This is a genomic window from Ensifer sp. GW101-20A05 (genome assembly GCF_059424735.1).
In genome coordinates this window covers 57,053-112,867 of the sequence record NZ_JBWKZT010000016.1, presented here as the reverse complement: position 1 = coordinate 112,867, position 55,815 = coordinate 57,053, and the positions used below count along the sequence as shown (strand labels likewise).

The 55,815-nt window shown below is 62.4% G+C and carries 57 protein-coding genes (1 of these 57 running past the window's edge); 37 read left to right on the top strand and 20 right to left on the bottom strand.

All coding sequences use genetic code 11. The features are described from left to right. Window positions 1–88 precede the first annotated feature (88 nt). From AC070A_RS28655 to AC070A_RS28575, 17 genes are all read left to right on the top strand, one after another. Window positions 89–1,162 (top strand): LacI family DNA-binding transcriptional regulator, encoded by a 1,074-nt coding sequence (locus AC070A_RS28655; protein WP_113479788.1) that lies wholly within the window; start codon window positions 89–91, stop codon window positions 1,160–1,162. Window positions 1,163–1,181: 19 nt separating this feature from the next. Then, window positions 1,182–1,928 (top strand): transporter substrate-binding domain-containing protein, encoded by a 747-nt coding sequence (locus AC070A_RS28650; protein WP_057251726.1) that lies wholly within the window; start codon window positions 1,182–1,184, stop codon window positions 1,926–1,928. Window positions 1,929–2,008: 80 nt separating this feature from the next. Then, the gene (locus AC070A_RS28645) at window positions 2,009–3,664 is read left to right on the top strand and encodes an amino acid ABC transporter permease (protein WP_112995137.1); all 1,656 of its coding nucleotides are present in this window, start codon (window positions 2,009–2,011) and stop codon (window positions 3,662–3,664) included. 10 nt (window positions 3,665–3,674) lie between these two features. Further along, window positions 3,675–4,337 carry an SDR family oxidoreductase gene (locus AC070A_RS28640; RefSeq protein ID WP_162764876.1) on the top strand — a complete coding sequence of 221 codons (663 nt, stop codon included), beginning with the start codon at window positions 3,675–3,677 and terminating at the stop codon, window positions 4,335–4,337. 13 nt (window positions 4,338–4,350) lie between these two features. Then, window positions 4,351–7,383, top strand: a complete 3,033-nt coding sequence (locus AC070A_RS28635; protein WP_492383731.1) for an aminotransferase class III-fold pyridoxal phosphate-dependent enzyme — start codon at window positions 4,351–4,353, stop codon at window positions 7,381–7,383. Window positions 7,384–7,578: 195 nt separating this feature from the next. Continuing rightward, window positions 7,579–8,727 (top strand): sn-glycerol-3-phosphate ABC transporter ATP-binding protein UgpC, encoded by a 1,149-nt coding sequence (locus AC070A_RS28630; protein ID WP_113479785.1) that lies wholly within the window; start codon window positions 7,579–7,581, stop codon window positions 8,725–8,727. 20 nt (window positions 8,728–8,747) lie between these two features. Continuing rightward, window positions 8,748–9,977, top strand: coding sequence for an ABC transporter substrate-binding protein (locus tag AC070A_RS28625; RefSeq protein WP_113479784.1), 1,230 nt, complete (start codon window positions 8,748–8,750; stop codon window positions 9,975–9,977). A gap of 19 nt (window positions 9,978–9,996) precedes the next feature. Continuing rightward, on the top strand, window positions 9,997–10,953 hold the full coding sequence (locus AC070A_RS28620; protein WP_113479783.1) for a carbohydrate ABC transporter permease: 957 nt from the start codon (window positions 9,997–9,999) through the stop codon (window positions 10,951–10,953). After that, on the top strand, window positions 10,946–11,758 hold the full coding sequence (locus tag AC070A_RS28615) for a carbohydrate ABC transporter permease (RefSeq protein ID WP_058322613.1): 813 nt from the start codon (window positions 10,946–10,948) through the stop codon (window positions 11,756–11,758). The genes AC070A_RS28620 and AC070A_RS28615 overlap by 8 nt, the downstream gene beginning before the upstream one ends. Before the next feature lie 4 nt (window positions 11,759–11,762). Beyond that, a complete protein-coding gene (locus AC070A_RS28610) occupies window positions 11,763–13,469 on the top strand; it encodes an MGH1-like glycoside hydrolase domain-containing protein (RefSeq protein ID WP_113479782.1) in 1,707 nt (568 codons plus the stop codon). A 29-nt stretch (window positions 13,470–13,498) separates the two neighbouring features. Next, a complete protein-coding gene (locus tag AC070A_RS28605) occupies window positions 13,499–14,533 on the top strand; it encodes a LacI family DNA-binding transcriptional regulator (RefSeq protein WP_113479781.1) in 1,035 nt (344 codons plus the stop codon). Between the two features lie 126 nt (window positions 14,534–14,659). Then, entirely contained in the window at window positions 14,660–16,672 is a 2,013-nt protein-coding gene (locus AC070A_RS28600; protein WP_057252092.1) for a beta-galactosidase, read from the top strand. A 336-nt stretch (window positions 16,673–17,008) separates the two neighbouring features. Beyond that, the gene (locus AC070A_RS28595) at window positions 17,009–17,758 is read left to right on the top strand and encodes a GntR family transcriptional regulator (RefSeq protein WP_058328119.1); all 750 of its coding nucleotides are present in this window, start codon (window positions 17,009–17,011) and stop codon (window positions 17,756–17,758) included. 4 nt (window positions 17,759–17,762) lie between these two features. Then, on the top strand, window positions 17,763–18,548 hold the full coding sequence (locus tag AC070A_RS28590) for a transporter substrate-binding domain-containing protein (RefSeq protein ID WP_057251715.1): 786 nt from the start codon (window positions 17,763–17,765) through the stop codon (window positions 18,546–18,548). Window positions 18,549–18,621: 73 nt separating this feature from the next. Next, a complete protein-coding gene (locus tag AC070A_RS28585) occupies window positions 18,622–19,293 on the top strand; it encodes an amino acid ABC transporter permease (RefSeq protein ID WP_057251714.1) in 672 nt (223 codons plus the stop codon). Then, window positions 19,290–19,949 carry an amino acid ABC transporter permease gene (locus AC070A_RS28580; RefSeq protein WP_492383730.1) on the top strand — a complete coding sequence of 220 codons (660 nt, stop codon included), beginning with the start codon at window positions 19,290–19,292 and terminating at the stop codon, window positions 19,947–19,949. Before AC070A_RS28585 ends, AC070A_RS28580 begins: the two co-directional genes overlap by 4 nt. Beyond that, on the top strand, window positions 19,927–20,652 hold the full coding sequence (locus tag AC070A_RS28575) for an amino acid ABC transporter ATP-binding protein (RefSeq protein ID WP_057251712.1): 726 nt from the start codon (window positions 19,927–19,929) through the stop codon (window positions 20,650–20,652). The genes AC070A_RS28580 and AC070A_RS28575 overlap by 23 nt, the downstream gene beginning before the upstream one ends. Before the next feature lie 64 nt (window positions 20,653–20,716). Here the strand turns inward: AC070A_RS28575 and pcaF are convergent, their stop codons facing one another. From pcaF to AC070A_RS28560, 3 genes are read right to left on the bottom strand one after another with little or no spacing between them, the layout of a single operon-like run. Beyond that, complete coding sequence (gene pcaF, locus AC070A_RS28570; RefSeq protein WP_492383729.1) at window positions 20,717–21,922, bottom strand: 3-oxoadipyl-CoA thiolase; 1,206 nt, start codon at window positions 21,920–21,922, stop codon at window positions 20,717–20,719. Continuing rightward, on the bottom strand, window positions 21,922–22,704 hold the full coding sequence (locus AC070A_RS28565; RefSeq protein WP_113737943.1) for a CoA-transferase subunit beta: 783 nt from the start codon (window positions 22,702–22,704) through the stop codon (window positions 21,922–21,924). Before AC070A_RS28565 ends, pcaF begins: the two co-directional genes overlap by 1 nt. A 10-nt stretch (window positions 22,705–22,714) precedes the next feature. After that, entirely contained in the window at window positions 22,715–23,575 is an 861-nt protein-coding gene (locus tag AC070A_RS28560) for a CoA transferase subunit A (RefSeq protein ID WP_112995153.1), read from the bottom strand. 176 nt (window positions 23,576–23,751) lie between these two features. On the opposite strand from AC070A_RS28560, the gene AC070A_RS28555 reads away from it, so the two are divergent. The 4 genes from AC070A_RS28555 to olsE all read left to right on the top strand — a co-directional run bounded on the left by AC070A_RS28555 (window position 23,752) and on the right by olsE (window position 26,983). Continuing rightward, the gene (locus tag AC070A_RS28555; RefSeq protein WP_110879065.1) at window positions 23,752–24,507 is read left to right on the top strand and encodes an IclR family transcriptional regulator; all 756 of its coding nucleotides are present in this window, start codon (window positions 23,752–23,754) and stop codon (window positions 24,505–24,507) included. Between the two features lie 89 nt (window positions 24,508–24,596). Next, window positions 24,597–25,259, top strand: a complete 663-nt coding sequence (locus AC070A_RS28550) for a sulfite oxidase-like oxidoreductase (protein ID WP_492383728.1) — start codon at window positions 24,597–24,599, stop codon at window positions 25,257–25,259. A gap of 471 nt (window positions 25,260–25,730) precedes the next feature. Next, entirely contained in the window at window positions 25,731–26,042 is a 312-nt protein-coding gene (locus AC070A_RS28545) for a hypothetical protein (protein ID WP_057251706.1), read from the top strand. Continuing rightward, window positions 26,042–26,983, top strand: a complete 942-nt coding sequence (gene olsE, locus AC070A_RS28540; protein ID WP_492383727.1) for an ornithine lipid hydroxylase OlsE — start codon at window positions 26,042–26,044, stop codon at window positions 26,981–26,983. Before AC070A_RS28545 ends, olsE begins: the two co-directional genes overlap by 1 nt. A 49-nt stretch (window positions 26,984–27,032) precedes the next feature. Here olsE and AC070A_RS28535 read toward each other — a convergent pair whose 3' ends face one another. Further along, window positions 27,033–28,481 (bottom strand): NCS1 family nucleobase:cation symporter-1, encoded by a 1,449-nt coding sequence (locus AC070A_RS28535; RefSeq protein WP_492383726.1) that lies wholly within the window; start codon window positions 28,479–28,481, stop codon window positions 27,033–27,035. A gap of 249 nt (window positions 28,482–28,730) precedes the next feature. Here AC070A_RS28535 and vapB point away from each other — a divergent pair, with 249 nt between their 5' ends. Together vapB and vapC are read left to right on the top strand one after the other, a co-directional pair. After that, window positions 28,731–28,964, top strand: a complete 234-nt coding sequence (gene vapB, locus AC070A_RS28530) for a type II toxin-antitoxin system VapB family antitoxin (RefSeq protein WP_492383725.1) — start codon at window positions 28,731–28,733, stop codon at window positions 28,962–28,964. Further along, complete coding sequence (vapC, locus tag AC070A_RS28525; protein WP_112995158.1) at window positions 28,964–29,371, top strand: type II toxin-antitoxin system tRNA(fMet)-specific endonuclease VapC; 408 nt, start codon at window positions 28,964–28,966, stop codon at window positions 29,369–29,371. The genes vapB and vapC overlap by 1 nt, the downstream gene beginning before the upstream one ends. 29 nt (window positions 29,372–29,400) lie before the next feature. On the opposite strand, the gene AC070A_RS28520 is transcribed toward vapC, so the two are convergent. Further along, window positions 29,401–30,288, bottom strand: coding sequence for a helix-turn-helix domain-containing protein (locus AC070A_RS28520; RefSeq protein ID WP_113737945.1), 888 nt, complete (start codon window positions 30,286–30,288; stop codon window positions 29,401–29,403). 112 nt (window positions 30,289–30,400) lie between these two features. Between AC070A_RS28520 and pobA the strand changes: the two genes are divergently transcribed. Continuing rightward, window positions 30,401–31,573 (top strand): 4-hydroxybenzoate 3-monooxygenase, encoded by a 1,173-nt coding sequence (gene pobA / locus AC070A_RS28515; RefSeq protein WP_112995160.1) that lies wholly within the window; start codon window positions 30,401–30,403, stop codon window positions 31,571–31,573. A gap of 15 nt (window positions 31,574–31,588) precedes the next feature. Here the strand turns inward: pobA and AC070A_RS28510 are convergent, their stop codons facing one another. Together AC070A_RS28510 and pcaQ are read right to left on the bottom strand one after the other, a co-directional pair. Then, window positions 31,589–32,110 carry a GNAT family N-acetyltransferase gene (locus AC070A_RS28510; RefSeq protein WP_112995161.1) on the bottom strand — a complete coding sequence of 174 codons (522 nt, stop codon included), beginning with the start codon at window positions 32,108–32,110 and terminating at the stop codon, window positions 31,589–31,591. A gap of 79 nt (window positions 32,111–32,189) precedes the next feature. Then, entirely contained in the window at window positions 32,190–33,116 is a 927-nt protein-coding gene (gene pcaQ / locus AC070A_RS28505) for a pca operon transcription factor PcaQ (protein ID WP_112995169.1), read from the bottom strand. Window positions 33,117–33,210: 94 nt separating this feature from the next. On the opposite strand from pcaQ, the gene pcaD reads away from it, so the two are divergent. The 5 genes from pcaD to AC070A_RS28480 all read left to right on the top strand — a co-directional run bounded on the left by pcaD (window position 33,211) and on the right by AC070A_RS28480 (window position 36,941). Further along, the gene (pcaD, locus tag AC070A_RS28500) at window positions 33,211–34,023 is read left to right on the top strand and encodes a 3-oxoadipate enol-lactonase (RefSeq protein ID WP_112995162.1); all 813 of its coding nucleotides are present in this window, start codon (window positions 33,211–33,213) and stop codon (window positions 34,021–34,023) included. After that, window positions 34,016–34,420, top strand: a complete 405-nt coding sequence (gene pcaC / locus AC070A_RS28495; RefSeq protein WP_058328133.1) for a 4-carboxymuconolactone decarboxylase — start codon at window positions 34,016–34,018, stop codon at window positions 34,418–34,420. Before pcaD ends, pcaC begins: the two co-directional genes overlap by 8 nt. Window positions 34,421–34,432: 12 nt before the next feature. Next, window positions 34,433–35,182, top strand: a complete 750-nt coding sequence (pcaH, locus tag AC070A_RS28490; protein WP_112995163.1) for a protocatechuate 3,4-dioxygenase subunit beta — start codon at window positions 34,433–34,435, stop codon at window positions 35,180–35,182. Beyond that, complete coding sequence (gene pcaG, locus AC070A_RS28485) at window positions 35,182–35,796, top strand: protocatechuate 3,4-dioxygenase subunit alpha (RefSeq protein ID WP_058322596.1); 615 nt, start codon at window positions 35,182–35,184, stop codon at window positions 35,794–35,796. Before pcaH ends, pcaG begins: the two co-directional genes overlap by 1 nt. 89 nt (window positions 35,797–35,885) lie before the next feature. After that, the gene (locus AC070A_RS28480; RefSeq protein WP_112995164.1) at window positions 35,886–36,941 is read left to right on the top strand and encodes a 3-carboxy-cis,cis-muconate cycloisomerase; all 1,056 of its coding nucleotides are present in this window, start codon (window positions 35,886–35,888) and stop codon (window positions 36,939–36,941) included. 23 nt (window positions 36,942–36,964) lie between these two features. Here AC070A_RS28480 and AC070A_RS28475 read toward each other — a convergent pair whose 3' ends face one another. Next, window positions 36,965–37,702, bottom strand: coding sequence for a FadR/GntR family transcriptional regulator (locus AC070A_RS28475; RefSeq protein WP_058322658.1), 738 nt, complete (start codon window positions 37,700–37,702; stop codon window positions 36,965–36,967). Window positions 37,703–37,794: 92 nt separating this feature from the next. Next, on the bottom strand, window positions 37,795–38,583 hold the full coding sequence (locus AC070A_RS28470) for an NAD-dependent epimerase/dehydratase family protein (protein WP_492383724.1): 789 nt from the start codon (window positions 38,581–38,583) through the stop codon (window positions 37,795–37,797). A 298-nt stretch (window positions 38,584–38,881) separates the two neighbouring features. Here AC070A_RS28470 and kdgD point away from each other — a divergent pair, with 298 nt between their 5' ends. From kdgD to AC070A_RS28440, 6 genes are all read left to right on the top strand, one after another. Then, a complete protein-coding gene (gene kdgD / locus AC070A_RS28465; RefSeq protein ID WP_492383723.1) occupies window positions 38,882–39,793 on the top strand; it encodes a 5-dehydro-4-deoxyglucarate dehydratase in 912 nt (303 codons plus the stop codon). Between the two features lie 18 nt (window positions 39,794–39,811). Beyond that, window positions 39,812–40,948, top strand: coding sequence for a mandelate racemase/muconate lactonizing enzyme family protein (locus AC070A_RS28460; RefSeq protein WP_492383722.1), 1,137 nt, complete (start codon window positions 39,812–39,814; stop codon window positions 40,946–40,948). A gap of 1 nt (window position 40,949) precedes the next feature. Then, complete coding sequence (locus AC070A_RS28455) at window positions 40,950–41,822, top strand: amidohydrolase family protein (protein WP_492383721.1); 873 nt, start codon at window positions 40,950–40,952, stop codon at window positions 41,820–41,822. A gap of 129 nt (window positions 41,823–41,951) precedes the next feature. After that, a complete protein-coding gene (locus tag AC070A_RS28450) occupies window positions 41,952–42,929 on the top strand; it encodes a TRAP transporter substrate-binding protein (RefSeq protein WP_112997354.1) in 978 nt (325 codons plus the stop codon). 81 nt (window positions 42,930–43,010) lie between these two features. Continuing rightward, entirely contained in the window at window positions 43,011–43,532 is a 522-nt protein-coding gene (locus AC070A_RS28445) for a TRAP transporter small permease (RefSeq protein WP_494773611.1), read from the top strand. Continuing rightward, window positions 43,533–44,813: a TRAP transporter large permease gene (locus tag AC070A_RS28440; RefSeq protein WP_492383719.1), complete on the top strand. Its 1,281-nt coding sequence runs from the start codon at window positions 43,533–43,535 to the stop codon at window positions 44,811–44,813. A gap of 68 nt (window positions 44,814–44,881) precedes the next feature. On the opposite strand, the gene AC070A_RS28435 is transcribed toward AC070A_RS28440, so the two are convergent. The 3 genes from AC070A_RS28435 to AC070A_RS28425 form a co-directional block, all read right to left on the bottom strand. After that, window positions 44,882–45,214: a tetratricopeptide repeat protein gene (locus AC070A_RS28435; protein ID WP_058323222.1), complete on the bottom strand. Its 333-nt coding sequence runs from the start codon at window positions 45,212–45,214 to the stop codon at window positions 44,882–44,884. Between the two features lie 30 nt (window positions 45,215–45,244). Continuing rightward, the gene (locus tag AC070A_RS28430) at window positions 45,245–45,841 is read right to left on the bottom strand and encodes a flavin reductase family protein (RefSeq protein ID WP_492383718.1); all 597 of its coding nucleotides are present in this window, start codon (window positions 45,839–45,841) and stop codon (window positions 45,245–45,247) included. 153 nt (window positions 45,842–45,994) lie between these two features. Further along, window positions 45,995–46,603, bottom strand: a complete 609-nt coding sequence (locus AC070A_RS28425) for a superoxide dismutase (RefSeq protein ID WP_113478984.1) — start codon at window positions 46,601–46,603, stop codon at window positions 45,995–45,997. A 167-nt stretch (window positions 46,604–46,770) separates the two neighbouring features. On the opposite strand from AC070A_RS28425, the gene AC070A_RS28420 reads away from it, so the two are divergent. After that, entirely contained in the window at window positions 46,771–47,382 is a 612-nt protein-coding gene (locus AC070A_RS28420; protein WP_492383717.1) for a helix-turn-helix transcriptional regulator, read from the top strand. A 66-nt stretch (window positions 47,383–47,448) separates the two neighbouring features. Here AC070A_RS28420 and AC070A_RS28415 read toward each other — a convergent pair whose 3' ends face one another. From AC070A_RS28415 to AC070A_RS28385, 7 genes are all read right to left on the bottom strand, one after another. Beyond that, window positions 47,449–48,216, bottom strand: a complete 768-nt coding sequence (locus AC070A_RS28415) for a 3-hydroxyacyl-CoA dehydrogenase (protein WP_058328347.1) — start codon at window positions 48,214–48,216, stop codon at window positions 47,449–47,451. A 238-nt stretch (window positions 48,217–48,454) separates the two neighbouring features. Beyond that, a complete protein-coding gene (locus tag AC070A_RS28410) occupies window positions 48,455–50,221 on the bottom strand; it encodes a peptidoglycan D,D-transpeptidase FtsI family protein (protein ID WP_492383716.1) in 1,767 nt (588 codons plus the stop codon). A 268-nt stretch (window positions 50,222–50,489) separates the two neighbouring features. After that, a complete protein-coding gene (locus AC070A_RS28405; RefSeq protein WP_057251683.1) occupies window positions 50,490–50,810 on the bottom strand; it encodes a FliM/FliN family flagellar motor switch protein in 321 nt (106 codons plus the stop codon). Between the two features lie 155 nt (window positions 50,811–50,965). Next, complete coding sequence (locus AC070A_RS28400; RefSeq protein WP_492383715.1) at window positions 50,966–51,319, bottom strand: hypothetical protein; 354 nt, start codon at window positions 51,317–51,319, stop codon at window positions 50,966–50,968. 301 nt (window positions 51,320–51,620) lie between these two features. Beyond that, the gene (locus AC070A_RS28395; protein ID WP_492383714.1) at window positions 51,621–51,890 is read right to left on the bottom strand and encodes a hypothetical protein; all 270 of its coding nucleotides are present in this window, start codon (window positions 51,888–51,890) and stop codon (window positions 51,621–51,623) included. Next, complete coding sequence (locus AC070A_RS28390; RefSeq protein WP_492383713.1) at window positions 51,887–52,675, bottom strand: DUF899 domain-containing protein; 789 nt, start codon at window positions 52,673–52,675, stop codon at window positions 51,887–51,889. The genes AC070A_RS28395 and AC070A_RS28390 overlap by 4 nt, the downstream gene beginning before the upstream one ends. Before the next feature lie 182 nt (window positions 52,676–52,857). Next, window positions 52,858–53,754: a LysR family transcriptional regulator gene (locus AC070A_RS28385; protein WP_492383712.1), complete on the bottom strand. Its 897-nt coding sequence runs from the start codon at window positions 53,752–53,754 to the stop codon at window positions 52,858–52,860. A gap of 115 nt (window positions 53,755–53,869) precedes the next feature. On the opposite strand from AC070A_RS28385, the gene AC070A_RS28380 reads away from it, so the two are divergent. Further along, window positions 53,870–54,856 carry a cyclase family protein gene (locus tag AC070A_RS28380; RefSeq protein WP_492383711.1) on the top strand — a complete coding sequence of 329 codons (987 nt, stop codon included), beginning with the start codon at window positions 53,870–53,872 and terminating at the stop codon, window positions 54,854–54,856. A 154-nt stretch (window positions 54,857–55,010) separates the two neighbouring features. Here AC070A_RS28380 and AC070A_RS28375 read toward each other — a convergent pair whose 3' ends face one another. After that, a protein-coding gene (locus tag AC070A_RS28375) for an MDR family MFS transporter (RefSeq protein ID WP_492383710.1) crosses the window boundary here: on the bottom strand, window positions 55,011–55,815 show its 3' portion. Its footprint extends 680 nt past the window's final position; only the last 805 of its 1,485 coding nucleotides appear in the window; the start codon falls outside the window, past its right edge; its stop codon occupies window positions 55,011–55,013.

Below are 55,815 nucleotides of genomic sequence, written 5' to 3'. Positions count from 1 at the left end.
AAATAAAAACGTTTTTATTTTCCTTGAAAACGTTTTTATTGGCTGCTACCTCTAATCTCCAGGAGAAGGCCGGGGCCTGGGAGGGTGCATGGCGACTGAGATCCACAGGGTGCGGCGCACACCGACGCCGACAATCAAGACCTTGGCCGAGATGACGGGCTATTCCATCGCCACGATCTCGAAGGCGCTGCGCGAATCTCCCGTGGTCGCCCCGGCGACAAGAGACATCATCTACAAGGCGGCACGCGAGGTCGGTTACCAAGCCAACGCGCGCGGGATGGCGCTTCGCACCGGCAAGAGTTTTCAAGCCGCCGTGCTGATGCCGGTCACTGCCGCGCGTGACTACGAGTGGGACGGCGTCGAGTACACCCAGACCTTGAGCGGCATCAGCCAGGCGCTCGATGGCACGGACTATCGCATGTCCGTGCATGTCATCCGCGATGCGGCCGATGGTGCTGAAGCCGCGCGCCGGATCGTCGATCAGGGGCTGGCCGATGGCCTGATCTTCTCTGGCATTCTCGCCGAAGACCCGCGCATCGATCTGCTCGTTGCCGAGCATTTCCCCTTCGTCTCGATGGGGCGCTGCCACAAGGATCTCGACTATGCCCATGTCGACATCGACAACGAATGGGCCGCCCATGCGGCGACCGCGCGACTGATCGCCGGTGGCCACCGTCGCATTGCGCTTGTCAATCCGGAGCGGCGGCTCTCGTACGCGATCGACAGGATCGACGGTTTTGTCCGGGCGTTCCGCGAGGCGGGTCTCGATGCGCCGGTGGAACTGATCGCCGAGGGCGACCTCTCGACCCATTTCGGCCGGAAGACGGTGATCGACTTCCTGCAGCTCGACGATGCCCCGACCGCTTTTGTCTGCATCAACGAATCCACAACGCTCGGCGTGCTCTCGGGACTTGGCAGCCTTGGCCGCCAGGTCGGCGTCGATGTCGACGTCATCGCCTATGACGACATCAATGTCAGCGCCTACTTCACGCCGCCGATCACCACCTTCTACCAGCCGATCGAGGTGCTCGGCCGCACGCTCGGACAGTTCCTGCTGCGCCGCATGGAGGGGGAGGACCCTGGGGCGTTGCGGCAGGTCTTCAGGCCGACGTTGATCGCGCGGCAGCCTGACAATCTCGGCGGCCGCCTGACCCAAAGCTAATTATCCAAGGAGGAGAACCATGAAAAAACTGATGATTGCCCTGGCTGTAGCAGCCCTTGCTTCGAGCGTGTCGCACGCTGCCGATCTCGGCGGCAAACTGCTGAAGGTCGGCTCCGACACGACCTCGCCGCCGATGGAGAGCATCGATCCGGCGACCGGACAGGTCGTCGGCTTCGATGTCGATGTGGTCAACGCCGTCTGCGCCAAGATCAACTGCCAGGCCGAATTCGTCACGACCGGCTGGGACGGCATCTTCGCAGCCCTCGACCAGGGCAGCTTCGACCTCGTCGCGTCGGGTGTCTCGATCACCGAGGAACGCAAGAAGGCGATGGATTTTTCCGACCCCTACATCGTCAACAGCCAGGCGGTGCTGATGCGCGTTGAAGACCAGGGCATCACGCTCGACCGCTTCAAGGACGCCGGCAGAAAGCTGTCCGCCCAGGCGAACACGACAGATGCCCAGGTTGCCGAGGGTGTCGTCGGCAAGGAGAACGTCGCCGCCTACGATACCTTCAGCGCCGCGATCATCGCGCTCAAGAACAAGGACGTCGACGGCGTCGTCATCAACGGCGCCAATGCGGCCGCCTACGAACGCGAATTCGCCGGGGAGCTCGTCGTCGCGATCAAGGACCTCGAATCCGACCCGCTCGGTCTCGTCTTCCGTAAGGGCGATGAAAACGTCGCGGCCTTCAATGAGGGCCTGAAGATGATCAAGGACGACGGCACGCTCGACCAGCTCGTCAACAAATACTGGGGCCTCAAGTAAGCTCACAATGCCGATCGGACCCGGAGCGCGTGCTCGCACTCCGGGTCTTCCGTCTGTCTACTATGCCCCCGGAGGAATGAATGTCGTTCCTGAGAAGCGTGCGTCCGAGCAATCTCATCATCCTGACCGCGCTGCCCTTCATCATCTATCTCTTCATTTCCTCCGGCGACTACCAACGCTCGCTGAGAGCGATCCTCGGCGTCGAGAACGGTTCGTCGGCCTTCGTGCCGGGCTTTCTGGCGCTGGCGATCGCGTTTGCGTCAGGGATCGCATTGCTCGTTTTCTCGCGCGCCAAGGCGCCGCGTCCGCGACTGGCCAATGTCGCAGCCGTGCTCAATCTTGCCGCGGCGGCCGTCCTCGTCATCGGCCACAACATCCATCCCTTCGTCGCATCCGTTGTTGCCAACGGCGTCGATCCGTTCAAGTCGACACTGATCGCCAAGGGCGTGACGCCACGGCAATTGACCGAGGCGGCCGATCTGATGGTGCGTGGCGTCGAAGCGTGGCTGTTCCCACTTTATTTCGCGGTTACCGTGATCGGCCTCGGCCTTTTCTTCCTGAGCAAACGTTCAGGCTCAGCGCCTGACGACCGGGTGCGGCGCCTTGCCCGCTGGATCCTCGGTATTGTCAACGGTGCGGGTCTGGTCTTCGTCTTCTTCTTCGCCCATATCGCATTTGCCGCGGGCGTCGCGACCACCATCCGTGCGGCGATCGCGGCCTACATTCTGGCAGCGCTCATGGGTCTCGTCTGGGTCGGGCTGTTGCAGCTCCGGTCCACGGTCAGGACCAGCCTCTACTTCGCCATTGCCACGCTGGTGCTGGCGCTGGCCGCCGGCTGGTTCCTGCTACAGCCGCGAGATCCTTATGTGCTCGCCGGCACGCTTGACGGTAAGGTAGGCATCGTCACCAACACGCCGGCGGGCCTGATCAGCGCCGTGCGTTTCGGCCAGTATGACGGCGCGCCGCAATCGGAGACCCCGGTGCGCACCTTTGTCGGCCCGACCGAGGCACTTGCCTCGATCGCCAAGGGCGAAGGCGTTTCGGCGGCATTGCTGCCGGCAGCCTCCGCACCAGCCGACATGCCCGTGCTCTGGAAGACCGAAGCACTGAACGATCGCGATCGGGCAGCGGGTGTCACCGTTGCCGTGCTTGCCATCATTCTTGGCCTGCTCACCTTCGGCGGCTACCTGCATCAGCGCCATCCGCTGGCGATCGGTTCGGAATTCATCGTGGATACGATCCGCGGCATCCCCATGCTGGTGATCGTGCTCTATGTCGGCCTGCCCTTGAGCGGCGCGCTCAAGGATGCGACCCAAGGCGTGCTCGACCCGCCGAACCTGATGCGCGGCATCGTCGCCATGGCGCTTGCCTACTCGGCCTATCTCGCCGAAATCTTCCGCTCAGGCATCAATGCCATTCCCGTCGGTCAGGTCGAGGCGGCGCGCAGCATCGGCCTCAACCGCTGGCAGACGGCACGCCTCGTCGTGCTGCCGCAGGCCTTCCGCATCATCATTCCGCCGCTCGGCAACGAACTGATCGCGATCCTCAAGGACACGTCGCTGCTGTCGATCCTGTCGATCCGCGACATCACCCAACGCATGCGCGAGTTCCAGTCGGCGAGCTTCCTGCCGTTCGCACCCTATAACTCGGCTGCAATCTTCTACATCTTCCTGACGCTGGCGGCGGCCAGCCTCGTCAACATGATCGAGCGGAAATATGACATCAAGCACCGCTAGACATCGCACCGTGCTGATTACAGGCGCTTCCCGCGGGCTCGGGGCAGAACTGGCGCGGATCTATGCCGAGGACGGCTGGCGCGTTCTCGGCTGTGCGCGGGGGTCCATTCCGCGCACGGACGAAACGGATCGGTTTCACCTGGATGTCGCCGACCCCGCCTCGATCGAGGCTGTTGGACGGGCGCTTCAGGGCGTGGCGATCGACGTGCTGATCAACAATGCCGCCGTGCGCGGCGACACGGGCGGCCTTCCAACGCTTGAGACGGACGACTTTCTCACTGTCATGCGCGTCAACGCGCTGGCGCCGCTTCTGGTGACGCGGGCGCTTCTTGCCAGCCTTAAGGATGGAGAGCGTCGGGTCGTCGCCAATATCAGCAGCCGCGCCGGCTCACTCGCCGAAGGCACGCTTGACGACGATGACGGCGACTATGCCTATCGCTGCTCTAAGGCGGCGCTGAACATGGCGACGGTCAAGCTCGCGCAGGATCTGAAGGGCGACGGGATTTCCGTGCTCTCTCTGCACCCCGGCTGGGTGCAGACGGATATGGGCGGCAGCGACGCCGTCGTTTCGGTCGCGGCCAGCGCGACCGGACTGAAGGCGATCATCGACAAGGCAGATATGGCCGCTAGCGGCAGTTTCCGCGCCTATGACGGGCGGCAGGTTTCGTGGTGACAGGACAAAGAAAATGGCAGAGAGAGATTTGAGAACCGCGCAGGAACTGGCGACCATCCGTGCCTGGCTACGTGAGACCTACGGCATCGAGGCAAGCCTTTCGCCACTGCCGGGCGAACACGATCTCAACTACCGGGTTTCGGCCAGCGATGGCCGCGAGTTTCTGCTGAAGCTGCACGCGGCCGGCGATGCCGACGAGCTCGACATGCAGGTGGCGGTGCTGGAACATCTCGCCGCCAAGGCATCCGATCTGTCGGTCTCACGCGCGTTTCGCGATCGTTCCGACGCCGTCACCAGCAGGATCGAGCTTCGCGGCCCGCGCACCGCGCGTCTCCTCTCGTGGCTTCCCGGCGATATATGGGCGAAGGCGCCGTTGCGAGACGCGGCGAGCGCGGAAAGCCTCGGCCGTCTGCTCGGCGCGCTCGACCGCAACCTCGAAGATTTTGCCCATGCCGGCGCCAAGCGTCTCTATGCCTGGGACATCGGCCGGGCGGACATGCACCGCAAGCACGTGGAACTGATCGGCGATGCCCACAAGCGCGACGCGGTGGATGCGATCCTCGACCGCTTCGCCTCGGTAGTGCTGCCGCGCCTGGCGACCTGCCCGATGCAGGTCATTCACAACGACGCCAACGACTACAACGTACTGCTCGACAGCCAGGGCCAGGTCAGCGGCCTGCTCAACTTCGGCGACATGGTCGAGACCTGGCGCGTGATCGAAATCGCCGTCGCGTCGGCCTACGCGCTGATTGGATCCGCAGATCCGGTCGGGACCATTGCGGCACTCGCGGGAGCCTATCATCACGTCAATCCGCTGAGTGAAACCGAAGTCGAACTGGTCTTCGATCTCGTGCTCACACGCTACGCCGTCAGCATGTGCATGGCGGCCAAGCAGATCCGCGACAATCCTGAAAACACCTATCTACTCGTCAGCCAGGAGGATGTCTGGCGCGAATTGAACCGCCTCCAAGGCGAGAACCGTTCGATCGCCATCGCGCGCATCCGCGATGCCTGCGGTTTGGCACCGATTGCGCATGCGGCCGCGGTCGTCCGTTGGCTCGAGAAGAACGCGCACGATTTTGCGCCGATCGTACGTCCTGACGTCGCCAAGCCGAAGGTCGCAGTGTTCGACTTCTCCGCATCCGGCCCGGAGGCCCCGCAATGGGCGAGCCTTGATGCAGCAGAAGCCGAAGCGCGCATAGCCGCGCAGATCGGCGGCGAGCGTGCGGACTTTGGCATCGGTCTTTATGGCGAAGACCGGGGCATCTATCAGGGTGAGGCTTATCAGACGTCGGTCGAAGGCGCGCGTCGCTCGGTACATCTCGGCGTCGACATCTTCGCGCCGGCGGGCGAGCCGGTTTCGGCACCCTTTGCCGGCAAGGTCGCCTTCATTCACGATGACGCCGTCCCCTACGGTTTCGGCCCGACCGTGCTGCTCGAGCATGAGATCGATGGTGGTGTCTGCTTCTGGACGCTCTACGGCCACCTTTCACGCGAAAACGTCGCCAAGCTCTCCGTGGGGCAGGCGATCGCCAAGGGCGAGGTCTTCGCCGCCTTCGGCGCGGCCGAGGAAAATGGCAACTGGGCGCCGCATCTGCATTTCCAGATCGTCACCGATCATCTCGGCCTCGGCGGTCAAATGCATGGCGTCGGCGTGCGCGACCAGTGGCAGGTGTGGCGCGAAGTGAGCCCGGACCCGAGCGCGGTGCTTGGCCTCTCCGTGCCAGTCTCGGTGATCGTGTCGCGCGACAAGGAATTCCTGGTGCGCGAGCGTCATCGCCGTATCGGCCGGTCGCTCAGTCTCGCCTATAGCTCAGCACCTCTGAAGATCGTTGGCGGCGAGGGCGCGCACCTGATCGATGAGGACGGCACGCGCTGGCTCGACATGGTCAACAATGTCTGCCACGTCGGCCATTGCCACCCGCGTGTCGTCAAGGCGGCGCAGACGCAGATGCGGCGGCTCAACACAAATTCGCGCTATCTGCACGATGCGCTGGTCGAATATTCCCGCCGGCTTGCGGCGCAGTTCCCGGAGCCCTTGGACGTCTGCTTCTTCGTCAATTCCGGCAGCGAAGCGAACGATCTCGCCATCCGCCTGGCGCGCGCCTACACCGGCAACCGCGACATCATCACCGTTGATCATGCCTATCACGGCCATCTGTCGAGCCTGATCGACGTCAGCCCCTACAAGTTTGCCGGCAAGGGCGGGGAAGGGCAGGCGGCGCATGTGAAGGTCGCCGAGATGCCCGACCTTTATCGCGGGCGTTACCGCTACGGTGATGAGCACGCGGGCAGGAAATATGCCGAGGACGTGCGCAACCAGGTGGCAGCACTTGCGGCCGATGGTCGTCGCCCTGCACTGTTCTTCAGCGAGGGCATTCTCGGAACCGGCGGGCAGCTATCGCTGCCGGAAGGCTATCTCCGGGAAGCCTATGCACATGTGCGCGCGGTCGGCGGTCTCTGCCTCGCCGACGAGGTGCAGGTCGGTTTTGGCCGTGTCGGCAGTCATATGTGGGCGCACGAGCTGCAGGGCGTCGTGCCTGACATCGTCACCATGGGCAAGCCGATCGGTAACGGCCACCCGATGGCGGCCGTCGTCACGACAGAGGCGATCGCGGCTTCCTTCGCCAACGGCATGGAGTACTTCAACACCTTCGGCGGCAATCCGGTTTCGGCCGAAATCGGCCTTGCCGTGCTCGACGTCATCCGCGACGAGCGGCTGATGCACCATTGCCGCGTCGTCGGCGACCGGCTGATGGACGGTGCGCGGGCGCTCGCCAGCAAACACGCGATCATCGGCGACGTCAGGGGCCATGGCCTCTTCAACGGCATCGAACTGGTGCGCGACCGCGAGACGCTGGAGCCGGCAGCCCGCGAACTCGATTTCGTCATTGCCGAGATGAAGCGCAAGCACCGAATCCTGCTCAGCAGCGAGGGGCCGCACCACAATGTGCTGAAGGTGAAGCCGCCAGCACCCTTCAGCGCCGAGGATTGCGACTGCTTCCTCAATGCGCTCGATGAAACGCTGGGGCGTCTAAGCGTCTGAGATAGAAAGCCAAAAACGGCCGCCTCCGGGCGGCCGTTTTGCCATTGCCTTCGGCCTTCAACAGCAAAATAGGATCGCTGCGATTTTCCGCTTTACAAGAAAGTTAAACGTTTTTATCGTGCATATAAACGTTTAACTAAGCGCAAAGCTCGTGCCGCTGGCCTCTGCTAAGCGCTTGCCGGCAGGGAGGGCCCGTTGGCAGCGATCCGTATCGAAAATTTGCGCAAAGGCTTTGGTTCGCTCGAAGTCTTGAAGGGTATCAACCTCGATATCGCCGACGGCGAGTTCGTGTGCTTCCTCGGCCCGTCCGGCTGCGGCAAGAGCACGCTGCTGCGCTCCATCGCCGGGCTCGAGGATCTTGATAGCGGCTCCATCCGCCTCGGCGAGCGCGACATCACCGATGTTTCCTCGGCCAAGCGCGACATCGCCATGGTCTTCCAGAACTATGCGCTCTACCCGCACATGAACGTGCGCAAGAACCTGTCCTTCGGCCTGGCGCTGAACGGCATGAAGCGCGACGAGATCGACCGCCGCGTCGACAATGCCGCCGACATCCTGCGCATCAAGGAGCTGCTTGCCCGCAAGCCGCGCCAGCTTTCCGGCGGTCAGCGCCAGCGCGTGGCGATCGGCCGCGCCATCGTGCGCGAGCCGAAGCTGTTCCTGCTCGACGAGCCGTTGTCGAACCTCGATGCCGGCTTGCGCGTCACCATGCGCGTCGAGCTTGCGGCACTGCATGAACGTCTCGGCGTGACGATGATCTACGTGACCCACGACCAGGTCGAGGCGATGACGCTGTCTGATCGTGTCGTGGTGCTCGACAAGGGCAAGGTCAGCCAGTTCGGTACGCCGCTCGAACTCTTCTACCAGCCGGCCAATCTGTTCGTTGCCGGCTTCATCGGTTCGCCGCGCATGAACTTCGTCACGACCGAAGTGACCGGGCAGGTCGATACATCGGTGACGCTCAACGGCGGCGGTCTCGCCCATCCGCTCAAGCTCGAGATGCTGGCCGCAGCCCCGATTGCCAAAGCCAAATCCGTCACGCTCGGCATTCGCCCCGACAAGATCGAGCTGGTCTCGGCCGAAGAAAGCCATCTCGTCGGCGACGTGCGCCTGGTCGAGCGGCTAGGCACCGAAAGCCACGTCCATATCAGCCTTGAGAACGGCGGCGACATGACCGCTGTCGTCCGCGGCACGCATCCGGTTTCCGCCCGCGAGCGCGTGCACCTGCGCCTGCCGGCAGAACATTGCCATCTGTTCGACGGCGACGGCCAGGCGGTCGCGCGCAGGCTCGATGCCGAGACGCAGGCGCTCATCAATCAGGAAAAGGCAAAGCGGGTCGCGTGACCCGAATGAGGAGGAGAAGCATGCTCAACAGGAAGTCGATCATCGGCTCGCTGATGGTTCTGGCAATGGCCGGAACCGCCACGGCCCGCGCGGAAGAGACCTTGCGCTTTGCGACCTGGGACACGGACGAAAGCCTGGCGATCCAGCAGGAAATCGCCAAGAAGTTCGAGGAAAAGCACCCGGGCGTGAAGGTGCAGGTCGAGCCCTATGCCGATGGTTACGATCAGAAGCTGATCGCCGCCTTCGGTGCCGGCAACCCGCCTGACGTCATGTATATGTGGAACTTCCCGCAGTATTACACGTCGCTGAAGCCGCTTGACGACCTGATCGCCAAGGACGCGGCCGAGCTCAAGCCCGACGATTTCCCCAAGGGCCTGATGAACACTGTTCGTGTCGAGGGCAAGACCTACGGCATGCCGTCGGGCTTCACTACTCAGGTTGTCTTCTACAACAAGGACATGTTCGCCAAGGCCGGCGTCGAGGAGCCGAAGGACGGCTGGACCTGGGACGACCTGCGCGCCAAGGCAGCCAAATTCCGCGACGAGCCGAACAAGGTCTATGGCTTTGCCGTCGACGCCAAGCCCGATCCCTATGACTTCGAGCAGTTCCTCTGGTCGAACGGTACCAAATACATCTCCGACGACGGCAAGAAGATCGACGGCTACATGAACAGCGATGCCGCCGCTCAGGTGCTCGACATGTTCGGCGACATGGCCAAGAAGCAGGAAGCGATCACGCTGAACCTCGGCGACGACACGTCAGGCAGCACGCTCTTTAAGGGCGGCAAGATCGCGATGTTCCAGAGCGCCATGTGGTCGAAGTCCGGCATCGATGCTTCCGGCGTCAAGTATGGCGTGGCACCACTGCCGAAGTTCGGCGACAAGACCGCGCATTCCGCGCTCGGCGTCTCGGCGATCTCGATCGCCAAGGACGCGGCCCATCCGAATCTCGCCTGGGAATTCGTCAAGTTCTTCTCTTCGCCGGAAGCCGTCGCCATGCGCGTCAACGACCTGCCGGTGCGCACCAGCGTGGCAGAAGAAAAGGGCATGACCAAAGACCCGATTTACAAGCCCTTCTTCGACATTCTCGCCACCTCGAACACCGAGACCCATGCGTTCCTGAAGAACGCCAACTGGGGCAAGGTCCAGGACAATCTCGCCCGCGCCATCGAAGCGACGATGATCGACCAGGGCAATGCCAAGCAGCATCTCGATGATGCGGTCAACCGCTCGAAGCGGCTGATGAAGTAAGAAAAGGGAGTACGGGGAGATGGATATGACCTATGCCGGTGCAGAGCCAAAGGTGGCAAGGCGCAAGCGCTCCGCCATCGCGCGCTATGCAGCACCCTATCTGTTCATCTCCCCGTGGGTTCTCGGGTTCCTGTTCTTCACGCTCGGCCCGCTCGTCTTCTCGCTGACGATGAGCTTCTACGACTGGCCGGTCGTCGGTGAACGCACGTTCGTCGGGCTCGAAAACTATCGTTCCATGCTGTTCGAGGACCCGCAGTTCTGGGAGAGCCTGTGGATCACGGTGAAGTTTGCGGCGATCTACGTGCCGTTCAACATCGTCATGTCGTTCCTTTTGGCGCTGATGCTGCATCACATCACCTTCGCGAGCGGCTTCTTCCGCACCGCCTTCTACCTGCCGAGCGTCATTTCCGGCGTCGCCTTGGTGACGATCTGGAGCTGGATCTACAGCAGGGAATACGGCCTTCTGAATTTCATGCTGTCCTTCGTCGGCATTGACGGTCCGAACTGGCTCGGCGATCCGAACCTTGCGATCGTCGCCATCATCATCGCCAGTCTCTGGGGCCTTGGCGGCACGATGCTGATCCTCTTGACCGGTCTCAAGGCGATCCCAAAGGAACTCTATGAGGCGGCGACTGTCTCGGGCGTTCCCGGCTGGGCGCAGATGGTGTTCATCACCCTGCCGATGCTTGGGCCGATGCTGCTCTTCACCTTCATCACCTCGATCATCTCCGCCTTCCAGCAGCTGACGATCGCGCTGCTTTTGACCAAGGGCGGACCGCTTGGCTCCACCTATTTCTTCGCCATGTACATCTACGACAACGCCTTCAAGTATTTCGACATGGGCTACGCCGCTGCCGGCTCCTGGGTGATGTTCATCATCGTGCTCATGCTCAGCCTCGGCGTCATGCGCTGGTCGGCCGCCTGGGTCTATTACGAAGGCGAAGTCCGCCAGAACGATGGAGAGAACAATGCGTAAGACGCTGCTCTATTCCGCGCTCATCCTGCTCTCGGCGCTGTTCATCGCGCCGTTCTACTGGACCTTCATGACGGCGATCAAAAGCACCGCCGAGCTCTACCAGTTCCCGCCGGTCTTCTGGCCGTCCGAATGGCATTGGGAGAACTTTGCCGCCGCCTGGAACAAGCAGCCCTTCGGCACCTATCTCACCAACTCGCTGATCGTGGTTGTGCTGTCGACGATCGGCCAGCTGATTTCGTCGTCACTGGTTGCCTATGGTTTTGCCCGCTTCCGCTTTCCCGGTCGCGATCCGCTGTTCATCCTGCTGCTGGCGACGATGATGATCCCGTGGGACGTGAAGATGATCCCGCTCTACATGGAGTTCAACCTGCTCGGCTGGATCAACACCCTGAAGCCCTTGATCGTGCCCGCCTATTTCGCCGACGCCTTCTTCGTCTTCCTGCTTCGCCAGTACATCATGACCGTGCCGATGGAGATCGACGAGGCCGCGCGCATGGACGGCGCCAACGCCTTCGACATCTATTGGCGCATCCATCTGCCGCTGATGATGCCGGCGCTGGTGCTGGTCGGCACCTTCCACTTCATGAATGCCTGGAACGACTATCTCGGCCCGTTGATCTTCCTCAACGACCAGTCGAAATACACGCTGACGCTCGGCCTTTCGATGTTCAAGGGCCTGCACGAGGTGGACGTGACCTCGATCGCCGCGATCACCGTCATTCTCTGCCTGCCGCCGCTCGCGCTCTTCTTCGTCGCCCAGCGCTACATCATGGATGGCGCGGTCGGCTCGTCGGTGAAGGGATAACGCCATGCTGTTCGATATCGAATACGTGCCCTTCAGCCGCAGGGGCCGATTCCTGACGCTCTCGATGATGCGTGTCCCCGGCCGCGACGGTGAGCGCGCGCTCTATCTTCGCCACGTTGCCGGCGGCGACGAACGGCCGTCGCTCGGACGCCTTTGCCGCGTCGAATTCCTCGATGCGGCAGGCGAAACGGTGACGCCTGTGCTCGTGCTTTCCCCTGAGCGGCTCGATGCCCGCGTCGGCGACGGCGAAGTCACCTTCGTCATCGGCGAAGGGGAAAGGCTGCACATCGCCGGCAGGAAGGCCGGCGTGCGCTTCCATCTCGAGGGCTCGCGCTATGACTACGTCTATCGCACGCCGAAGGGCGAGGATTGCCTCGTTGCCGCGGTCGAAAACGTCAAGTTGATCCCGCGGGCGATTGCTGGCGAGCTGAAGGTCACCGGCGCCTGGCAGCGCGATCATTCCGAAGACGTGTCCTTCGCCTTCTCCAGCGCGGGAGCCTTCGAGGGCAATGTCGATTTCTTCCGCACGGTCCCGCCAGTCGATCGGCCCGGCCGTTTCGCCGAGGCTCTTTCAGGTGCTGCGGCCGAATTTGCCGAATGGCACGCGCGCGTTCCGACAGGCGTTTCCGGCCAGGACGAGGCGCATCGTCTCGCAAGCTATCTGCTCTGGGCAAACGGCGTGCCCGTAGGCGGCGCGCTGACGCGGCCGGCGATCTACATGTCCAAAAACCACATGATCAACATCTGGAGCTGGGACAACGCCTTTTCCGCCCTCGGCGTTGCGGCCTTCGATCAGGATCTCGCCTTCGACCAATTCGCCGCGATCTTCGACCATCAGGACGCCTCCGGCCTGTTGCCGGACTACATCAACGACCGCGACGTGCTCTTCGCTTTTACCAAGCCGCCTGTGCACGGCTGGGCGGTATCGTTGATTTCGGCTGCCGACCCGTCTTTCCTCACGGCAGAGCGCAAGTCTTACCTGCGCGATGCCATCGGCCGCCAGGTCGACTACTGGCTGACTCATGGCCGCAAGGATGCGGCGAGCCTGCCGTCCTATTTCCACGGCAACGACAGCGGCTGGGACAACGCCACCTTCTTTGCCGAAGGCGGCCCGGTGATCTCGCCGGACCTGCCGGTTTTCCTGGTCCTCGCCTGCGAGACGCTCGCGAACCTGCTGGAGGAAGACGCGGAGCGTCAGGCGATGTGGCGCCGCAAGGCGGATGAGCTGCAGACCCTGCTGTTCGAACGTCTGTGGACCGGCGAGACTTTTGGCGCGCGGCTCGCCGCGGATCCGGAGCGGATCCTGCCGGGAGAAAACCTCATTCAGTTCATGCCGCTGCTCTTGGGCGCGCGACTGGTGCCTGAGATGCGCGAGAAGCTCGTTGCAAGACTCGTTGCTGGCGGCTTCATCACCGAATGGGGACCGGCGACAGAGAGCCCGCTCAGTTCCTTCTACGAGGACGACGGCTATTGGCGCGGGCCGATCTGGGCGCCGACCACGCTGCTTCTCTGGGACGGTCTTCGCCGGCAAGGGCAGATTGAACTTGCGCATGAAGTCGCGGAAAAGTTCTGTTCACTTGCCAGCAAAAGCGGTATGGCCGAAAACTTCGATGCGCGCTCGGGGAGGGGCCTTCGCGATCGGGCATTCGCCTGGACATCCGCAGTCTATCTTCAGCTGGCGGCATCGCTCAGCCGACCCAAATCATCGTGATCTAGCAACCCGTGACGAGCAGAGACGCCATGCAGAGACCGACGATCAAGACCATCGCGCTGGAGACGGGGCTTTCCATCGCCACCGTGTCCAAGGCCCTGAAGCATTCGCCTCAGGTTCGCCCGGAGACGCGCGCGATCGTGATCGAGGCGGCTGAACGCGTCGGCTACGAACTGAACATGCATGGCGTACAGTTGCGCACCGGCAAGACCTACCAGGTCGCCGCGATCATGACGGCGCCGGGCCCGAAACAGAACGAATGGGAAGGCGTCGAATACGCCCAGCTCCTGAGCGGCATTTCCTGGGCGCTGGAAGACAGCCCCTATCGCGTTTCGCTCTATGCCGTTCGCAATTTCGAGGAAAGTCAGGCGGTCATCAAGCAGATCGTGTCGCTGAAGAAGGCCGACGGCATCATCATTTCGGGCACTCGCGCCGACGACCCGCGCATCCGCACCATGCAGGCGGCGGACTTTCCTTTCGTCACCTACGGCACCAGCATCCACAACGCGCCGCATGCCTATGTCGATGCCGACAACGAGCAGATGATCCGGGTGTCGATGGCGCGGCTGGTCGAGCGCGGCCATCGCCGTATCGCACTGCTCAACCCGCTCTCGGAATTGAGCTATGGCATCACCCGGCTCGAAGCTTACAAGCGTGCCCTTGAAGTCGCTGGCCTGCCCTACGATCCGGCCCTCGTTGCCCACGGCCGGCTGACGCCCGCCTTCGGCCGCGAAAACGTGCTGACGATGTCGGAGCTCAGCAATGCGCCGACCGCCTATATCTGCGCCAATGAAGCCTCGGCGCTCGGTGCCTTCTCCGGCTTCCATGAGCGCGGTCTGGTGCATGGGCGTGATGCGGTGATCAATGCCACCGACGACCTCAATGTCAGCCAGTATTTCGCGCCGCCGATCACCACCTATTACCTGCCGATCAGCGAACCGAGCAGCCTGCTCGGTGCCTATATCCTGAGGCGCATGGAGGGCGAGCCGCCGGAGGCGCTGCAGACGCTCCTGATGCCAAACCTCATCGAACGCTGCGACGATCGCTTGAACCCGAACCGTTGACGAACTTTTCGCCCGATTAGGGCGCCCTTTCATGTTCTTGAATATAAACGTTTATATTCAAGACGAGACAGACAAAACCCGAGGCTGGAACCAACCGGCCGAATGAAATGACGAAGGACCGGACCCGTGCACATGCCCCTGACGAGATCGAACCGCTTCAACGCCAAAGAGCAGCAGACGGACATGCTGGAACTCGGCGTCTGCTACTATCCGGAGCAGTGGCCGCGCGCGAAGTGGGAAGAGGACGCGCGCCGCATGGTCGAGCTCGGGCTTGCCTGGGTGCGCATCGGCGAATTCGCCTGGGCGAAGATCGAGCCGAGGTCGGGCGAGTTCCATTGGGAATGGCTCGACGAAGCGATCGAGGTGCTCGGAAATGCTGGCCTCAAGGTGATCCTCGGAACCCCGACGGCAGCACCGCCGAAGTGGCTGATCGATCGCTACCCCGACATCCTGCCCGTCGACGTCAAGGGCGTGGTGCGCAAGTTCGGTGCCCGCCGTCACTACTGCTTTTCCAGCCGCCGCTACCGCATCGAAGCGGCGCGCATCTCGCAAGCCATGGCCGAGCGCTACGGCGATAATGCCTTCGTGCACGCCTGGCAGACGGATAACGAATATGGCGACCACGACACGATCTACAGCTATTCCGACGAGGCGCTGCGCGCCTTCCGCGAATGGCTGGCTGAGCGCTACGGCACGGTCGAGGAACTGAACCGGGCTTGGGGCACGGCATTCTGGGCAATGAACTATCTGAGCTTCGACGAGGTCGAACTTCCCAACAATCTTGTGGAAGAGCCGAGCCCGACTCATATCGTCGACTATATCCGCTTCTCCTCCGACCAGGTGAAGAGCTTCAACAAGGCGCAGGTCGACATCATCCGCAAACACTCGCCGGGCCGTCCGGTGACGCACAATTTCATGTCGCAAAATACCGATTTCGATCACTACAAGGTCGGCGAGGACATCGATATCGCGTCGTGGGACGTCTATCCGATGGGTGGACTGCTCAACGGCCGTCTCTCCTCCGAAGACAAGGGCCGTTACCTCCGCGTCGGCGATCCGGATCAGCCGGCCTTCAACCACGACCTCTACCGCGCCGTCGGCAACGGTCGCGTCTGGGTGATGGAGCAGCAGCCGGGTCCGGTGAACTGGGCTTCGCACAACCAGTCGCCGGCCGACGGCATGGTCCGGCTCTGGACCTGGCTCGCCTATGCCCATGGCGTCGACATGGTTTCCTATTTCCGCTGGCGCCAGGTGCCGTTTGCGCAGGAACAGTTCCATGCCGGACTGCTCTTGCCGAACAGCGAGGCGGACCAGGGATATCTCGAAGTTGCGCAGGTCGCCGAGGAGATGAAGCGGCTGCCGAAGGGCGAGCGCCGCGAGAAGGCCAAGCTCGCGATCCTGCTCGACTATAATTCGCGCTGGGCGACCCGGGCGCTGCCGCAGGGCCGCACCTATCTGGCGTCGCAGATCGCGCTCGACTGGTACTCGACCGTCGCTCGCTTCGGCGTCGACGTCGACATCATCGGCCAGCACTCGGATCTCGAGGGCTACCAGTTGGTGCTGGCGCCCGACCTCGTAATTCCGGATCAGGCGTTCGTTCAGAACCTAGCCGCTTCCGGCGCCAAGGTTCTGTTCGGACCGCGCAGTGGAAGCAAGACCGAGGATATGCACATTCCCGAAGGCTTGCCGCCAGGGCCGCTCGCCTCGCTGATCGACGTCAGCGTCGCGCGCGTCGAGTCGCTTCCGGAGTTTCATGCCGAGAGCGTGCTTTACGGCAACGAGACTTACCCGGCTGGCGTCTGGCGCGAGACGGTCAGGACCAGAGAGAGCGTGCTTGCGACCTTCGAGGGTGACTACCGCAATGGTGCCCCGGCGCTAGTCGGCAACGACAAGGCGCGGTATCTGGCAACCGCGGCACGCGGTGAATTCTTGAGCAAGGTGATCGGCGATGCGCTTGGTTGGGCTTCGGTCGAGGCGCTCGCAGATCTCGGCGATCTGCGCATCACCCGTCGCGGCAAGCTTACCTTCGCCTTCAACTACGGCAAGACGGCCGTCGACGTGCCGGCAGCGGCCGGTGCGACCTTCCATGTCGGCGGCCGCAGGCTCGATCCGGTCGACGTCGCGATCTGGACGGAGTGATAGGGAAGCGGGCAACAGACCCGCTTTCCAACCGATCTCGCTCGTCACGCCGTGCATAGATCCGGGTGCGCGGTGTGGCGACGATGGCCTGTTTTGGCGCGAGACTCACGTCCGGGTCGGCTTCGACCTGAGGATGCGATGAGTGGCAGCCAGCGCAGAGGAGAATGCTCGCTCCGACCGGACGTGGGTGGCGCGCCGATATCTGCTGCCTGAAAAACGGTGCCCAGAAAGCGAGCTGACTGCATCCGGATAGGCGAAAGATGAGAACGGATCTCCCGCAAGCCTTTGAAGACGCGGGTATATGAGACTGGCACAGGCTTTGCATTCCTGTCTTGTATGCAAGATAGAGCAGCACCGACGTTCCATAATCCGATCGAGAAGGCCATCGTCTCCGGCATCCTCTCGGGCCGCATAAAGCCCGGCACACGGCTCAGCGAGAACCAACTGGCCTCTCTCTTCGGCGTGTCGCGGACTCGTGTGCGCGAAGCGATGATGCGCCTCGAGACACGCTGCATCGTTCATGTCAGCCCGCGTAGAGGCTGGTTCGTCGCGGAACCGTCTGCCGAAGAGGCGACGATGGTCTACGGCGCGCGACGCGTCATCGAAGCTGGGCTGCTGCGCAGCATGCGGCGGCTGGCGGAGAGCGGCCGCGACAGGCTGCATGCCCACCTTGCCGAAGAGAAAGCGGCGATCGAAGCCGGCGATCGCCAGCGCCTCACCTGCCTGATGGGCGATTTCCATATTCGTGTGGCCGAATTGGCGGATAACGCCGTTCTCATCGAGATCCTTCGCGATCTCACGGCCAGAACCATTCTGATCTCGATGCTCTATCAGTCGGATTTTCACGCCGTGCAATCCCACCTCGGGCATTGCCGCATCGTCGAAGCGATGGAGCAAGGGGATTTTTCGAAAGCAGCCGCGCTTTCCGTCGAGCACCTGGACGAGGTGGAGACCGGGCTGGACCTGACGCAACACCCCGATCCCCTGGCCGACCTCCGGCGGTCGCTCGCGCTTCCTCCCCAGACCGTGACCCCGCCGTCAAGGACGTCACGCAGCAAAACACCGCGAACCCAAAAAGGAGAATGACCCAATGCTCGCAAGACGACTGTTCATAGCCATGGCGGCGATGGCCGCCACCATCGGCTTCGGCTCGGTTTCCCACGCCGACGCGCTTGGCGATATCACGTCCCGCGGCACGCTTCGCGTTGCCGTTCCCCAGGATTTTCCGCCTTTTGGTAGCGTTGGCACGGACATGGCGCCAATGGGCTATGACGTCGACATGGCCAATCTGATCGGCGACAAGCTCGGCGTGAAGGTCGAGCTGGTACCGGTCACTAGCGCGAACCGGATTCCCTATCTGCAGACAAACAAGGTCGACCTGGTGATTTCGAGCCTCGGCAAAAATCCAGATCGGGAAAAGGTCATCGATTTCTCCGCCGCCTATGCCCCCTTCTTCAATGGCGTGTTCGCGCCCGCGGAACTCGGGGTCACCAAGCCGGAGGAACTTACAGGCAAGGTCGTAGGCGTCACGCGCGGCGCGGTCGAAGACCTGGAACTGACCAAGATCGTGCCGGCCGATACCGTCATCAAGCGTTATGAAGACAACAACGGCACCATCTCTGCCTTCCTGTCCGGGCAGGTCGAGGCGGTTGCAACCGGCAACGTGGTGGCCGCTGCCATTCTCGCCAAGAACCCACCGAAGCGTCCGGAGCTGAAGTTCCTTATCAAGAACTCGCCCTGCTATATCGGGCTCAGCAAGGAGCAACCCGCCCTTCTCGAAAAGGTCAATGGCATCATCGCCGCCGCCAAGGCCGACGGCTCGCTGAACGCCATTGCGCAGAAGTGGCTCGGCACCGACCTGCCGACAGATCTCTGATCAACCGTCGCCGCGCCGTCTCGCCGCAGTGCGGGACGGCGCCACTGGATGTTCGTCAAACCAGGGGTGCATCTTGAATTACCATTTCGAATTTGGCTGGCTGCTCGAATATTATCCTCAGATTGGCAAAGGGATAGGCATCACCGCTGAACTGATCGCGGTTGGCGCAGTCGCCGGTATTTCGCTCGGAATCTGCTGCGCCTGGGTGAGGGCGCTTGGTCCGGCCTGGCTAAAGCCGGTGGTCGCAGCCTATGTCGAGCTGATCCGCAACACGCCATTCCTGATCCAGCTTTTCTTCGTCTTCTTCGGCCTCCCATCGTTGGGCCTGCAGCTCAGCGAATTGCAAGCCGCCAATATCGCCATGATCGTCAATCTCGGGGCCTATAGTTGCGAGATTATTCGAGCCGGCATTCAGGCGACGCCAAGGGGCCAGTTTGAAGCTGGCGCCAGTCTCGCCATGACTCGCTTCGAGACCTTTCGACATGTCATTCTGGTGCCGTCGCTTCAGCGCATCTGGCCCGCCCTGTCATCCCAAGTGGTCATCGTCATGCTCGGCTCCGCCGTCGTGTCGCAGATCGCTGCCGAAGACCTGACCTTCGCCGCCAATTTCATCCAGTCGAGAACTTTCCGCGCATTCGAGGCTTACATCGTTTCCACGATCATTTACCTCGCGTTGGCGATCTTGCTTCGCCAAGCGCTGGCGATCATCGGCGGGTTCATTTTCCCACGGAGGACCGCGCGATGATCGAGTTCACCCTTTGGGATATTTTGCGCAACCTGCTGCTCGCAACTCGCTGGACGGTCGTCCTTTCGCTCGTCTCTTTCCTGGGCGGTGGCATCGTCGGGCTCGCTTTGCTTTTCCTGCGCATCAGCAAACGCAAATCGCTGCGATCGCTCGCCAAATGTTACATTGAGCTGTTTCAGGGCACGCCGCTCCTGATGCAGCTCTTCATCGCCTTCTTCGGGCTTGGCCTATTTGGCATCGACGTACCGGCCTGGCTTGCTGCCGGATTGGCGCTGGTCCTCTGGACCGCGGCCTTCCTGGGCGAAATCTGGCGCGGTTGTGTCGAGGCGGTCGCCAAGGGGCAATGGGAGGCCTCCGGCAGCCTCGGCATGGGCTGGCTGCAACAGATGCGTTACGTCATCCTGCCGCAGGCGATGAAAGTCGCCGTTCCGCCGACCGTCGGCTTTTCGGTGCAGGTCATAAAGGGTACCGCGCTGACCTCGATCATCGGCTTTGTCGAACTGTCGAAGGCCGGCACTGTCGTCACCAACGCCACCTTCCAGCCCTTCACCGTCTACGGCCTCGTGGCCCTCATCTATTTCGCGCTCTGCTGGCCCCTGTCGAAGAGCAGCCAGATCCTCGAAAGGAAGCTCAATGTCGCTCATCGAAATCACTGAAGTCCGCAAGAGTTATGGCGCGACGGAAGTGTTGAAAGGCATCAATCTTGATGTCGCGTCAGGCGAAGTCATTGCCATCATTGGCAAGAGCGGTTCGGGTAAATCGACGCTGCTTCGCTGTATCAATGGCCTTGAGACGATCAACAGAGGCTCGATTTCAGTTGCGGGTGCGCAGCTCCTGGACGACGAGGTGCATCTGAAGGCGCTGCGGTTGAAGGTCGGAATGATCTTTCAACAGTTCAATCTTTTTCCTCATCAGACGGTCGGTGGCAACGTTATGCTGTCGCAGACGGTCGTGAAAAAGACGCCGAAGCCAGAGGCGGAGGCGATCGCCCGCAAGATGCTGGAGCGCGTCGGCCTCGCACACAAGTTCGACGCCTATCCCGACGAGCTTTCAGGCGGGCAGCAGCAGCGCGTGGCAATTGCACGCGCGCTTGCCATGCAGCCGATCGCGCTGCTTTGTGACGAGATCACCTCGGCGCTGGACCCGGAGCTGGTCTCGGAAGTCCTGGCGGTTGTGCGCGAACTTGCCGCCGAGGGCATGACGCTGCTAATGGTGACGCATGAGATGAAATTCGCACGCGACGTCTGCTCGCGGGTCGTGTTCATGCATCAGGGCCGTGTCCACGAAGTCGGGCCGCCGGAAGAGGTTTTCGCCCGTCCGCAGACACCGGAACTGAAACAGTTTCTCGGCCTCCATTGAGAGGCCGAGCTCGGCCAGTCTAATTCGCCCAGCCGGGGTCCCACGTCGCAGCTTGGCGCGGCGGCTAGACGCGCTCCAATGCCACCGCGATGCCCTGGCCGACACCTATGCACATGGTGGACAGCGAATAGCGCCCGCCGGTTTCGTGCAGCTCCAAGGCCGCCGTGCCGGTGATGCGCGCGCCGGACATGCCGAGCGGATGGCCGAGTGCGATGGCGCCGCCGTTGCGATTGACGCGCGCATCGTCGTCGGCGATGCCGAGATCGCGCAGGACAGCGAGCCCCTGCGAGGCAAAGGCCTCGTTGAGTTCGATGACGTCGAACTGCGACTGCTTGAGGCCGAGGCGCGCCATCAGCTTCTTCGATGCGGGGGCCGGGCCCATGCCCATGATGCGCGGCGGAACGCCAGCGGTCGCGCCGCCCAGAATGCGGGCGATCGGTCGCAGCCCATATTTCTTTACTGCTGCTTCCGACGCGATGATCAGGGCGGTCGCGCCATCGTTGACGCCGGAGGCGTTGCCGGCCGTCACCGTACCGCCTTCCTTCTTGAAGGGCGTGCCGAGCTTGGCGAGCGCCTCCATCGTCGTTGCGCGCGGGTGCTCGTCGCGATCGACAATCACAGGCTCGCCCTTGCGCTGCGGGATCGTCACCGAGACGATCTCCTTTGCCAGCCGGCCATTGCCTTGAGCTGCAGCAGCCTTCGCCTGGCTGCGGACGGCAAAGGCGTCCTGGTCTTCGCGGCTAACGTGAAAATCCGCCGCGACGTTCTCGCCGGTCTCGGGCATGGAGTCGACGCCGTACTGCTTCTTCATGAGAGGATTGACGAAACGCCAGCCGATCGTCGTGTCGTAGATCTCGGCGTTGCGCGAGAAGGCGGTATCCGCCTTCGGCATGACGAAGGGTGCGCGCGACATGCTCTCGACACCGCCAGCGATCATCAACTCGGCTTCGCCGGATTTGATCGCCCGCGCCGCAGCGATCACCGCATCCATGCCGGAACCGCAGAGCCGGTTGATCGTCGTGCCGGACACGCCGACCGGCAGGCCAGCCAGAAGCAACGACATGCGCGCGACGTTGCGGTTGTCCTCGCCCGCCTGGTTGGCGCAGCCAAAGATCACGTCATCGACCGCGTCCCAGTCGACATCGGTGTTGCGTTCGAGGAGTGCCTTGAGCGGGATCGCGCCGAGGTCGTCGGCTCGCACCGAGGAGAGTGAACCGCCGAAGCGGCCGATCGGGGTGCGGATGTAGTCGCAGATGAAAGCCTCGGCCATTACGCAGCCTCCTTGTCGCCCTGATGCGCCTTCTTGGTGCGGGCATTGATGTCGCGAAGGGTTGTCAATTCCAGTTCCGTCGGCGCTGGCGTCTCGATCACATGCTCGGCGAACTTGATCGCCCAGCCGCAGTTCTCGACGATCTGCTCGCGTGTCACGCCCGGGTGGATCGAAACGACCGTCAGTTCTTTCGTCTCGGGATCCGGTTCCAGGATGCAGAGATCGGTGATGACGCGGGTCGGCCCCTTGGTCTTCATGCCGAGCCGCTCGCGGTGATTGCCGCCCTCGCCATGGCCCATGGAGGTGATGAACGGCAGCTTCTCGACGAAGCCGCGCTTCGATAATGCCATGGTGATGAAGATGCGGCCGCAATTGGAAGCGATCTCCGGAGCGCCGCCGCCGCCGGGCAGCCGAACCTTCGGATGGTGATAGGGGCCGACGACGGTGGTGTTGAGGTTGGCGAACCTGTCGATCTGGGCGCCGCCGAGGAAGCCGGTGGTGATGCGGCCGCCCTGCAGCCAGTAGCGGAACATCTCAGGCACCGAGACAGTGAAGAGGGCCGTGTCACAGAGTTCGCCGTCGCCGATCGAAAGCGGCAGCACATCCGGCTTGGTTCCGACCGTGCCGCTCTCGTAGATCAAGGTGATATCCGGCGCATGCGTCAGCCGCGCGACATTGCAGGCGGCCGAGGGCGCGCCGATGCCGACGAAGCAGACATCGTCGTTGGAGAGCGCCCGCGCGGCGGCGATGGTCATCATTTCGGTGGGGGTGAAGTCGCTCATCCTATCCTCCTCAGGCCGCTTTTGCCGATTTGTTGCCGGCGTGTTTGGCGAAGTCTTCCGGCTTGGCGCTTAGAACGTTTTCCTTGATCCAGGCGGTGAAGCTGTCGCGGTCGCGGGCAATCTCGTCCCAGCCGATGTAGAAGGCGTTGGAGCGCGAGTAGTAGCCGTGCGCATAGGATGGGAAGGCGCCGCCCGGAACTTGGGCAACAGATGTAACCGCCCAACTTGGCAGAACGAGCGAATTCGGAGACGGCGGGTTCAGTTCGTCGACGATCTCTTCGACCGTGACGATCGAGCGCTTGGCAGCGAGAACGGCTTCCTTCTGCACGCCGACGATGCCATCGATCAGCACATTGCCTTTCTTGTCGGCACGCTGCGCGTGGATGATCGTGACGTCAGGGCGGATTGCAGGCACGGCGGCAAGCACTTCGCCGGTGAAGGGGCAGGTGACCGACTTGATGTTGGGGTTCACTTTCGGCAGGTCCGCGCCGATGTAACCGCGCAGCGTCGCGAAGGGCAGGTTGGCAGCACCCGCCTCATAGGCGTTGGCCATGGCCGCATGGGAGTGTTCCTCTATCTCCAGCGGCCGCGGCCACTGGTTTTCGACCGCGTCGCGGAAGCGGTGCAGCGAGCCGACGCCGGGATTGCCGCCCCAGGAAAATTTCATGCCGCGCGCCGCGCCCACGCCGATCAGCTGGTCGTAGAGAATGTCGGGCGTCATGCGCACGAGATAGAGGTCCTTGCGGCCCTGGCGGATCACCTCATGGCCCGCGGCATAGGGGATCAGATGGGTGAAGCCTTCCATGGCGACGGTGTCGCCATCCCTGACATTGTCGCCGACGGCCTCGGCGAGCGAAACGATCTTCGCCATGTTTCCTCTCTTCGTTGCTGTTTGTTGCGCCTGCGGCCTGTCGGGCGGCGGGGCGGCTTGCTCTCTTCCGCATGCCAATAAGCGCCGATCGAACCAAACCGTCAAATATTTTGTGCGATATTTGACTTTTGTTCGTATATCGCACAAAATGCGACGGATAAACCGAGGGATGACAGATGCGAGAGACGGATTTCGTCAGCGGCTTTGCACGGGGGCTGACGGTGATCGAAGCCTTCGACGAAACACGTCCGAAGCTGTCGATCGCCGAGGCGTCGAAGATCACGGGCCTCGACCGGGCGACCGTCAGACGGTCGCTTCTGACGCTCTCCGAGCTCGGTTATGCCGACTACGACGGCAAGTTCTTCGCGCTGACACCAAAGATCCTGCGGTTGGGCCATGCCTATCTCTCGGCGACGCCGCTCCCGACAATCATACAGCCCTATCTCGACCAGCTTTCGGACCGCGCCGGACAGAGCGCTTCGGCCTCGGTGCTCGATGGTACCGAAATCGTCTATATTGCCCGGGCCTCGCAAAAGCGGGTGATGTCGATCAACCTGACGACCGGTTCGCGTCTGCCGGCCTATTGCGCGTCGATGGGGCGCGTGTGGCTCGCGGCACTGCCGGAGCACGAGGCGCGCGAGATCCTGGCGCGCTCGAACCTGAAGGCGAACACGCCCCATACGAAAACCGATCCGGAGGACTTGATCGCTGAGCTTCGTCGGGTGCGCGATCAGGGCTATGCCCTCATCGATCAGGAACTGGAACTTGGCCTCTGCTCCATCGCCGTCCCGCTCGAGAACGACCGCGGCCGGATCGTTGCGGCGCTGAACATCGGTGCGCCGGCCGCGCACGTAGCCGCAGCGGAGATGGTGGAGCGTTACCTGCCGCTGCTCAAGGAAACGCAAGCTGCCTTGCGCTTGGTCCTGAGATAGCAACTTCGCGCCCCTGCGCTTGACGTTCTGCAGCAGCGCCCTTCTTATTTCCGCTTGGCGAGTGAATTCGGGCCGGGGAGTAAAGATTCATGACCGACGACACGCATCCGCCGGAAACCAAACTCACGACGACGAAGCGACGCTGGGCCGCAGACGGCAAGTTCCTGACCGGACGGATCGCTCGGCCGGAAGACGAACGCCTGCCGCCCGGCCAGCACCTGGTCAGGGATTGGCCGGTGCTCGACCTCGGCCAACAGCCGATCATTCGGACGGAAAGCTGGCGGCTCGATGTTACCGGCCTTGTCGAGCATCCTTTGTCGCTCGGCTGGCCCGCCTTCAAGGCGCTGCCGCAAAGCGAAAGGCTCTCGGACATGCACTGCGTCACCACCTGGTCGCGCTATGACAACCGCTGGCAGGGTGTCGCGACCCGCGACCTGCTGGATCATGTGATGCCGAAGCCCGAGGCGAGCCACGTCATGCTGACGAGCTATGACGGCTACACCACCAACCTGCCGCTTGAAGACTTCGCGTCCGAGGATGCGATCCTCGCGACGGACTGGGAGGGGCAGCCGATCAGCCGCACCCATGGCGGACCGATGCGGCTCGTCGTTCCGCATCTCTATCTGTGGAAGAGCGCCAAATGGCTCACGCGGATTGATTTTCGTGCCGGTGATGCCGCCGGGTTCTGGGAGAAGAACGGCTATCACATGCGCGGCGACCCGTGGCGCGAGGAGCGCTATTCGGACGACTGAGAGCGTGGCCCACCCTGACCTCGATGCTTGGGAGCCATGAGGAGCCCTGCCAGCTGGTAGCGCCCGACGAGGTCGATCGCCGCCTGAATGGATGGCCCGTCCCCATATTGGCCGAGCGTGTCGGCAATGGTGTCGATGGTTCGAGTAAAGGTGCGCTCCAGCACGAAGGGCATCAGCGGCGACAGCGCAGCCTCGCTCTGTGTTTCGGGGTCATCGCGCGGGCCGTCAAGCCTCTGACGTGGGCATAACGCGCGCCTTCGGACCCGCGAAGCAAGGTGAGGACGACGAGCCGCTGTTCGATCCAGACGCCAGCAGGGCGCGCGCGTGCTCCGAGCCCCGGGCATCTGCCGTCAATCAATGAAAGGTTGCTTCGGGACGCACCAGGTTGCATCCTGCGGCTTCCCGCAATGCTCGTGTAATCCGCTCCCCCCAAAGTTCGGCAATAACGTTTTCAAACAAGGACGGTTGTCGATGCGGTTGGTCGTCTTGCCGATGTGGATGATGCTGTTCGGCGCGGGTTCGGGGCATGCCGACGACAAAGGGCTGTGGATTGCGGACGATCCGCAACGCACAGCACAGCACCTGTACGATCCCTGTCGTGATGGTCGGCTAAGTGACGGAAAGCCGCGCACTTGTGCCGAGATCAGGCGCATGTACGGCGGCACGAGGTGGGGCGATTGGCCGGATCCGGACCTTAGCCTGGATGCATGTTCGGACGGGCGCGTCAGCGATGGCCGCCCGCGCACATGCCGCGAGTTGCTGGAATGGATGGAGCGTAATTGATGATTTCAGAGCGCAGCTGCGCCCTTTCGAAGGCCAGGTATCTGCTAAAGCGAATACTGCGATATCTGTCCTGGCCTTTGGTGTTCTTCTCTGGACTGTTGGGTTCTTATTTTGCCTTCGCAAGCACCCACCCGATGATCGCCTTCGCGACGGTCTATGCCGCCGCGGTCTTTGTCCTGTTCCTTCTCGAACGCTACATCCCCTACGAGCGACGCTGGTTGTTGTCGGATGGCGAGACGGTAAACGACATCGGGTATACGCTGGCGACGAAGGGGTTGCTGCAACTGGCAGGCTTGGTCGCCGCCGTCTTCCCCATGTATGCCGCCAACATCCTGCAGCCGCTTGCCGCGCTGAAGTTTGGATTGTGGCCCTCGGATTGGCCGATGGTGGTTCAGGTGGCGTTGGCAGTGGTGATTGCCGAACTGGGACTCTACTGGGCGCACCGCATTGCCCATGAAAAACTGTTCTTCTGGCGCTTCCACGCCCTGCACCACAGTGTCGTCCGGCTGTGGGTCATCAATACCGGCCGCTTCCATGTTGCCGATTCGCTCTTCAAGCTCGCGATGAGCCAGATCCCGCTCTATTGCCTCGGTGCGCCGCTCCACGTTTTCTGGTGGCTTGGGGCGGTTACGGCCTTCATGGGCATCCTCACCCATTGCAACGTCGATATGCGCACCGGCATTTTCGATTTCGTCTTCAGCACGCCGCGCCTTCACCGCTGGCATCATTCGAAGGACCTTCGCGAAGGCAACATGAACTACGGCGAAAACGTCGTGATCTGGGATTTGATCTTCAGGACCTACTACAACCCCAACCGTCCATCCTCGATCGATATCGGCATCAAGGGACAGATCGCACCGGGATTTCTAAAGCAACTGGCTCAGCCCTTCACCAAAGAAGGTGTCCGCCAAATTCTCGGCCGCCCAAGCCGAGGCTCGTGATGGCGCGGATGCCGTACCCGATCGTCCTACCGGGTACGGCATTGAACGACTAGGAGGCAAAGGCCGGTTTGCGTGCGCCGATCCTTAAGACGTAGTAGATCGCCCCACCGATCGCGACGCCGAAAAACCAGCCGTAGGTTCCCCACCAGGCCGGCAGGATGTTCGTGAACGTCGGCAGGATCGACGAAAACAGCGCCCCAATCGCAAAGGCGATGAAGGCGCTGCCGTGCCATCCGCCCTGGAAGCGGAATTCGCCATTCTCGTGGTAAAGCGCCTCGATATCGAGCTGGCCCCTGCGGATGAGATAATAATCAACCATCATCACCCCGAAGATCGGCCCCATCGTCGAGCCGATGAAGTTGACGAAATGTGCCGCACCCGTTTCCCACGGCGCGAAGGGATAAAGGATGAGGGCAATCAGGGCGGCGATGTAGCCGCCGCGTTTGAAGTTGATCTGCCGCGGGAAGACATTGGCGAAGTCAAAGGCCGGGGACACGAAGTTTGCCACGACGTTGATGCCGAGGGTCGCGACCGCAAAGGTGAGCGCTGCGAGCAGAGCCAGGAACCAGCTGTCGAACTTCGCCGAAATCTGGTCCGGATGCAGCAGCACTTCGCCATAGACGGCAAAGGCCGCCGTCGTCGTCACGCCGGCGACCAGGCAGAAGGCGAGCAGGTTGATCGGCAGGCCCCAGAGATTGCCCTTGCGCAGCGTCTTTACATCCGTCGCGTAGCGCGAGAAGTCGCAGAAGTTCAGGTAGAGCGCGGCGAAATAGGTGATCCAGGTGGCAGCGACCGCCGCGAGTGCCGGGAAGGTGCCTGGTTCCCAGGGAACGCCCGCGTCCTTGGTCTTCTCGATGAGGACGTCGCGCGGGATTTCCGAGCCGAAGGAGAAGGTTCCCGATTTGACGACGAGGTAGACGGCGAGGATCAGCATCATGACCCAGACCGCAGGGCCTGCCCAGTCCTGGAATTTGCGAACGGTCTCCATGCCGCGCTGGATGATCAGCAGCTGCAGCGACCAGACGACGACGTAGCAGATGACCTCAAGCGTCGAATGGCCGAGCATGTGGCTGTTCTGGTGGAAGGCCAGCATGCCTTCGTTGCGGATGAGAAGGGCGACGATTGCGCCGGACGCGGCGGCCGTCTGTGCGCCGTACCAGAAGCAGGCGACGACCGCGCGTACGAGTGCTGGGACGTTGGCGCCGAACGTGCCGAAGGAGGCGCGCGCGAGCACGGGGAAGGGCACGCCGGTGCGCACGCCCGCATTGCCGACGAGGCTCATCAGGAAGAAGATCACCAGCGATCCGATGCCGATCGCGATGACGAAGTTCACGAAGCTGCCGCAGAGCAGAAACAGGCTCGCGGCGAGATAATAGCCCCACAGGCTATGCACGTCGGATGTCCACACATTGAAGATGCTGAAAGCGCCCCACCGGCGTTCCTCGGCCGGTGCCAGATCCTCGTTATATAGCGAGGGCGACGGATCGCGTACTGCCATGTCTTCCTCCGTATATCCTCCGGGTCCCCCTCGGACCCGAGTATTGATTCTGCTCCTGTTTTGAGTCGTTGCAAAAATCTTTTTGACCGTGGGAAGGCGAGCGGGCCTATGGCGACCAGCGGTGGGCCACGCGGCCCCTGCCAACGTCGATGAAGATGCTATCGCTGCGAGTGATTTTGTATATCCCGTTGACATATCCCGCAACCGATACCATCTTGGATATACGTAAAGCATATCCCGGAGATGGAGATGTCGGAGCAAGGCGCTGTTTTCCTCAGCAATCGTAGTCAGGCGATCCGGCTGCCGAAGGCCGTCGCACTTCCAGAGGATGTCAAACGCGTCGATATCGTCGCGGTGGGGCGAACGCGGATCATTGCGCCCGCAGGCGAAGCCTGGGGCAGTTGGTTCGATGGCGAGTCCGTAACGACCGATTTCATGACAGAGAGAGAGCAGTCGGCGCCACAGGAGCGCGAGGCTCTCTGATGCTGAAATATATGCTCGACACCAATATCTGTATTTTTACGCTGAAGAACCGGCCACAGCAGGTTCGCGAGGCGTTCAACAGGCACCACGGTCAACTATGCATCAGCTCGATCAGTCTCATGGAGTTGATCTATGGCGCGGAAAGATCCGCCATGCCCGAGCGCAACCTTTCCGTCATAGAAGGCTTTTCTGCGCGTCTTGAGGTTCTCAACTACGATCAGGCAGCAGCGACCCATACAGGCCAGTTGCGCGCCGAACTCGCGCGCAGTGGGACGCCGATAGGCCCTTACGATCAATTGATTGCCGGTCACGCGCGATCGCAGGGCCTGATACTGGTGACAAACAACAGGCCGGAATTCGATCGTGTGCCCGGTCTCCGGGTCGAGGATTGGACGACCGCTCCTTAATCCCAGCGTCTATTGCGTCGGCGGAGCTTCTATGCGCCGAGCCTTTCCCGCTCAGCCATGCGCCAGGCGCGCGGTGTCATGCCCGTCTGGCGCAGGAAGAAGCGGGAGAAGTAGGCGGGATCGGCAAAGCCGAGGCGGAAGCTGATTTCCTGCACGCTGGCCCTGGTGAAAACGAGTTCGCGCCTCGCTTCGCCGATGAGCTTTCGCGAGATCATCTCGTGGGCGCTGAGCCCCATGATGATACGCGTTATCCGGTTCAGATGCGTCAGCGACAGGCCGAGTTCGCGGGCATAGGCGGCGGCCGGCCGATGCGAGCGGTGGTGCTGCTGCAAAAGAGCCTGGAAGCGCTGGACCCGCTGTTCGTTTTCGCTATCGGCTGTATCGTCTCGGCTGTCGCTTGCCTCGTCGAGACGTGCCGCCAGCGTCAGCACGGAGGTAAGGTAGGCATCCAACAGGTCGGTGCGATTGCTGCGGTTGGTTTCCCATTCCCTGGCCAGACGCGTGAGGGTTGCTGCGACATAGGCCGCATCCTCGCGGCCATCGAGCCGGGTCAGATGCGGGGTCGCAAGAAAGGAGCCGAGACGATTGCGTTCCCCGGGAGTTGTCTTCAGATGCGACGCCAGGATGGTGAAGACGAAGCCGTCGATGTCGCGCGAGAAGCGGAAGCCGTGGCTGAGGGCTGGCGGAACGGTGATAACCATAGGCGGCTCGATCGTGTGCACCGCGTTGCCAAAGACCGCGTCGCCGGAGCCGCCGGCAATGTACAAGATCTGAAAGAAGCTTTCGTGGCGGTGCAGCCCGATCTCCCAGTGGTAGAGGCTGCTTCGTGACGGAATAGTCTCGCAATGCAGCCAGAAATCCGGCCGTTCGCCGGTCCGTTCGCCGTAAAGCTCATAGGTCGGAACCGTCTTCTTCATATCACGTTCCCTGAAGTCATGTTCGATTTGTGCAATTTCATGGCGGATTTGTCCATTGAGAGCGAAGCCCGCTCGGCGCAGATTTTGTCAAAAGACAATTCTGGAGGAGAGCATGCGCACCAAGGTCGTCATCATCGGGTCAGGCCCATCAGGGCTCTTGCTTGGGCAATTGCTGACGGAAGCCGGCATCGACAACGTCATCCTCGACCGCGTCGGCAAGGATTACATCCTTGGCCGCGTGCGCGCCGGCGTGCTTGAGGAAGGCACGGTCGGATTGATGGATCGCGCCAGGGCCGGCGCGCGGATGCACAAGGAGGGGCTGCCGCATGACGGTTTCTCGCTTGCCTTCGACGGCCGCGACCACCGCATCGATCTGTTGCATCTGACCGGCGGCAAGCGCGTCATGGTCTACGGCCAGACGGAACTGACGCGCGATCTGATGGAGCATCGCGAGCACTCCGGGGCGACGACGATCTATGAAGCTGCCAATGTCGAACCGCATGATTTCGACAGCCATCAACCCTACGTCACCTTTGAGAAGGATGGTGCGACCCGGCGTATCGATTGCGACTTCATCGCCGGCTGCGACGGCTTTCACGGTGTCAGCCGCAAGTCAGTTCCCGAAAAGGCCCTGCACACCTTCGAAAAGGTCTATCCTTTCGGCTGGCTCGGCATCCTGGCCGACGTGCCGCCGGTCGATCACGAACTCATCTACGCCAACCATCCGCGTGGTTTCGCACTGTGCTCGATGCGCTCTCAGACGCGCAGCCGCTACTACATTCAATGCTCGCTGAACGAAAAGATCGAGGACTGGTCCGACGAGCGCTTCTGGGACGAGCTGCGCCGGCGGCTGCCGCAGCATCATGCCGAGGCGATGGTGACCGGACCGTCCTTCGAGAAGTCGATCGCGCCGCTCCGATCCTTCGTCGCCGAGCCGATGCGCTTCGGTCGCTTGTTCCTGGTCGGCGATGCCGCCCACATCGTGCCGCCAACCGGGGCGAAAGGGCTGAATCTTGCCGCCAGCGACGTGCACTATCTCTTCGAGGGACTGCTTGAACACTATCAGGATCGCTCGAATGCCGGCGTCGATGCCTATTCGGCACGGGCGCTTGCGCGTGTCTGGAAGGCGGTGCGTTTCTCCTGGTGGATGACGACGATGCTGCATCGTTTCCCGGATACCGGCGATTTCGACCAGCGCATCCAGGAGGCCGAACTCGACTACCTGACCCATTCGGTCGCCGCCGAGACGGCGCTGGCGGAGAACTATGTCGGGCTGCCGTTCTGACGCTTCGCCGCGCGGTCAGTTACATTCATTCCGGAGCAGGCCGTAGATCGCCGTGTCCCATCTGACGTCACCGACCTTGGCCGACGACCGGCGCACACCTTCCTCGCGAAAGCCGAGGCTGCGGTAGGTGCGGATCGCCGCCTCGTTGAAGGTGTAGACGTTGAGCTCCAGCCGCTCGAAGGCGGGATCGGCGAAGAAGCGCTCGGTCACCTCACGGAGAAACGGCCGGGCGAGGCCGCGGCCGCGCATGCGCGGATTAATGGCAACCCGGCTGAGGCGGCCGACGCCGTTCTGCCAATCGAGCGCCACCTGCGCATGGCCGGCGAGCTTGCCGTCGACCAGGCCGGCGAACATGGAGCGCGCGGGCTCGACAGCCGTTGTCTCTGCGAGCATCGCCTCGAGCTGTGCGGCCTCCAGTGGAAACGAGAGGCCGGGGCCGCCCCATTGCACTAGCGCTTCGAGGTTCGAAAACCAGTCGAGCATTTCGGGAATGTGCTTTTGGGAAAAGGCTTCAACGAGGAGGGGAGCGGTTGGCATGGGATCACCAGTCTGTCGGAACCCGCAATCTCGGTCGCTGGCCGGGGCTTGTAAAGCCGCGAATTCCCGGCATGCGCCCTCAGAGTTTGGTGGCGACGATGGTCGCTGCCTCGCGAATGGTCTGCATCAGGATCGAGAGAGCCAGTGACGGTGCCGCGTCGGCGCGCATGGTAAGGCCGACGGGGCCCCTCGTCTCGCTGGTGTCGATCGGTAGGATCGCGATCGTTCCGTCGTCGACGTCGCTGGCGACGACGCCGGCGGAGATGATCCAGATCGCGTCGCTCGCCCGGACGAAGGCACGGCCGAAGGCATCGGACACGGTCTCGATCTGGTTCGGCAGGCTGGCGATGCCGTTGGTGATCAGGAAACGCTCGACGAAGGGGCGGATGATCGAGGCGCGCGTCGGCATCAGTACAGGGAAATCTGCGAGCCGCGCAAACGTGGAATGCGAGCCCGCAAGCAGCGGATGGCCGGCCCGGACGGCAAAGACAACCTGTTCGGAATAGAGGTGCTCGAAGGAGAAGCCAGCCATCTTCTCCGGTGCCGCAAGCCGCCCGACGACCAGATCGAGATCGCCGACGCGCAGCTGTTCGAGGAGAACTGCGTTTTCGCCGGTGACGATCTTGATGCGCGCGCCGGTATCCTCCTTGAGGAAAAGCGTCATGGCGTGCGGCATGATCCGGGTCGACACTGTCGGCAGCGCTCCGACCCTGACCGGTACACCGTCGCCGGCGCGTTCCTGCGACACGGAATCGAGCCCTTGCCGCAGCGCCGTCAGCGCTGCGCCAGCGTGGCGCAGGAAGACCTCGCCGTAACGTGTTATCTTGATGCCGCGCCCGTCGCGCTCGAAAACCGCGACGCCAAGCACCTCTTCCAGCTCGCGGATCGTCTTGGTCACGGCCGGCTGGCTGACATGCAGCAGCTCCGCCGCCTTCATCACGCTCTTCTGCCGGGAGACCTCGACAAAAGTCTGCAGATGGCGAAACTTAACCCGGGCGTCGACCATGGAATTCATAACCCTCAAGTTAATGAAATGCCATGAAATATCATTTTACCTAACCAGATTAAATATCCAATTTTGGTGTCGGAGGAGAGAGCCCGTGCAGTTTGCCCGCATCAACGACATCACGATCCACTATCAGGTGATCGGCGCGACCGGCGACCGGCCGGTGCTGGTTTTTGCCAATTCGCTCGGCACGGATTTTCGCATCTGGCGCGACGTCGTCGTCCGGCTCGCCGGCGACTATGCCATCGTCCTCTATGACAAGCGCGGCCATGGCCTCTCCGATATCGGGCCGATCCCTTACGCGATCGAGGATCACGCCAACGACCTGGCCGGTCTGCTCGACATGCTTTCGGTCAAGCAGGCAATCATCTGCGGTCTGTCGGTCGGCGGGTTGATCGCACAGTCGCTCTACCAGCGGCGGCCCGATCTCGTGCGTGCGCTGGTTCTTTGCGACACGGCGCACAAGATCGGCACGGCTGAAATGTGGGCGGCACGCATCGCTGCCATCGAGGAACATGGTATCGAGGGGATCGCCGATGGCGTGCTTGAGCGCTGGTTCACGCCAGCCTTCCGCCGGCCGGAAAACACCGCCTATGCCGGCTATCGCAACATGCTGGTGCGCCAGCCGGTGACCGGATACATCGCAACCTGCGCGGCCATCCGCGATGCCGACTATACCGAGGCGGCCGCCCGCATTGTGGTGCCCACACTCTGCGTGGTCGGCGACCAGGACGGTTCGACGCCGCCCGATGTCGTGCTTGCGACCGCCCGCCTCATTCCCGGCGCGCGCTACGAAGTCATCCGCGACGCCGGCCACATCCCCTGCGTCGAAAACCCGGAGGTTTTGACCGCGGTGCTTCGCGCCTTCTTCGAAATCGCAATGCATGGAGACAAGCCGCATGAGTGACGCCTTCACGCCCTCGGACCGTTATCGCCAGGGCATGGCCACGCGCCGGGCCGTTCTGGGCGATAATCATGTGGACCGGACCCAGTCGGCTTCCACCGATTTCGATCGCCCGTTTCAGGAGCTGATCACTGAGGCCGCTTGGGGCCACGTCTGGTCGCGGCCGACCTGGACGAAGCGGGAGCGTTCGATTGTGACGATCGCGCTGCTCGCAGCCCTTGGTCAGGATGACGAGGTGGCCATGCATGTGCGCGCGACCGTCAACACAGGCGCCAGCCGCGACGATATCTGCGAGGCGCTGCTGCATGTGGCGATCTATGCCGGCGTGCCGGCGGCCAATCACGCGATCAAGATCGCCAAGCAGGTCTTTGCCGAGATCGATGCCGGCAAGGCTGCCTGACGGGGGAAGATGATGACCGACAGAACGAACGGAAAGCCGGAGACGGGTGCCTTTTTCCCCCGCGACCGGCAATGGCATGCGCCGGCGCTGACGCCGGGCTACAAGACCTCGGTGCTGCGCTCACCACAGAAGGCATTGTTGTCGCTCGACGGCACGATCTCGGAAATCACCGGCCCTGTCTTTGGCCATTCTGTCATCGGTGACCTCGACAACGACCTGATCCACAATTTCGCGCGGGCAGGCGAAAGCGCCATTGGCGAGCGCATCATCGTGCATGGGCGGGTGCTCGACGAGCGCGGCCGCGCCGTGCCGGGCGCGCTGCTCGAATTCTGGCAGGCCAATGCCGGCGGCCGCTACCGCCATAAGAAGGAAAGCTACCTCGCGCCGCTCGACCCGAATTTCGGCGGTTGCGGCCGCACGATCACTGACGACGAGGGGTTCTATGCTTTCCGCACGATCAAGCCCGGCCCCTATCCCTGGCCGAACGGCGTCAACGACTGGCGGCCAGCCCACATCCATTTCTCGGTCTTCGGCCACGGATTTGCACAGCGCCTGATCACCCAGATGTATTTCGAGGGTGATCCGATGATCTGGAAGTGTCCGATCGTCAACACGATCCCGGATCGCCAGGCGATCGAGCAACTGATCGCGCCGCTCGACTGGGCAAACACGATCCCATTTGATGCGCGCGCCTACAAATTCGACATCGTACTGCGCGGTCGCCGCTCGACCCTTTTCGAGAACCGGCTGGAGGGCAACTGATGGTGCAGCAGTTGAACTATCTCAAGGAAACGCCGTCGCAGACGGCCGGCCCTTACGTGCACATCGGACTAACGCCAAACTTCTGCGGGATCGGCGGCGTTTATCAAGCCGACCTCGGATCGTGCATGGTGAATGAGCAGACGAAAGGGCAGCGCATTACCATTACTGGCCGTGTGATCGACGGCGCCGGCGTGCCGCTCAGGGACGCGCTCGTTGAGATCTGGCAGGCGGATGCTGCCGGGCTCTACAATTCGCCGACCGAAATTCGTGGCTCCGCCGACCCGAACTTCTCCGGTTGGGGGCGTTGTGCGACCGGTGCCGAGGATGGTGTCTTCACGTTCGAAACGGTGAAGCCCGGGGTCGTGCCTTACAGCCGTGACCGGAAGATGGCGCCGCATATCAGCTTCTGGATCGTGGCGCGTGGCATCAATGTCGGCCTGCAGACGCGCATGTATTTTCCGGACGAGGCGGAAGCCAACGCCGCCGATCCGCTGCTTGCGCGGATTGAACATCGTCATCGCGTCGCGACGCTTGTCGCGACGGGAGCGGCGCCTAATTATGTTTTTGACATTCACCTGCAGGGTGAGAAGGAAACGGTCTTCCTCGACATCTGAACAGGAATGTCACGCCTGGACATGGAGCGGTGATTGATACCCCCATGCAGCAGGTGGCATTTCGTTCGGCAAGCAGAAACGGGGAACCCATGACCTATTCCGCCTTCGACCATCCTTATCTCTCCGGGCTTCTGGGTGATGAGGCGGTTGCCGCCGAGTTTTCGGCCTCCGCCGACATCCATGCGATGCTCGCCTTCGAGGCGGCGCTTGCGCGGGCGGAAGCCGTGCACGGCATCATCCCAGCGAGCGCTGCGGACCGCATCACCGAGGCCTGTCGCGCCTTTTCGCCCGATGTCATCGCACTGAAGCGGGTCATGGCGGTGGATGGCGTGGTCGTGCCGGAACTCGTCCGGCAATTGCGCGCCGCCGTCGGTGGCGAGGCGGCGGAATACGTGCATTTCGGCGCCACCAGCCAGGATGTGATCGACACCAGCCTGATGTTGCGGATGAAGGCGGTCGCCCAGCTTTTCGCCGTGCGCCTCGGCAATGTCGTCTCGGTGCTCGAAGAATGCGACAGCGAATGGGGGGATCGCGCGCTGATGGGGCGTACCCGCATGCAGGCGGCAATCCCGATCACCGTATCCGATCGGTTGCGCAGCTGGATCGAGCCGCTGCTCGATCATATGGATCGGCTCGAGGCGATGCACCGTGATCTCTTCGCCGTGCAGTTCGGCGGCGCCGCGGGGACGCTCGATAAACTTGACGATCGAGCCGACGAAGTGCGCGCCACGCTTGCCGAAGAGCTCGGCCTTGCCGATTTTCCGCAGTGGCACAGCCAGCGCTCGGAGGTTGCGGATTTTGCCAGCGCGCTGTCGCTGGTGACCGGCAGCCTCGGCAAATTCGGTCAGGATGTCGCGCTGATGGCGCAGCAAGGCGATGAGATCGAGCTTGCCGGCGGCGGTGGTTCCTCGGCGATGGCGCACAAGCAGAACCCCGTAGCGGCGGAGGTTCTGGTGTCCTTGGCGCGGTTCAACGCGACCCAGCTCTCCGGCATGCACCATGCGCTGATACACGAGCAGGAGCGGTCTGGTGCCGCCTGGACGCTCGAATGGCTGATCATGCCGCAGATGGCCGGCGCGACGGCGGCCGCACTTCGCCTGGCGGCCGAGCTTGCGAGCAACATACGCCGGCTTGGCCGCGACTGAGCCCGCGGCAGCCGCGCGGTTCTTCAGCGGGCCGCGCGCAACATCGAGCGATAGCGCACTTGGCTGTTCTTGAGGTGCTGGCGCATGGCGCCGCGCGCCTGTTCCTCGTCGCCATCCTGGATCGCGATTAGAATGGCCTCGTGTTCCGAGATCAATCGCGACAGTTCCGCTGCCGCCAGCACGGTTTCCTCGCCGCTTTCGGAAACCGCGCGGCGGGGAATAAGCGCGGTGCCCAGCATCTGCAGGAACTCGCTGAACCGCGGATTGTTGGTCGCCTGGGCGATCGCCAGGTGGAAATTGAAGTCGGCTTCCGCCGTGGGGCGACCCTCGGCAGCACTCGCACAGAAGCTGTCGAAGGCTTCGACGATCTTTTCTTCCTGCGCCGGCGAGCGGCGCAGGGCGGCAAGGGCGGCGGCATCACCTTCGACGGCGGTCCTGAGTTCCAGCATTTCGATCAGCGAAGAGACGCGCGCGAGATCGACACCATGGAAAGGCAGCGGAGCCACTGGCGTGGGTTCCAGCACGAAAACGCCGATACCGTGTCTCGCTTCGACCAGCCCGCCGGAGCGTAGGGCCGCGATCGCTTCGCGCACGACCGTGCGGCTGACGCCGAACTCCTGGGTAAGCTGCGCCTCCGATGGCAGGCGATCGCCCGGCTTATAGTGTCCGCCGGCGATCTGTCCGCCAAGTGCGTCGGTCACCCTGGCCACCAGCGTCTTGCCTTGTGGCGTTGTGTTGTCGGGGGCGGTGACGTTGCTCATGGGCATGGCCGTTTCTGGGACTTGGTGTGAGTTTCTGGATACGCCATTGCCGATCAAGGGCGCAATCCATTGGCAAGGCGTAGGGCCTACTTCTAAAAGATCGGATCATCGACGAAGGCGCCGCCCTGATACCGCACGAGCGAATCGCCCGGGTCCGGCTTCGGGCTGCTTGCGGCAATCTTATCGCGGAAGACTTCGGCATTGTCCTTCGGTCGCCAGCCCAGCCATCCAATGTGCGAATTGTCCCACCAGCCGGCGTCGTTGGCAGACGCGCCCCAGACGACCGGGCAGCCGAGAACCGGGACGCGGAAGACGGCTTCGATCAGGGACGCGAAGTCGTCATGCGAAAGCCAGGTGGACAGCATGCGGTAGTTGATGGGCTCCGGCAGGCACGAGCCTATGCGCACCAGCGCCGTCTCCTGGCCGAACTTCTCGAAGTACATGCGGGCAAGTGCTTCGCCGAAGCACTTCGACACACCGTAGAGCCCGTCCGGCCGGTAGGGGGCATTCGGGCCGAGTCGCTCGTTTTGCGGATAGTAGCCGATCGTGTGGTTGGTGCTGGCGAACAGGATGCGCGGCTTGTCGTTGGCGCGCGCAGCTTCGTAGAGATTGTAGAGGCCGAGAATGTTGCCGTCGAGGATTTCTGAAAAGGGTCGTTCGACGGATATGCCTCCGAGATGCAGGATTGCATCGCAGCCGGCAACAAGGTCATGGACAGCGCGGGCATCGGCGAGGTCGCACTGAATGCATTCTTCGTTCTCGCCGGGTGGGTCGAGCGGCGAACGGTCGGAAAGTCGGATCACCTTTGCCATCGGGGCGAGCTTTTTGTGCATGACGCGGCCCAATTGGCCTGCTGCGCCGGTGATCAGAAGTCGTTCCATCGCCCATCTCCTTCATGTCGGCGGGTGGGGTCCCGTCGGTCATCAGTCAATCACATCATACAATACTGGCTAACATATAATACATCTTCACTGCAACATGAATGGAGAGCTTGCGCGTTTGAATACCTGGCTCGCTGGGGTTTTGTGTTGCGTGGCAAGATGAAACGAGATTCGGTGCCAAAGGCGCGGGGTCATTGAATTTCGAAGGTCATATGATCACTTGTATTATCACATATTGACATGTATGTGATGACTTGCTTAGTAGGGCGCGTCGAGTATTAGGGAGGACCCGCGCGAAATGACCCCAGAACAGATCAAGGCCGCGCTTGGATCGGGCCTCCTTTCCTTCCCGGTCACGCACTTCGACAAGGACGGTCGCTTTGCGCCGGAAAGCTACAAGGCACATGTCGAGTGGCTGGCGGGCTACAAGGCGCCGGTGCTGTTTGCTGCCGGCGGAACCGGCGAGTTCTTCTCGCTGAAACCCGATGAAATCCCCGGCATCGTTGCCGCCGCCAAGGAGGTTGCTGGCGAAACGGCGATCGTTTCCGGCTGCGGCTATGGCACGGAGATGGCGGTCGATATCGCCCGCTCGGTCGAGCGGGTCGGTGCCGATGGCATCCTGCTCCTGCCGCACTACCTGATCGATGCGCCGCAGGAAGGGCTTTACGCCCATGTGAAGAAGATCTGCCAGTCGGTTGGCATCGGTGTCATGGTCTATAACCGCGACAACTCCGTGCTGCAGCCCGACACGCTGGCGCGGCTCTGTGACGAATGCCCGAACCTGATCGGCTTCAAGGATGGCACCGGTGATATCGGCCTCGTGCGCCAGGTCACCGCCAAGATGGGCGACCGGCTGATGTATCTCGGCGGCATGCCGACCGCCGAGCTTTTTGCCGAGGCCTATCTCGGTGCTGGCTTCACCACCTATTCGTCCGCCGTCTTCAACTTCGTTCCGGGTCTTGCCAACGAGTTCTATGCGGCGCTGCGCAGCGGCGACCGCGCCACCTGCGAGCGCATCCTCAACGATTTCTTCTATCCGTTCATGGCCATCCGCAACCGCGCCAAGGGCTATGCCGTTTCGGCGGTCAAGGCGGGCGTGCGCCTGCAGGGGTTCAATGCGGGTCCGGTGCGCAGCCCGCTCAAGGACCTGACGGGGGCCGAAGTCGAGATGCTCGACGCCCTCATCGGCAGTCACAAGCGCAAAGCGTGACGGGCAGGGAGGAGTGGCATGAAGATCGTTGCCGTCCGCACGCATCTCCTCGAGCACCGGCTGGCGGTGCCGTTCGAAAGCGCGTCGATGCGCTTTGATCGGCGCGCGCATGTGCTAGTCGAGATCGAATGCGATGACGGGACCGTCGGCTGGGGCGAATGCCTTGGGCCGGCGAGACCCAATGCGGCCGTGGTCGCGGCCTATTCCCCCTGGCTGATCGGCCAGGACCCGCGCCAGACCGAAAAACTCTGGGCGATTCTCTACAATGCGCTGCGTGATCAGGGGCAGCGCGGTCTGGCGATCACGGCGCTGTCCGGCATCGACATCGCGCTCTGGGATATCAAGGGCAAACATTACGGCGCATCCGTCTCGATGCTGCTCGGTGGCCGCTGGCGCGAGAGCGTGCGCGCCTATGCGACCGGCAGCTTCAAGCGCGACGGCGTCGATCGCGTCTCCGACAATGCCATGGAGATGGCGGAACGCCGGGCGCAGGGGTTTCACGCCTGCAAGATCAAGATCGGCTTTAGCATCGACGAAGACCTGCGCGTCATCCGTGCCGTGCGCGAGGCGATCGGCGATGAAATGCGGCTGATGATCGATGCCAATCACGGCTACACCGTCACCGAGGCGATCCGCCTCGGCAAGGCGGCGGCGGACTACGATATCGACTGGTTCGAAGAGCCCGTGGTGCCGGAACAGCTTTCGGCCTATCGCGAGGTGAGAGCCGGGCAGCCCATCCCGGTTGCCGGCGGCGAGACCTGGCACACCCGTTACGGCATGTGGCCAGCGATCGAGAGCCGCGCCGTCGACATCCTGCAGCCGGATCTCTGCGGCTGCGGTGGGTTCTCCGAGATGGCGAAGATTGCAAGTCTTGCGACGTTGCATGGCGTTCGCATCGTGCCGCATGTCTGGGGTACCGGCGTGCATCTTGCCGCGGCGCTACAGTTCATGGCGGCGATGACGCCAGATCCGGTGCGGGTGAACCCGATCGAGCCGATCATGGAGTTCGACCGGACGGAGAATCCCTTCCGCCAGGCGGTGCTGAAGACGCCGATCGAGGCGGTCAATGGTGTCGTTGCGATCCCGGACGCGCCTGGTCTCGGCATAGAGATCGATCGCGGTGCGCTCGCCCAGTTCAAGATGCCCGAGGCTTGAGATGATCGAGCGCACCCTCTCCGGCTGTCCTCCTGAACCCCGTCTGCCGAAGGGCACGGTCGATGCCCAAATGCACATGTATCTGCCGGGGTTTCCGTCGCTTCCCGGCGGTCCGCCTTTACCGGCTGAACCGTTGCCAGACGTCACGGCCTATCGCGGGGTCATGGATTGGCTCGGTATCGACAGGGTGATCATCACCCAGGGCAATGCCCACCAGCGGGACAACGCCAACACGCTTGCCTGTGTCGCCGCCATGAGGGATGCAGCACGTGCCGTCGTCGTCATCGACGAAACCACGTCCGATGCGGACATGCACGCGCTGAGCGCATCCGGCGCCGTCGGCGCACGCATCATGGATCTGCCCGGTGGCGCGGTGGGGCTCGACGCGCTGGAAGCGATCGACGCACGGGCACACGCGGCGGATTGGATGATCGCCGTGCAGTTCGATGGCAACAGGATACTTGACCACCTGCCGCGGCTGGAGCGCATCCGTTCGCGCTGGGTGCTCGATCACCACGGCAAATTCTTCGCCGGCGTCGACCCGGATGGGCCGGAGATTGCAGCACTTCTCAAACTGATCGACCGGGGCAATGTCTGGTTCAAGTTCGCGGGCGTCTACGAGAGTTCGCGAGCGGGATGGCCCTATGCAGACGTGGCCGCCTTTTCGCGCAGGATCGCCGACCATGCCCCGGAACGTATCATCTGGGGCTCGAACTGGCCGCACAACATGATCCGGAAAACGGAAGACTATCCCAATGACGCGCGGCTTGCCGCACTGGTGCTCGGCTGGCTTGCCAACGACCGGGTAAAGCATCTGGCCCTCGTTGAGAACCCGGAACACCTGTTCAAGCTGCCGGCCTTCGCGGCGGCGTGACTTCGACCCGCGGCCGGAGCCGGGAGGCTCCCTGTCGGGCCCAAGGACATGAGATTTCGCATGCCGGCCCGGACGGGCAGCAACTCGGCCTTGGGAGAGGCCGAAGCACAATTAGTGGAGGAGGAAACGATGAAGAAAATTGCAGGCATGCTTTGCGTCGCAATGGGGCTGGCGTTTGCCGGCACAGCGGCACAGGCGCAGGAAATCACCTTGCGTTCGGCGGACATCCACCCGGACGGCTATCCGACGGTTGAGGCCGTGAAGTACATGGGGCAGCTGCTGTCCGAGCGCAGCAACGGCCGGATCAAGATCGAGGTCATGAACAACGGCGTGCTCGGTGGCGAGAAGGACACGATCGAGCAGACCCGCTTCGGCGTCATCGACATGAACCGGGTCAATGCGGCGCCCTTCAACAACCTCGTCAAGGAGACGATGGTCCTTGGCATGCCATTCCTGTTCCGCTCGACCGAGCACATGCACAAGACGGTCGACGGCCCGATCGGCGAGGAGGTTCTCGCCGCTTTCGAGCCGCACGGTCTGATCGGTCTCGCCTTCTACGATTCCGGCGCCCGTTCCTTCTACACGACCAAAAAGCCGATCGAGAAACTGGCCGATCTCAAGGGGCTGAAGATCCGCGTGCAGCAGTCTGATCTCTGGATCGCGATGATGCAGGCCTTCGGCGCCAACCCGACGCCAATGCCGATGGGCGAGGTTTACTCGTCGCTCGAGACCGGTGTCGTCGACGGTGCCGAGAACAATTGGCCGTCCTACGAGTCCGCCCGTCATTTCGAGGTGGCCAAGAACTACTCGCTCACCGAACATTCTCTCAACCCGGAAATCCTGGTGATCTCCAAGATGAGCTGGGACAAGCTCTCCGCCGATGACCAGGGCCTGATCCGCCAGGCGGCAAAGGATTCCGTCGGCAAGATGCGCGAATTGTGGAGCGCGCGCGAAAAAGTCTCGGAAGAGAAGGTTCGCACCGCCGGTGCAAACGTCATCAAGGTCAACAAGGAAGAGTTTGCCGCCGCCATGGGGCCGGTCTACGACCAGTTCGTCAGCGACCCGAAACTCAAGGACCTTCTCGAGCGGGTGAAGGCGGTCAAGTGACAGCAGACGGCGGGCCGGCTCCGAGAATGGAGCCGGCTTTCGCAACTGTCCATTGATCGCTTTTGCGGAGGAGGAAGAGACATGCGTCGTTTCATGCGGGCGATGCGCCCGGTTCTCGGAGCGCTAAGCCGCGCGTCGCTCTATATCGCCGGCACCGGCATGGTCGCTATGACGTTGATCGTCGGCTGGCAGGTCTTTGCCCGCTACGTCTTGAACGACTCGCCAAGCTGGTCTGAACCCTTGGCCCTTCATCTCATGGCCTGGTTCATCATGCTCGGTGCCGCCGTCGGCGTGCGCGAAAGTGTGCATCTCGGGCTCGATGTCATCCGTCATGTGATGAAGCCTTCAGTGCAAATGGCCATGGACCTGACGAGCCTTGGCCTGATCGTCATCTTCGGCGCTTCCATGGCCTATTACGGCCTGCTTCTTTGCTTCGGCACTTGGACGGCCACCATTCCCGTTCTCGGCTGGCCGGGAGGGGTCGACTTTTTTCCGCTCATTGTCGGCGGTGTGATGATTGCCCTGTTTGCCGCCGAGCGTTTGATCGATCTGGTTCTGGGTGTCGATGTCGCCGCAGATGTCGTCGTGCAGGAGATGGCCTGAATGGCTTACACTATCCTCTTCGGGGTGTTCACCCTCTTGATGTTCATCGGCACGCCGATCGCGTTTTGCCTCGGCATTGCCTCCTTCGCCACCGTTCTCTATCTCGGCCTGCCGCCGGTGGTGGTGTTCCAGCAGTTGAATTCCGGCATGAACATCTTCGCCATGATGGCGATCCCGTTCTTCATCTTTGCCGGCGACCTCATGGTGCGCGGTGGCATTGCCAACCGGCTGATCCAGTTTGCCGCCGGCCTCGTCGGGCACCTTCGCGGTGGTCTCGGCCAGGTCAACATCGTCGCTTCGACACTCTTCGGCGGCATCTCCGGCTCGGCAGTGGCGGATGCCTCGGCGGTCGGCGGCCTGATGATCCCGCAAATGGCAAAGCGCGGCTATGACCGCGACTATGCCGTCAACGTCACGGTCAATGCGGCGATCATCGCGCTGATGGTGCCGCCGTCGCACAACATGATCCTTTATTCGATCGCGGCGGGCGGCAATGTCTCCGTCGCCGATCTCTTTACCGCCGGCATCATTCCCGGCCTGCTGCTTGCGCTTTCGCTGATGGTGACGGCCTATATCGTTGCAAGGCGCAGAGGCTATCCGGCCGAGCCGTTTCCGGGATTTTCCAAGGTCTTCTATTACCTGCTCGCCTCATTCCCCGGTATCGTGCTGATCGGAATCATTTTCGGCGGCGTACGCTCCGGCGTCTTCACCGCCACCGAGAGCTCTTGCATCGCCGTGCTCTATGCTTTCCTCGTCGCCATGCTGGTTTACCGCGAGCTGGATTGGACGGGTTTCGTCGAGGCGGTGATGGGGGCGGTGCGCACCACCGCCATGGTGCTTCTGGTCATCGGCATGGCGGCGTCCTTCGGCTGGCTGATGGCGTTCCTGCAGGTGCAGGCGCTGATGATCAGCGCGATCAGCGCGATCTCGGAAAACCCGATTATCGTGCTGCTTGTCATCAACATCATCCTGCTGTTCCTTGGCACCTTCATGGACATGGCGCCGATGGTGATCATCTGCACGCCGGTGCTCCTGCCGGTGGTGAAGGCCTTCGGCATCGATCCGGTGCATTTCGGCGTGGTGATGATCCTCAACGCCGGCATCGGGCTCAACACGCCACCGGTCGGCACGGTGCTGTTCGTCGGCTGTGCCGTTGGCGGGATTTCCATTCGCGAGGCGATGCGCACCATCTTGCCGTTCTTCGGCGCCAGCATCGCGGTGCTGATGGCGGTCACCTACATCCCGGCCCTGTCGCTCTGGCTGCCGTCGGTCTTCAAGTGAGTTGACGGTCTCGATGCTTTCGGGCTCGGTATCACTGCCGGCCCGGTCTACCCCCCGCGATGGGTCGGCTATTCGTTCCGGTTCGCAGCGATGCACTGGCGTTCCAAGCGTTTCAGAAAAACGCCGATCTCCTTTGCCGCCTGCAGATCGCCCTTCCGTTCGGCGACAACGCGACCTTCGCGCCAGACCTGGATCGCCTCTTCGAACCGGGCGAGCTTGTGCAGGATGGCACCGCGCAGTTTCCACGCTGCCGAGTAATCCGGGTCGAAGGCGATTGCCCGCTCGACATGGGCAAGTGCGGTTTCGAGATCCGCCTCCTGAAGGCAGATGCTGCCCAGCGTGAAGCGCAGCAGGGCGTCATCCTTGCCGTCTTGTAAGAGCTTTTCGAGCACTTGCCGCATTGCTGGCGTTCCTCCTACACGATCGCCGATTCAGGCCGCAGGCTTGGTTGGGGCGAGGACCGCATGTCCGTTGCCCGGCGGCGCCGGCAACGATCTCGCCCTGTCGAGAGACTGATATCGCCGGCGGCTCCAGATCAAGGGGTCGGCATGGGTGGAAGTCTCGGTTGCGACAATTGTTCCGACGAACAGCGTGTGGTCCCCGACCTGCATCGAAGCGCTGAGCACGCAGTCGAGCGCAGCGGCGGCCCCGAGAAGCCTTGGCCGTCCGCTCGGCCAGTCGGCCCAGATGCCGACGAGGTAACGCTTGGACGCTTCCATCTTGCCGGCGAAGGCATCCGCGATCAGTTCCTGCCCCTCAGCCAGCATGGCCAGCGAGAACCCCTCTTCAGCGGCGATCAATGTGGCGAGCGGACTGTCCGCCTTGATCGAAATGACGATTGATGGCGGGTTGGCGGAGAGCGAGAAAGTGGCGGTCACGGTCCGGCCGAGACTATCGGCGCCCCCACCGGAGCTTGCCACGCAGACGGTAGCGGCGAGATGCGACAGGGTGTCGGCGAACTCCGGTTTCGACACGGCCAGGTCGGCGTGGGCGTCGATATCGACGGAGAGCGAATATGTCTGGCGCATGGGTCTTGTTCCAACTGAGGTAGCCCGTGGCGGCGGGGAGACGCCACGGGGGTTTGCGAAAGCCCAGGCGCAGGCGGGGGCGAGAGGGCCGTCGCAAATTCTCTGACCATCCGATCCGCGAGCCGGTTCCGGCTCGCGGTGCTCATCGGCAGGTCAGGCGGACTTCAATTCCGCTTCGGCAAACTCGTAGTTGGCGAGCTTGTCGAGGAAGTTCGAGGTGTAGTCCGGTCGGCGGTTGCGGTAGTCGATGTAATAGGCATGTTCCCAGACATCGAGGCCAAGCAGGGCCTTGCCTTCGTTGGTTGCGACCGGATTGGAGCCGTTGGCGGTCTTCGTCACCTTGAGCTTGCCGTCAGGGCCGAGTACGAGCCAGGCCCAGCCGGAGCCGAACTGGCCGGTGGCGGCGGCCTTGAAGGCATCCTTGAAGCCTTGAACGCTGCCGAAGTCTTCGGTGATCTTGTTTTCGAGCGCGCCTGGGATCTGGCCACCCTTGGGCGAAAGGTTTTTCCAGAAGAGGATATGGTTCCAGTGTTGGCCGGCATTGTTGAAGACCGGCGCCAGTTCCGCCTTGCCGTGGCTGAGACGAATGATCTCCTCGAGCGACAGGCCGGCAAGCGATGCGTCCTTCTCGACGAAGCCGTTCAGCGCCGTGACATAGGCTTGGTGGTGCTTGCCGTGGTGGAATTCGATCGTCTCGGCGCTCATGCCGTTTTCAGCGAGTGCTGCGGGTGCATAGGGAAGGGCGGGAAGTTCGAAGGCCATGATCAATTCCTTTGCGGGCGGGACACTCTCGACGGATCACTTGTCTGCGAATGGATGAGAGTGTATTTAGCAAGACAATTCTTTGTAAATCTGCGCGCAGGAATATGTCAAGCGATCACTTGTTAAATCCGGAGCAAAGCAGCGGCCGCACGCCGGGAGAGCGCATCATGCTGGCGCTGAAGCTGCATGGTCCGCAAACGGCGGCGGCACTCGGCAAGCGTCTGACGATTACCGGCGAGGCCGTACGGCAACAGCTGGTTCGCCTTGCCGAGGATGGTCTCGTCCTGTCCTGGTCGGAGGCGAAAGGCGTCGGCCGTCCGTCGCAATTCTGGGGGCTGACCGCGCTTGGCCACGCTGAGTTTCCCGACACGCATGCGGAGTTGACCGTCCAGCTGTTGAGGACGATCCGGCAGACGCTTGGCGAGGTGGCGATCGATCGGCTGATCGCGGCACGGGAGAACGAGACGCGGGAGAACTACAGCGCGGCGATGAGTGACAAGAAGAGCCTGCGCGAGCGGGTGGACGAACTAGTGCGGTTGCGATCTCAGGAAGGCTATATGGCGGCTTACGAGGATCCCGGTGACGGCACGCTGCTGTTTGTCGAGAACCATTGTCCGATCTGCGCCGCTGCGACGAGCTGCCAGGGCTTCTGCCGGGCGGAGTTGAGCGTGTTCCGCGCAGTGCTTGGCCCCGGGGTCGAGGTCGAGCGCGCCGAGCACATCCTCGCCGGCGCCCGCCGCTGCGCCTATGTCGTCAGGATGGTCGATCAAGCCGCCTGATCTGCCTTGGTAAAGGCGTGGCGCCGCGCCCGATTGAATACGGGCGAGGCGCCGGTCCTGATCCTGTCAGCGCGCGCCCATGCGCAGCGCGCCGTCGAGGCGGATGACTTCGCCATTCAGCATGCGGTTCTCGCAGATGTGCTGCACGAGAGCCGCGAACTCCTCGGGTTTGCCGAGGCGCTGCGGGAAGGGCACGCTCTTGCCGAGCGAATCCTGCACTTCCTGCGGCATACCGGCCATCATCGGCGTTTCGAAGATGCCCGGTGCAATGGCGACCACACGGATGCCATAGCGCGCAAGCTCGCGAGCGATCGGCAACGTCATCGAGACGACGCCGCCTTTGGATGCGGCATAGGCCGCCTGGCCGATCTGGCCGTCGAAGGCGGCAACCGATGCGGTGTTGACGATCACGCCCCGTTCGCCGTCCTCGCCCGGCTCCTCCCGCTGGATCGCCTCGGAGGCAAGCCGCAGCATGTTGAAGGTGCCGATCAGGTTGATGCCGACCGCGCGCGAAAAGCTTTCGAGGCGATGCGGGCCGTCGCGGCCGAGCACCTTTTCACCCGGCGCGATACCGGCGCAGTTCACCAGTCCATGGAGATGGCCGAAGCGATCCAGTGCCGCTGCAACGGCGGCGGCGCCATCCGCTTCGTTGGTGACATCCGTCTTCTGGAAGAGGGCGTTGCTGCCAAGTTCCTCGGCCATCTTCTGTCCGGCCTCGGCGTTGACGTCGGCAAGAACCACACGGGCACCCTCGCCATGCAGCCGCCGCGCGACGGCTGCGCCGAGGCCCGAACCGCCACCGGTCACGATAAAGACTTTTCCATCGATCAGCATCTGAGGCTCCTCCCGTACCGAATCGTGTCGTTCGTGCATGTTTCCATTAATCGTGCCCGATCAAAGAGCAAAAACATGCAGCTCGTCAAAGTGCTACAGCGACCTTAGCGCGTCTAACGAGACGCGCGGCGCTGCAGGACATGGACATAGCCTTGCTGAGGCATGAAGCCAAGGGTGGCGGGTGCGGCGATGCGTCCATTCCCGGTCCGCGTCACCGCCTCCTTTCCGCAAACCGCTTTTAGAAGTCCGCCACCAGGTGCGGTTCGCGCTCGGGTCCAAAGCGGGGTTGGACGCCGAGGAAGGAACCGGCGCGGCTGATGATCTCCCGGACGACGGGCGCCGCTGTGTGCGCTGCCTGACGGCCGCCTCTCTCGCCCGTCAGCGGCGCATCGACGATCGAAAGGACGATGTAGCGCGGGTTATCCATGGGAAAGCCCGCGAGAAAGGCGTTGAAATTGAGGTTTGTGGCGTATCGGCCATTGATGACCTTGTCCGCCGTGCCCGTCTTTCCTCCGACATGGAAGCCGGGCACCTGGGCGTGGCGGCCGGAGCCCAGCTTGCCGTTGCGGTTGTAAAGGTAGCGCATGTCGGCGCTCGTCGTCGGTTGCAGGACTTGCTGAGCCTGCGCCTTCGCCGTCTCGGGGGATCGCGGAAGGAACGTCGGAGAGATCAGGGTGCCGCCGTTCAGCAGAGCGGCAGCGGCGGCCGCGGTTTGCAGCGGCGTGGTCGCAACGCCGTGTCCGAAGGATATGGTCACCGAATTGATCTTCTTCCAGCTCCGGGGCTGCGTGGGCGTTGCCACGCCCGGCAGCTCGGTCTCCATCTTGGAAAGAAGCCCAAGCTTGGTGAGAAAGGCCTGATGTCCCTCGATGCCGACCATGTCGGCGACCGCGGCGGTTCCGATATTGGATGAATACTGAAAGACCTCGGGAATGGTGAGGGGGCGATACTTGCCGCGAAAATCCTTGATCGTGAAGCCGCCCATGCGGATGGGGCGCGATGCATCGACCACGGAGTTGAGGCTGATCTTGCCGGCGTCCAGTCCCATTGCCAGGGTGAAGCTTTTGAACGTCGAGCCCATCTCGAACGTCGCATTGCTCATCCGGTTGAACCAGCCCTTTTCGTATTCCTTGTCGATATTGCCATCCGGCAGCGTGCGCGAAGGCTGGTTCGGATCGTAGTCGGGCACCGAAGCCATCGCGATGACTTCTCCAGTCTCCACATCCAGGACCACGGCACCGGCGGCTTCCGCCTGGTAGTCGATCATGGCGCGCGCAACCGCTTCCCGAACGATGCTCTGAACGCGAAGGTCGATCGAGAGCTTGACCGGCTCGAGCGGGGTGTTGCCGGTCAATCCCGCCGCCCGGAGATCGGCAAGTCCTTGCTGATCGATGTAGCGCTCCATGCCCTGCAGGCCCTGATTGTCGACGTTGACATGCCCGAGGATATGCGAGGCCGTCGATCCGCCCGGATAAAAGCGCCGCTTTTCCGGCCGGAAGCCGGTGCCGGGAATGCCGAGTGCCATTATGTCCGCCTGCTGTCGCGGCGTGAGCTGCCGCCGCAACCACTGGAAGGCGGTGCCGGATCGAAGCTTCCGGTGCGTATCGCGCCAATCGAGATTGGGAATGACGGTCGCGAGCTTCTCGACGACTTCGTCCGCATCGACGATCTTTCGTGGTTCGGCATAGAGCGACACCATGTTGACGTCGGTCGCCAGCAGTTCCCCATGCCGATCGACGATGTCAGGGCGGGAGGCCACAGCGTGGTTGGTGTCGCTGATCCACGCCGTCTCGACAGGTCTTTGCAGTCCGTACTGGATCAGGCGGCCCATGATCACCAGAAAGATCACGGCAAAGCCGGCGATGATGATGCCAAGCCGTTGCCTTGCCTGCGTTCTCCGGCCCAGGGTGATGCCGACGACCGCTCCGCTTTTGCCACTGACGTTTCGTTTCAGCGAAAAATGTGCCCGGCTTTTCAGCCGGACGGCGAGAGAGATCAATGTCATTCCGAACGCATCCAGATCTAAGCCACCCGAAGCTATGGGATCAGTCTGCCAGCCGGCACACCGAACAAGGCTCTCGGACGGTAATTAAAAGAGGATAGGCTTTGCCTGTGCGGCTAAAATTGTTCGGTATGTGCTAACAACCTATTAACTCTTGCTCGTTCTGGTTGTTGATCCACAGGCAATCGACGGACAACCGCGTGGAGACCGGGTCAACGCCGGAAGAAAAGGGCCTCCGCGTCTCTCCGGCGCGGAATGCGCGACGTTGAAACTAGCGCTGCGCGATCGGCGATATATCGATGATCCTGATGCCGACGGCGTTGCTGGATTCGTCATAGACGATCTCTCCTCTGCCGATGACCATGCCGTTGACCTTGAGTTCGACCGGATCGCCGAAATCGCGGTCGAGATGGATCGTATCATCAGGGTGGAGTTTTGAAATCTGAGAGACCGTCAGCCTGGCGCGACCGATGACCGCCTCGATCGCGAGCGGGATGCCCTGGACCGCCCGTTCGCTCATCACCGAGCGGCTCTCGAGCGCAGGTCTCTCATCGAGCTCGACCAGTTCATCCTGTAGCTTCTTGTTAATCATTCTGCACCATCCAAAGCACTGATTCACGACTCTTTAACAAAGAGTTGCGCCAGTTCGCCCTGGGTGGCAACCGTGGCTAAATGGGGGTTCTTCCTGCCTTGCAAGGGAGCGTTAACAAACAGTTAACATCCACAACGCGCGCCCGGCAGAAGGCCTCAAAGCGTCACCGCGTTCCAGTTTCCGTCCCGTTTTTGGAAACCGATCATACGGCGGCCGTTCGGCAACTTGTCACCAAGTCGCACGACATAGACGTAGCCCTTGTACACCATCAGACCCTGATCACCGTTGCTGTAGAGGATCTCGAAGCTCGGCTGGTTCGGGGAAGCGCCTGCACCTGTCGGAGTCCCTGACGGATCGATCGCCGCCACTTCCGTGGGGACGTTTTGGGGACCAACGAGATAGTATAGCGACGACGCAAGGGCGGCGGCGCAGACGAGGGCGCCGACCAGCGATGGCACCAGGCGCAGCTTGAAACGTTTTGGCGTCGGCTGAGGTGTTGCAACACTCAAGTTCGTTTTCCCGATTCGATCAAATACTGCCATCGGAACCGTTCTCGCGCGGCAATACCCGGCAGCCGTTACAGACAATGCTGTTGGTGGGCGGCCGGAACTGCTTTGCGGAAGCCGTTCCCTGCTTCAATCCAAAGAGGTCACGACCTCTCAGAATCAACAGCATGCCCATTCGCCGATATCAGGGACATATGGTCCTGGTCGTTTCCACACCTTTTGAGTGTCTGCAACATCGGCCCCACTTCGCCTTCGAGTAGGGCCGATGAGATGCCTAGCCCGAGGGATATGTCGACCGGCGCCTCTAGGCTGCTTCGCGCTTGCCGGTTTGGAGAAGCCGCAGCCATGGGGCAAGGTGGAAGACGCTCATGAAGATGTACATCACGGTCATCCCGCCGATCTGCAGTCCCTGCTCGCCGGCGCATAACATCTGTCCGACGTCGGCGCCCCATGCGCCGGTCGAAATCGCCATGAGCGCGAAGGTCGGCGCCGCCGCGAGGGCGAGCCCATCGGCCGCCCTCCGTGCTGCCGTCCGGTGGACCTCCTGCGCGCTCGCAGAGAGGCTCGCGCTCATCGCACCGAGCCCGCGTCCTGGTTTCGCATCGCTGCCTCGCCGGCGTCCGAGACCTCGACCCAGCGCCGATCGGGTGCAGCGCCTTCGACATAGCTGTCGTTCCAGTTCCACCACTTGTAGGTCGGCGTCTGGGGATAGCCTTCGGGAGAGTCTTCCCAGACCTCCTGTCGGCCGAGCGGCGTGATGTCGAGATAATTCCAGGTGCCGCCCATCTGCTCATCACCGCGGTTGTTGATGAAGTAGGTACGAAACAGCCGGTCGCCGTCGCGGAAGAACACGTTGTGGCCGTGCCACTCGTCGACGCCGAAATCGAGGTCGAAGCTGTCGGTGATGGTATACCAGGGCATCGTCCAGCCCATGCGCGCCTTCAGCCTGGCAATATCCGCCTGCGGCGCCCGCGACGCGAAGACCAGAGTGGTGTCACGGGCGTTGAGATGGGCAAGGTGGGCAACCTGGTCGGCGACCATGGAGCAGCCGCGGCAGGCGTGCGCGGGCCAGCCATAGACGCCCGGCTCGTAGAAGGCGCGGTAGACGATCAACTGATGCCGGCCGGCAAAGAGGTCAAGCAAGCTTTCCTTGCCCTCGGGGCCCTCGAAGACATATTCCTTCGTGACCGCCATCCACGGCATGCGCCGGCGCTCTGCAGCAAGCGCATCGCGAGCATGCGTGTGTGCCTTTTCCCTGACGAGCAGGTTCTGTCGCGCTTCTTCCCAGGCCTGTTGTGAGACCACCTGCGGCTTCTGCATGGTGGGCTGGTCGGTTGCATTCTCGACTGTCTTGGTCATGGCTTTCAATCTCCTCGTTTTAGACGAAGCCTGCGTCGCACGGGCGAGAGCGCCGGGATGCAGGTCATCGCGCCGTCATCGAGAGTAGTTTGGCACCGTGGATCAAATGGCGGGAGTAACAACTGTGACGGTATTCATTCGGGCGGCGCGATGGGGGCGTGTGGGCCGGCGACCTTTCCGTCCTAGAGCCCGGCCAGCCGGATCTCGCCGGCGAAGAAATCGGCAAAGGCCCTTACCTTCGGCAGCAGCAATCGATTGGTTGGATAGACGATATAGATGCCGCGCTCAGCAAGTTTGTGTTGCGGCAGGATCCGCACGAGCTTGCCTTGGGCGAGCAGCGGGTTGGCGATGAAGGATGGCAGGGCGCCGATACCGATGCCGGCCTGGATCATCTCGCACAGCATCAGGCTGTTGTCGACGACGAAGCGTGCCGGCAGTTCGATCCTCGCCGTGCCGTCGGGACCTTCCATGATCCAGCTTCCCGGCTGGTCGGCGAGCCGGTAGCTGAGGCAATCGTGGTTCTTGAGCTCGCTCACGCTTGCCGGCGTACCCCTGGCCGACAGATAGGTGGGCGCGGCGCAGATGATTTGTTCGACCTCGCCGAGCCGCTTGGCAATCAGTGATGAATCCGCAAGTGCTGTGCGCACGCGGATCGAGACATCGAACCCTTCCGAGACGACGTCGAGCACATGATCGTCGAGCGTCATGTCGACCTTCAACTGCGGATGCAGCGCCATGAAACGGGCGAGCATCGGCGCAAGGACCGTCAGCCCGAAGGAGAGGGGGGCGTTGATCCGCAGCCGGCCATTGATCTCTCCGGCCTCGCCCGATGTGGAACGCTCCAACTGGTCGAGTTCGTCGAGGAGCCTGCAGCACTCGGCGAAGTAACCACGCCCGGTCTCTGAGAGGCTCATGCGCCGGGTGGTGCGCAGAATGAGCACGGTGCCGAGGCGTTGCTCGAGCTGCCGGATCTGCTTGCTGATCGACGCATTCGATTGTCTGAGCTCTTCGGCCGCCCTGTTGAAGCTTTGAAGCTCGACGACGCGCCGAAACGCCCGCATGGCCACCAGCAGATCCATAATTTCTCCAGAGTAAAATATCTATTCTCCTTATCGCTGATTATTCGCAATGCCGCCCGCAATACGGTGAGCTCAGCTTCCTGATGTTCAGGCAATGCAGAAAAAGGAGTTCACCATGTTCAACACCGCAACGTTCAGCCGCACAGTGGCGGTCTCTCTCGTGGCCGGATTGCTGGGGAGCGCGACCTTCGCGCAGGACGTCGGCAAGAGCCCCTGGGGGCCGAAGGACGAGATCGGGCGCCTCAACCTGATTACGCCCGCTTCGCGGGCTGCGATCCTGTCGCGCATCGAGGGTGCCAAGTCCTACGACCTCGCGGTGGAGTATTTCATCGGCATGCCAAGCTGGGAGGCGGCCGGCGACCCGCCATACCAGATGTGGATGACCCACACGCCACACGGCACAACGGTGTCTGACCCGATGAAGGTCGGCAAGGAGATGAACCAACACGTCAGTTACACCGGTTCGGCCGTTTCGATGTATGCGCATATCGGCACGCATATCGATGCGCTGAACCACTTCGGCCTGAACGGCAAGATATGGAACGGTTATGCGGCAGCCGATCACCTCGGAGACCAAGGCTGGACCGTCACCGGCGCGGAGAAATTGCCGCCGATCGTTGCGCGCGGCATCCTGATCGATGTCGCGGCGGCGAAGGGCATGCAGATGCTGCCGGAGAACTACCGCATTACCCGCAAGGACCTGCAGGAGGCGCTCGACAGCCAGGGCGTCAAGCTCCAGCAAGGCGACGTGGCGCTGATCCGCACGGGGCGCATGCAGCACTACGAAGACAAGTCCGCCTACATGAGCAACCCGCCCGGGCTGAGCATCGATGCGGCGAAGTTCCTGGTCGAAGATGGCGGCGCCATGGCCGTCGGTGCCGACAACCTGAGCTTCGAAGCGTTTCCGGCAGAAACCGAAAACAACTACATCCCGGTTCACACCTATCTGCTGGCCCAACAGGGCGCGCCGATCATCGAGCTCATCAATCTCGAAGAGTTGTCGAAGGACCGGATCTACGAGTTCGCCTTCGTCGGCGCATCCCTCAAGTTCCGCGGGGCCGATGCCGCACCGATCCGTCCTGTCGCCTTCCCGCTGCGTTAGCCTTTCCAGAATGCTCTGCTTGAGAGGAAGAGCCAGCCGAACGATCAAAAGACGCCGCGGCAACTCTGCGGCGCCTTCGCTCTGTCATCGCGCGATCTGAAAACAGGCCCTGTCTCACCGATTGGTAGACGCCCGCGCGCTTTCTGCGGTGCCACTAATCGATGGCGGCGGGTATCTCTGTTTCGGCGCGGCCGCGCAGCGGCTTTTCCGGCATCAGATGGAACATCGCGAGCGACAGCACCATCGCCGCGGTGCAAGCGGCGAAAATATAGGCGAATGGAAGTGCCGAGGCGGTCGTGGCACTGATCGCCTGAATGGCTTCACCACCCAGCGGTAGGCCATTGCCGAGCGCGATCGCGCCGAGGATCGCGACACCAAGGGCGCCGCCGAGCGATCGCAGGAAGGTCAGGACGCCGGTTGCCACGCCGAGATGCGCCTGGTCGACGGCGTTTTGCACGGAAATGGTCGCGACCGGAAACGTCATGCCGGAGCCGAAGCCCGCGCCCGAGGTCAATAGCACCAGCACCGATAGGGTTGTTCGCCCGGCGAGAGCGGCGAGCGCCGCCAGGCAGAGGAAGCTGAGGATGCTGCCGACGAGTGCCATTCGCTTGTAGTGGACGAGGCGCGGTATCGTCCGCGCGCTGGTCGTTGCTCCGAACACGGTGCCAAGCAACAGGCCGAGCATGATCAGCCCCGAGCCACCGGCGGAGAGGCCATGGAACGATTGCGCGTAGACCGGGAGGTAGACTGAAAGGCCGACATTGGCGCCCTGCGCCAGAAACATCGCCAGGGTTCCATAACGCACGATCGGATTACTGAGCACTTCGAGCGAAATCAGAGGCTCGGCCACGCGCCGAAGGCGCAAGGCGAACGCACCCCAGAGAAGCGCCGAACAGCCGAGCAAACCGGCGATCGCCGGCGAAAGCCATGCATAGCGGCTGCCGCCCCAATTCAGCGCC

Bases quoted from the DNA above. Each gene is read 5' to 3' on its own strand.
- AC070A_RS28560 (WP_112995153.1), bottom strand. From the start codon at position 23,575: ATGGCGAAGATCGTTTCGCTCGCCGAGGCCGTCGGCGACAATGTCAGG.
- AC070A_RS28385 (WP_492383712.1), bottom strand. From the start codon at position 53,754: ATGGATCTGCTGGTGGCCATGCGGGCGTTTCGGCGCGTCGTCGAGCTT.
- AC070A_RS28440 (WP_492383719.1), top strand. From the start codon at position 43,533: ATGGCTTACACTATCCTCTTCGGGGTGTTCACCCTCTTGATGTTCATC.
- AC070A_RS28405 (WP_057251683.1), bottom strand. From the start codon at position 50,810: ATGATTAACAAGAAGCTACAGGATGAACTGGTCGAGCTCGATGAGAGA.
- AC070A_RS28535 (WP_492383726.1), bottom strand. From the start codon at position 28,481: ATGGCAGTACGCGATCCGTCGCCCTCGCTATATAACGAGGATCTGGCA.
- AC070A_RS28610 (WP_113479782.1), top strand. From the start codon at position 11,763: ATGCTGTTCGATATCGAATACGTGCCCTTCAGCCGCAGGGGCCGATTC.
- AC070A_RS28590 (WP_057251715.1), top strand. From the start codon at position 17,763: ATGCTCGCAAGACGACTGTTCATAGCCATGGCGGCGATGGCCGCCACC.
- AC070A_RS28455 (WP_492383721.1), top strand. From the start codon at position 40,950: ATGATCGAGCGCACCCTCTCCGGCTGTCCTCCTGAACCCCGTCTGCCG.
- AC070A_RS28645 (WP_112995137.1), top strand. From the start codon at position 2,009: ATGTCGTTCCTGAGAAGCGTGCGTCCGAGCAATCTCATCATCCTGACC.
- AC070A_RS28545 (WP_057251706.1), top strand. From the start codon at position 25,731: ATGCGGTTGGTCGTCTTGCCGATGTGGATGATGCTGTTCGGCGCGGGT.
- AC070A_RS28425 (WP_113478984.1), bottom strand. From the start codon at position 46,603: ATGGCCTTCGAACTTCCCGCCCTTCCCTATGCACCCGCAGCACTCGCT.
- AC070A_RS28480 (WP_112995164.1), top strand. From the start codon at position 35,886: ATGACCTATTCCGCCTTCGACCATCCTTATCTCTCCGGGCTTCTGGGT.
- pcaF (WP_492383729.1), bottom strand. From the start codon at position 21,922: ATGGCCGAGGCTTTCATCTGCGACTACATCCGCACCCCGATCGGCCGC.
- AC070A_RS28420 (WP_492383717.1), top strand. From the start codon at position 46,771: ATGCTGGCGCTGAAGCTGCATGGTCCGCAAACGGCGGCGGCACTCGGC.
- AC070A_RS28595 (WP_058328119.1), top strand. From the start codon at position 17,009: ATGCAAGATAGAGCAGCACCGACGTTCCATAATCCGATCGAGAAGGCC.
- AC070A_RS28620 (WP_113479783.1), top strand. From the start codon at position 9,997: ATGGATATGACCTATGCCGGTGCAGAGCCAAAGGTGGCAAGGCGCAAG.
- AC070A_RS28655 (WP_113479788.1), top strand. From the start codon at position 89: ATGGCGACTGAGATCCACAGGGTGCGGCGCACACCGACGCCGACAATC.
- olsE (WP_492383727.1), top strand. From the start codon at position 26,042: ATGATTTCAGAGCGCAGCTGCGCCCTTTCGAAGGCCAGGTATCTGCTA.
- AC070A_RS28380 (WP_492383711.1), top strand. From the start codon at position 53,870: ATGTTCAACACCGCAACGTTCAGCCGCACAGTGGCGGTCTCTCTCGTG.
- AC070A_RS28580 (WP_492383730.1), top strand. From the start codon at position 19,290: ATGATCGAGTTCACCCTTTGGGATATTTTGCGCAACCTGCTGCTCGCA.
- AC070A_RS28550 (WP_492383728.1), top strand. From the start codon at position 24,597: ATGACCGACGACACGCATCCGCCGGAAACCAAACTCACGACGACGAAG.
- AC070A_RS28460 (WP_492383722.1), top strand. From the start codon at position 39,812: ATGAAGATCGTTGCCGTCCGCACGCATCTCCTCGAGCACCGGCTGGCG.
- AC070A_RS28445 (WP_494773611.1), top strand. From the start codon at position 43,011: ATGCGTCGTTTCATGCGGGCGATGCGCCCGGTTCTCGGAGCGCTAAGC.
- pcaQ (WP_112995169.1), bottom strand. From the start codon at position 33,116: ATGGTCGACGCCCGGGTTAAGTTTCGCCATCTGCAGACTTTTGTCGAG.
- AC070A_RS28510 (WP_112995161.1), bottom strand. From the start codon at position 32,110: ATGCCAACCGCTCCCCTCCTCGTTGAAGCCTTTTCCCAAAAGCACATT.
- AC070A_RS28565 (WP_113737943.1), bottom strand. From the start codon at position 22,704: ATGAGCGACTTCACCCCCACCGAAATGATGACCATCGCCGCCGCGCGG.
- AC070A_RS28555 (WP_110879065.1), top strand. From the start codon at position 23,752: ATGCGAGAGACGGATTTCGTCAGCGGCTTTGCACGGGGGCTGACGGTG.
- AC070A_RS28520 (WP_113737945.1), bottom strand. From the start codon at position 30,288: ATGAAGAAGACGGTTCCGACCTATGAGCTTTACGGCGAACGGACCGGC.
- pcaC (WP_058328133.1), top strand. From the start codon at position 34,016: ATGAGTGACGCCTTCACGCCCTCGGACCGTTATCGCCAGGGCATGGCC.
- pcaH (WP_112995163.1), top strand. From the start codon at position 34,433: ATGACCGACAGAACGAACGGAAAGCCGGAGACGGGTGCCTTTTTCCCC.
- pcaG (WP_058322596.1), top strand. From the start codon at position 35,182: ATGGTGCAGCAGTTGAACTATCTCAAGGAAACGCCGTCGCAGACGGCC.
- AC070A_RS28575 (WP_057251712.1), top strand. From the start codon at position 19,927: ATGTCGCTCATCGAAATCACTGAAGTCCGCAAGAGTTATGGCGCGACG.
- kdgD (WP_492383723.1), top strand. From the start codon at position 38,882: ATGACCCCAGAACAGATCAAGGCCGCGCTTGGATCGGGCCTCCTTTCC.
- AC070A_RS28615 (WP_058322613.1), top strand. From the start codon at position 10,946: ATGCGTAAGACGCTGCTCTATTCCGCGCTCATCCTGCTCTCGGCGCTG.
- AC070A_RS28625 (WP_113479784.1), top strand. From the start codon at position 8,748: ATGCTCAACAGGAAGTCGATCATCGGCTCGCTGATGGTTCTGGCAATG.
- pobA (WP_112995160.1), top strand. From the start codon at position 30,401: ATGCGCACCAAGGTCGTCATCATCGGGTCAGGCCCATCAGGGCTCTTG.
- vapC (WP_112995158.1), top strand. From the start codon at position 28,964: ATGCTGAAATATATGCTCGACACCAATATCTGTATTTTTACGCTGAAG.
- AC070A_RS28650 (WP_057251726.1), top strand. From the start codon at position 1,182: ATGAAAAAACTGATGATTGCCCTGGCTGTAGCAGCCCTTGCTTCGAGC.
- AC070A_RS28410 (WP_492383716.1), bottom strand. From the start codon at position 50,221: ATGACATTGATCTCTCTCGCCGTCCGGCTGAAAAGCCGGGCACATTTT.
- AC070A_RS28395 (WP_492383714.1), bottom strand. From the start codon at position 51,890: ATGAGCGCGAGCCTCTCTGCGAGCGCGCAGGAGGTCCACCGGACGGCA.
- AC070A_RS28635 (WP_492383731.1), top strand. From the start codon at position 4,351: ATGGCAGAGAGAGATTTGAGAACCGCGCAGGAACTGGCGACCATCCGT.
- vapB (WP_492383725.1), top strand. From the start codon at position 28,731: ATGTCGGAGCAAGGCGCTGTTTTCCTCAGCAATCGTAGTCAGGCGATC.
- AC070A_RS28475 (WP_058322658.1), bottom strand. From the start codon at position 37,702: ATGAGCAACGTCACCGCCCCCGACAACACAACGCCACAAGGCAAGACG.
- AC070A_RS28470 (WP_492383724.1), bottom strand. From the start codon at position 38,583: ATGGAACGACTTCTGATCACCGGCGCAGCAGGCCAATTGGGCCGCGTC.
- AC070A_RS28435 (WP_058323222.1), bottom strand. From the start codon at position 45,214: ATGCGGCAAGTGCTCGAAAAGCTCTTACAAGACGGCAAGGATGACGCC.
- AC070A_RS28430 (WP_492383718.1), bottom strand. From the start codon at position 45,841: ATGCGCCAGACATATTCGCTCTCCGTCGATATCGACGCCCACGCCGAC.
- AC070A_RS28450 (WP_112997354.1), top strand. From the start codon at position 41,952: ATGAAGAAAATTGCAGGCATGCTTTGCGTCGCAATGGGGCTGGCGTTT.
- AC070A_RS28605 (WP_113479781.1), top strand. From the start codon at position 13,499: ATGCAGAGACCGACGATCAAGACCATCGCGCTGGAGACGGGGCTTTCC.
- AC070A_RS28415 (WP_058328347.1), bottom strand. From the start codon at position 48,216: ATGCTGATCGATGGAAAAGTCTTTATCGTGACCGGTGGCGGTTCGGGC.
- AC070A_RS28390 (WP_492383713.1), bottom strand. From the start codon at position 52,675: ATGACCAAGACAGTCGAGAATGCAACCGACCAGCCCACCATGCAGAAG.